The sequence below is a fragment of the Streptomyces sp. NPDC056169 genome (genome assembly GCF_042268445.1).
Classification (GTDB): Bacteria; Actinomycetota; Actinomycetes; order Streptomycetales; family Streptomycetaceae; genus Streptomyces.
Window position 1 is genome coordinate 1 of record NZ_JBHJUO010000034.1, and the last position, 51,082, is coordinate 51,082.

The 51,082-nt window shown below is 69.7% G+C and carries 66 protein-coding genes; 54 read left to right on the top strand and 12 right to left on the bottom strand.

Annotation, left to right across the window (positions count from 1 at the left end):
• Positions 1-149: 149 nt before the first annotated feature.
• Together ACFC0G_RS37480 and ACFC0G_RS37485 are read right to left on the bottom strand one after the other, a co-directional pair.
• Positions 150-761 (bottom strand): phage tail protein, encoded by a 612-nt coding sequence (locus ACFC0G_RS37480; RefSeq protein WP_376412940.1) that lies wholly within the window; start codon positions 759-761, stop codon positions 150-152.
• A 144-nt stretch (positions 762-905) separates the two neighbouring features.
• Entirely contained in the window at positions 906-1,316 is a 411-nt protein-coding gene (locus ACFC0G_RS37485) for a hypothetical protein (RefSeq protein WP_376412943.1), read from the bottom strand.
• A gap of 286 nt (positions 1,317-1,602) precedes the next feature.
• On the opposite strand from ACFC0G_RS37485, the gene ACFC0G_RS37490 reads away from it, so the two are divergent.
• Positions 1,603-2,430 (top strand): RimK family alpha-L-glutamate ligase, encoded by an 828-nt coding sequence (locus ACFC0G_RS37490; protein ID WP_376412946.1) that lies wholly within the window; start codon positions 1,603-1,605, stop codon positions 2,428-2,430.
• A gap of 100 nt (positions 2,431-2,530) precedes the next feature.
• Here ACFC0G_RS37490 and ACFC0G_RS37495 read toward each other — a convergent pair whose 3' ends face one another.
• The 3 genes from ACFC0G_RS37495 to ACFC0G_RS37505 form a co-directional block, all read right to left on the bottom strand.
• Positions 2,531-2,734, bottom strand: coding sequence for a hypothetical protein (locus tag ACFC0G_RS37495; protein ID WP_376413040.1), 204 nt, complete (start codon positions 2,732-2,734; stop codon positions 2,531-2,533).
• A 29-nt stretch (positions 2,735-2,763) separates the two neighbouring features.
• Complete coding sequence (locus ACFC0G_RS37500; RefSeq protein ID WP_376413043.1) at positions 2,764-3,495, bottom strand: hypothetical protein; 732 nt, start codon at positions 3,493-3,495, stop codon at positions 2,764-2,766.
• A gap of 124 nt (positions 3,496-3,619) precedes the next feature.
• On the bottom strand, positions 3,620-3,895 hold the full coding sequence (locus ACFC0G_RS37505) for a WhiB family transcriptional regulator (protein ID WP_125744776.1): 276 nt from the start codon (positions 3,893-3,895) through the stop codon (positions 3,620-3,622).
• Positions 3,896-4,146: 251 nt separating this feature from the next.
• Between ACFC0G_RS37505 and ACFC0G_RS37510 the strand changes: the two genes are divergently transcribed.
• From ACFC0G_RS37510 to rplO, 28 genes are all read left to right on the top strand, one after another.
• Positions 4,147-4,596 carry a helix-turn-helix domain-containing protein gene (locus ACFC0G_RS37510; protein ID WP_376412949.1) on the top strand — a complete coding sequence of 150 codons (450 nt, stop codon included), beginning with the start codon at positions 4,147-4,149 and terminating at the stop codon, positions 4,594-4,596.
• A gap of 356 nt (positions 4,597-4,952) precedes the next feature.
• Complete coding sequence (gene rpsL / locus ACFC0G_RS37515; protein WP_003948652.1) at positions 4,953-5,324, top strand: 30S ribosomal protein S12; 372 nt, start codon at positions 4,953-4,955, stop codon at positions 5,322-5,324.
• A gap of 2 nt (positions 5,325-5,326) precedes the next feature.
• Positions 5,327-5,797 carry a 30S ribosomal protein S7 gene (gene rpsG / locus ACFC0G_RS37520; protein WP_024755400.1) on the top strand — a complete coding sequence of 157 codons (471 nt, stop codon included), beginning with the start codon at positions 5,327-5,329 and terminating at the stop codon, positions 5,795-5,797.
• 39 nt (positions 5,798-5,836) lie between these two features.
• Positions 5,837-7,966: an elongation factor G gene (gene fusA, locus ACFC0G_RS37525; RefSeq protein WP_376412953.1), complete on the top strand. Its 2,130-nt coding sequence runs from the start codon at positions 5,837-5,839 to the stop codon at positions 7,964-7,966.
• Positions 7,967-8,116: 150 nt separating this feature from the next.
• On the top strand, positions 8,117-9,310 hold the full coding sequence (gene tuf / locus ACFC0G_RS37530) for an elongation factor Tu (RefSeq protein ID WP_125744782.1): 1,194 nt from the start codon (positions 8,117-8,119) through the stop codon (positions 9,308-9,310).
• Positions 9,311-9,512: 202 nt separating this feature from the next.
• A complete protein-coding gene (locus tag ACFC0G_RS37535) occupies positions 9,513-9,875 on the top strand; it encodes a YciI family protein (protein WP_376412957.1) in 363 nt (120 codons plus the stop codon).
• Positions 9,872-11,110, top strand: coding sequence for an RNA polymerase sigma factor (locus tag ACFC0G_RS37540; protein ID WP_376412960.1), 1,239 nt, complete (start codon positions 9,872-9,874; stop codon positions 11,108-11,110). The genes ACFC0G_RS37535 and ACFC0G_RS37540 overlap by 4 nt, the downstream gene beginning before the upstream one ends.
• Positions 11,111-11,544: 434 nt before the next feature.
• Entirely contained in the window at positions 11,545-11,853 is a 309-nt protein-coding gene (gene rpsJ, locus ACFC0G_RS37545) for a 30S ribosomal protein S10 (protein ID WP_003948644.1), read from the top strand.
• A gap of 11 nt (positions 11,854-11,864) precedes the next feature.
• The gene (rplC, locus tag ACFC0G_RS37550; RefSeq protein ID WP_024755405.1) at positions 11,865-12,509 is read left to right on the top strand and encodes a 50S ribosomal protein L3; all 645 of its coding nucleotides are present in this window, start codon (positions 11,865-11,867) and stop codon (positions 12,507-12,509) included.
• A 7-nt stretch (positions 12,510-12,516) separates the two neighbouring features.
• Positions 12,517-13,167, top strand: a complete 651-nt coding sequence (gene rplD, locus ACFC0G_RS37555) for a 50S ribosomal protein L4 (RefSeq protein WP_125744788.1) — start codon at positions 12,517-12,519, stop codon at positions 13,165-13,167.
• Positions 13,167-13,490, top strand: coding sequence for a 50S ribosomal protein L23 (gene rplW, locus ACFC0G_RS37560; RefSeq protein WP_024755407.1), 324 nt, complete (start codon positions 13,167-13,169; stop codon positions 13,488-13,490). The genes rplD and rplW overlap by 1 nt, the downstream gene beginning before the upstream one ends.
• A 40-nt stretch (positions 13,491-13,530) precedes the next feature.
• The gene (gene rplB, locus ACFC0G_RS37565; RefSeq protein ID WP_315891596.1) at positions 13,531-14,367 is read left to right on the top strand and encodes a 50S ribosomal protein L2; all 837 of its coding nucleotides are present in this window, start codon (positions 13,531-13,533) and stop codon (positions 14,365-14,367) included.
• Positions 14,368-14,379: 12 nt separating this feature from the next.
• Complete coding sequence (gene rpsS / locus ACFC0G_RS37570; protein WP_024755409.1) at positions 14,380-14,661, top strand: 30S ribosomal protein S19; 282 nt, start codon at positions 14,380-14,382, stop codon at positions 14,659-14,661.
• 43 nt (positions 14,662-14,704) lie between these two features.
• Positions 14,705-15,052: a 50S ribosomal protein L22 gene (rplV, locus tag ACFC0G_RS37575; RefSeq protein ID WP_024755410.1), complete on the top strand. Its 348-nt coding sequence runs from the start codon at positions 14,705-14,707 to the stop codon at positions 15,050-15,052.
• Entirely contained in the window at positions 15,052-15,900 is an 849-nt protein-coding gene (rpsC, locus tag ACFC0G_RS37580) for a 30S ribosomal protein S3 (RefSeq protein ID WP_017239578.1), read from the top strand. Before rplV ends, rpsC begins: the two co-directional genes overlap by 1 nt.
• A 5-nt stretch (positions 15,901-15,905) precedes the next feature.
• The gene (rplP, locus tag ACFC0G_RS37585) at positions 15,906-16,325 is read left to right on the top strand and encodes a 50S ribosomal protein L16 (protein ID WP_015035580.1); all 420 of its coding nucleotides are present in this window, start codon (positions 15,906-15,908) and stop codon (positions 16,323-16,325) included.
• Positions 16,325-16,549 carry a 50S ribosomal protein L29 gene (gene rpmC / locus ACFC0G_RS37590; protein WP_017239580.1) on the top strand — a complete coding sequence of 75 codons (225 nt, stop codon included), beginning with the start codon at positions 16,325-16,327 and terminating at the stop codon, positions 16,547-16,549. The genes rplP and rpmC overlap by 1 nt, the downstream gene beginning before the upstream one ends.
• Entirely contained in the window at positions 16,549-16,830 is a 282-nt protein-coding gene (gene rpsQ / locus ACFC0G_RS37595) for a 30S ribosomal protein S17 (protein WP_024755411.1), read from the top strand. Before rpmC ends, rpsQ begins: the two co-directional genes overlap by 1 nt.
• A 98-nt stretch (positions 16,831-16,928) precedes the next feature.
• Positions 16,929-17,297, top strand: a complete 369-nt coding sequence (rplN, locus tag ACFC0G_RS37600) for a 50S ribosomal protein L14 (RefSeq protein ID WP_003956455.1) — start codon at positions 16,929-16,931, stop codon at positions 17,295-17,297.
• Positions 17,298-17,299: 2 nt separating this feature from the next.
• Entirely contained in the window at positions 17,300-17,611 is a 312-nt protein-coding gene (gene rplX / locus ACFC0G_RS37605) for a 50S ribosomal protein L24 (RefSeq protein WP_030214024.1), read from the top strand.
• A complete protein-coding gene (rplE, locus tag ACFC0G_RS37610) occupies positions 17,608-18,165 on the top strand; it encodes a 50S ribosomal protein L5 (protein WP_099054322.1) in 558 nt (185 codons plus the stop codon). The genes rplX and rplE overlap by 4 nt, the downstream gene beginning before the upstream one ends.
• Before the next feature lie 5 nt (positions 18,166-18,170).
• On the top strand, positions 18,171-18,356 hold the full coding sequence (locus ACFC0G_RS37615; protein WP_003948630.1) for a type Z 30S ribosomal protein S14: 186 nt from the start codon (positions 18,171-18,173) through the stop codon (positions 18,354-18,356).
• 222 nt (positions 18,357-18,578) lie between these two features.
• Positions 18,579-18,977: a 30S ribosomal protein S8 gene (gene rpsH, locus ACFC0G_RS37620; protein WP_015035585.1), complete on the top strand. Its 399-nt coding sequence runs from the start codon at positions 18,579-18,581 to the stop codon at positions 18,975-18,977.
• A gap of 21 nt (positions 18,978-18,998) precedes the next feature.
• On the top strand, positions 18,999-19,538 hold the full coding sequence (gene rplF / locus ACFC0G_RS37625) for a 50S ribosomal protein L6 (RefSeq protein ID WP_376412968.1): 540 nt from the start codon (positions 18,999-19,001) through the stop codon (positions 19,536-19,538).
• Positions 19,539-19,541: 3 nt separating this feature from the next.
• The gene (gene rplR / locus ACFC0G_RS37630) at positions 19,542-19,925 is read left to right on the top strand and encodes a 50S ribosomal protein L18 (protein WP_056651228.1); all 384 of its coding nucleotides are present in this window, start codon (positions 19,542-19,544) and stop codon (positions 19,923-19,925) included.
• 45 nt (positions 19,926-19,970) lie between these two features.
• On the top strand, positions 19,971-20,573 hold the full coding sequence (gene rpsE, locus ACFC0G_RS37635) for a 30S ribosomal protein S5 (protein WP_017239585.1): 603 nt from the start codon (positions 19,971-19,973) through the stop codon (positions 20,571-20,573).
• Positions 20,573-20,755 carry a 50S ribosomal protein L30 gene (gene rpmD, locus ACFC0G_RS37640; protein ID WP_024755415.1) on the top strand — a complete coding sequence of 61 codons (183 nt, stop codon included), beginning with the start codon at positions 20,573-20,575 and terminating at the stop codon, positions 20,753-20,755. Before rpsE ends, rpmD begins: the two co-directional genes overlap by 1 nt.
• Before the next feature lies 1 nt (position 20,756).
• Positions 20,757-21,212 (top strand): 50S ribosomal protein L15, encoded by a 456-nt coding sequence (gene rplO, locus ACFC0G_RS37645; RefSeq protein WP_125744792.1) that lies wholly within the window; start codon positions 20,757-20,759, stop codon positions 21,210-21,212.
• An 82-nt stretch (positions 21,213-21,294) separates the two neighbouring features.
• On the opposite strand, the gene ACFC0G_RS37650 is transcribed toward rplO, so the two are convergent.
• Positions 21,295-21,648 carry a hypothetical protein gene (locus ACFC0G_RS37650; protein WP_376412973.1) on the bottom strand — a complete coding sequence of 118 codons (354 nt, stop codon included), beginning with the start codon at positions 21,646-21,648 and terminating at the stop codon, positions 21,295-21,297.
• Positions 21,649-21,992: 344 nt separating this feature from the next.
• Between ACFC0G_RS37650 and secY the strand changes: the two genes are divergently transcribed.
• From secY to truA, 10 genes are all read left to right on the top strand, one after another.
• On the top strand, positions 21,993-23,312 hold the full coding sequence (secY, locus tag ACFC0G_RS37655; RefSeq protein ID WP_376412975.1) for a preprotein translocase subunit SecY: 1,320 nt from the start codon (positions 21,993-21,995) through the stop codon (positions 23,310-23,312).
• Complete coding sequence (locus tag ACFC0G_RS37660) at positions 23,312-23,959, top strand: adenylate kinase (protein ID WP_376412978.1); 648 nt, start codon at positions 23,312-23,314, stop codon at positions 23,957-23,959. The genes secY and ACFC0G_RS37660 overlap by 1 nt, the downstream gene beginning before the upstream one ends.
• Before the next feature lie 95 nt (positions 23,960-24,054).
• The gene (gene map, locus ACFC0G_RS37665) at positions 24,055-24,906 is read left to right on the top strand and encodes a type I methionyl aminopeptidase (RefSeq protein ID WP_024755421.1); all 852 of its coding nucleotides are present in this window, start codon (positions 24,055-24,057) and stop codon (positions 24,904-24,906) included.
• A 172-nt stretch (positions 24,907-25,078) separates the two neighbouring features.
• Complete coding sequence (gene infA, locus ACFC0G_RS37670; RefSeq protein ID WP_003956442.1) at positions 25,079-25,300, top strand: translation initiation factor IF-1; 222 nt, start codon at positions 25,079-25,081, stop codon at positions 25,298-25,300.
• Between the two features lie 63 nt (positions 25,301-25,363).
• Positions 25,364-25,477 carry a 50S ribosomal protein L36 gene (gene rpmJ / locus ACFC0G_RS37675; protein WP_003956441.1) on the top strand — a complete coding sequence of 38 codons (114 nt, stop codon included), beginning with the start codon at positions 25,364-25,366 and terminating at the stop codon, positions 25,475-25,477.
• Positions 25,478-25,682: 205 nt separating this feature from the next.
• A complete protein-coding gene (gene rpsM / locus ACFC0G_RS37680; protein ID WP_024755422.1) occupies positions 25,683-26,063 on the top strand; it encodes a 30S ribosomal protein S13 in 381 nt (126 codons plus the stop codon).
• A gap of 66 nt (positions 26,064-26,129) precedes the next feature.
• Complete coding sequence (rpsK, locus tag ACFC0G_RS37685) at positions 26,130-26,534, top strand: 30S ribosomal protein S11 (RefSeq protein ID WP_006376016.1); 405 nt, start codon at positions 26,130-26,132, stop codon at positions 26,532-26,534.
• Between the two features lie 126 nt (positions 26,535-26,660).
• Positions 26,661-27,683 (top strand): DNA-directed RNA polymerase subunit alpha, encoded by a 1,023-nt coding sequence (locus ACFC0G_RS37690; RefSeq protein ID WP_024755423.1) that lies wholly within the window; start codon positions 26,661-26,663, stop codon positions 27,681-27,683.
• Positions 27,684-27,845: 162 nt separating this feature from the next.
• Positions 27,846-28,310, top strand: a complete 465-nt coding sequence (gene rplQ / locus ACFC0G_RS37695; RefSeq protein ID WP_024755424.1) for a 50S ribosomal protein L17 — start codon at positions 27,846-27,848, stop codon at positions 28,308-28,310.
• Positions 28,311-28,403: 93 nt separating this feature from the next.
• Positions 28,404-29,261, top strand: coding sequence for a tRNA pseudouridine(38-40) synthase TruA (truA, locus tag ACFC0G_RS37700; protein ID WP_376412983.1), 858 nt, complete (start codon positions 28,404-28,406; stop codon positions 29,259-29,261).
• Here truA and ACFC0G_RS37705 read toward each other — a convergent pair.
• Complete coding sequence (locus tag ACFC0G_RS37705) at positions 29,232-30,248, bottom strand: hypothetical protein (RefSeq protein ID WP_376412986.1); 1,017 nt, start codon at positions 30,246-30,248, stop codon at positions 29,232-29,234. The genes truA and ACFC0G_RS37705 overlap by 30 nt on opposite strands.
• Before the next feature lie 56 nt (positions 30,249-30,304).
• Between ACFC0G_RS37705 and ACFC0G_RS37710 the strand changes: the two genes are divergently transcribed.
• The 4 genes from ACFC0G_RS37710 to glmM all read left to right on the top strand — a co-directional run bounded on the left by ACFC0G_RS37710 (position 30,305) and on the right by glmM (position 34,774).
• Positions 30,305-31,927 carry an ABC-F family ATP-binding cassette domain-containing protein gene (locus tag ACFC0G_RS37710; RefSeq protein ID WP_376412989.1) on the top strand — a complete coding sequence of 541 codons (1,623 nt, stop codon included), beginning with the start codon at positions 30,305-30,307 and terminating at the stop codon, positions 31,925-31,927.
• 344 nt (positions 31,928-32,271) lie between these two features.
• Positions 32,272-32,715 carry a 50S ribosomal protein L13 gene (rplM, locus tag ACFC0G_RS37715; protein ID WP_376412992.1) on the top strand — a complete coding sequence of 148 codons (444 nt, stop codon included), beginning with the start codon at positions 32,272-32,274 and terminating at the stop codon, positions 32,713-32,715.
• A 44-nt stretch (positions 32,716-32,759) separates the two neighbouring features.
• The gene (gene rpsI / locus ACFC0G_RS37720) at positions 32,760-33,272 is read left to right on the top strand and encodes a 30S ribosomal protein S9 (protein ID WP_015035601.1); all 513 of its coding nucleotides are present in this window, start codon (positions 32,760-32,762) and stop codon (positions 33,270-33,272) included.
• Positions 33,273-33,415: 143 nt separating this feature from the next.
• Positions 33,416-34,774 (top strand): phosphoglucosamine mutase, encoded by a 1,359-nt coding sequence (glmM, locus tag ACFC0G_RS37725; protein ID WP_376412996.1) that lies wholly within the window; start codon positions 33,416-33,418, stop codon positions 34,772-34,774.
• Positions 34,775-34,870: 96 nt separating this feature from the next.
• Here the strand turns inward: glmM and ACFC0G_RS37730 are convergent, their stop codons facing one another.
• Positions 34,871-35,821: a DUF389 domain-containing protein gene (locus tag ACFC0G_RS37730; protein WP_376412999.1), complete on the bottom strand. Its 951-nt coding sequence runs from the start codon at positions 35,819-35,821 to the stop codon at positions 34,871-34,873.
• Between the two features lie 18 nt (positions 35,822-35,839).
• Positions 35,840-37,009: a type I pantothenate kinase gene (gene coaA, locus ACFC0G_RS37735; protein ID WP_376413002.1), complete on the bottom strand. Its 1,170-nt coding sequence runs from the start codon at positions 37,007-37,009 to the stop codon at positions 35,840-35,842.
• Positions 37,010-37,220: 211 nt separating this feature from the next.
• On the opposite strand from coaA, the gene glmS reads away from it, so the two are divergent.
• Together glmS and ACFC0G_RS37745 are read left to right on the top strand one after the other, a co-directional pair.
• Positions 37,221-39,068 carry a glutamine--fructose-6-phosphate transaminase (isomerizing) gene (gene glmS / locus ACFC0G_RS37740; protein WP_376413006.1) on the top strand — a complete coding sequence of 616 codons (1,848 nt, stop codon included), beginning with the start codon at positions 37,221-37,223 and terminating at the stop codon, positions 39,066-39,068.
• Between the two features lie 7 nt (positions 39,069-39,075).
• Positions 39,076-39,444, top strand: coding sequence for a holo-ACP synthase (locus ACFC0G_RS37745; protein WP_376413010.1), 369 nt, complete (start codon positions 39,076-39,078; stop codon positions 39,442-39,444).
• A 105-nt stretch (positions 39,445-39,549) separates the two neighbouring features.
• Here ACFC0G_RS37745 and ACFC0G_RS37750 read toward each other — a convergent pair whose 3' ends face one another.
• Positions 39,550-40,998 (bottom strand): hypothetical protein, encoded by a 1,449-nt coding sequence (locus tag ACFC0G_RS37750; protein WP_376413013.1) that lies wholly within the window; start codon positions 40,996-40,998, stop codon positions 39,550-39,552.
• Entirely contained in the window at positions 40,995-41,564 is a 570-nt protein-coding gene (locus tag ACFC0G_RS37755; protein ID WP_376413016.1) for a hypothetical protein, read from the bottom strand. Before ACFC0G_RS37755 ends, ACFC0G_RS37750 begins: the two co-directional genes overlap by 4 nt.
• Positions 41,565-41,712: 148 nt before the next feature.
• On the opposite strand from ACFC0G_RS37755, the gene ACFC0G_RS37760 reads away from it, so the two are divergent.
• The 5 genes from ACFC0G_RS37760 (at position 41,713) to tsaE (ending at position 47,374) form a co-directional block, all read left to right on the top strand.
• Entirely contained in the window at positions 41,713-43,191 is a 1,479-nt protein-coding gene (locus ACFC0G_RS37760; RefSeq protein WP_376413019.1) for an NAD(P)H-hydrate dehydratase, read from the top strand.
• Between the two features lie 222 nt (positions 43,192-43,413).
• Positions 43,414-44,253 carry a L,D-transpeptidase family protein gene (locus ACFC0G_RS37765; protein WP_376413046.1) on the top strand — a complete coding sequence of 280 codons (840 nt, stop codon included), beginning with the start codon at positions 43,414-43,416 and terminating at the stop codon, positions 44,251-44,253.
• Between the two features lie 20 nt (positions 44,254-44,273).
• A complete protein-coding gene (gene alr / locus ACFC0G_RS37770; RefSeq protein WP_376413022.1) occupies positions 44,274-45,422 on the top strand; it encodes an alanine racemase in 1,149 nt (382 codons plus the stop codon).
• A 9-nt stretch (positions 45,423-45,431) separates the two neighbouring features.
• Entirely contained in the window at positions 45,432-46,631 is a 1,200-nt protein-coding gene (locus ACFC0G_RS37775; RefSeq protein ID WP_376413025.1) for an alpha/beta fold hydrolase, read from the top strand.
• A 242-nt stretch (positions 46,632-46,873) separates the two neighbouring features.
• A complete protein-coding gene (gene tsaE / locus ACFC0G_RS37780) occupies positions 46,874-47,374 on the top strand; it encodes a tRNA (adenosine(37)-N6)-threonylcarbamoyltransferase complex ATPase subunit type 1 TsaE (RefSeq protein ID WP_376413027.1) in 501 nt (166 codons plus the stop codon).
• A gap of 355 nt (positions 47,375-47,729) precedes the next feature.
• Here the strand turns inward: tsaE and ACFC0G_RS37785 are convergent, their stop codons facing one another.
• On the bottom strand, positions 47,730-48,296 hold the full coding sequence (locus tag ACFC0G_RS37785; RefSeq protein WP_376413030.1) for a hypothetical protein: 567 nt from the start codon (positions 48,294-48,296) through the stop codon (positions 47,730-47,732).
• A 141-nt stretch (positions 48,297-48,437) separates the two neighbouring features.
• On the opposite strand from ACFC0G_RS37785, the gene tsaB reads away from it, so the two are divergent.
• From tsaB to ACFC0G_RS37805, 4 genes are read left to right on the top strand one after another with little or no spacing between them, the layout of a single operon-like run.
• On the top strand, positions 48,438-49,094 hold the full coding sequence (gene tsaB / locus ACFC0G_RS37790; RefSeq protein WP_376413034.1) for a tRNA (adenosine(37)-N6)-threonylcarbamoyltransferase complex dimerization subunit type 1 TsaB: 657 nt from the start codon (positions 48,438-48,440) through the stop codon (positions 49,092-49,094).
• Positions 49,095-49,117: 23 nt separating this feature from the next.
• On the top strand, positions 49,118-49,576 hold the full coding sequence (gene rimI / locus ACFC0G_RS37795) for a ribosomal protein S18-alanine N-acetyltransferase (protein ID WP_376413049.1): 459 nt from the start codon (positions 49,118-49,120) through the stop codon (positions 49,574-49,576).
• Between the two features lie 15 nt (positions 49,577-49,591).
• A complete protein-coding gene (gene tsaD / locus ACFC0G_RS37800) occupies positions 49,592-50,704 on the top strand; it encodes a tRNA (adenosine(37)-N6)-threonylcarbamoyltransferase complex transferase subunit TsaD (RefSeq protein WP_376413037.1) in 1,113 nt (370 codons plus the stop codon).
• An 11-nt stretch (positions 50,705-50,715) separates the two neighbouring features.
• Positions 50,716-50,961, top strand: coding sequence for a hypothetical protein (locus ACFC0G_RS37805; RefSeq protein ID WP_376413052.1), 246 nt, complete (start codon positions 50,716-50,718; stop codon positions 50,959-50,961).
• Positions 50,962-51,082: the final 121 nt, after the last annotated feature.

Consider the following 51,082-nt stretch of genomic DNA (forward strand, 5'->3'; position numbering starts at 1 on the left):
TGGGGGGGCTGGGGCCGCCTGGGGGGGGGGGGGGGGGGGTGTTGCCGTCCACGGGGCTTTTGTGTTGGTTTACGCTTTTTTCGGTTGTTTTGGGGGGGGGGGGGGGGGGGGGCGGGGGGCCCCCCCCCCCCGCCCCGGGTGGAGAAGGATCAGACGGTCGCGGAGTACTGGCTGTCCTTCATGAGGAAGGTCGCCAGCGGCTTGCCGTCGCCCTTCGACATGGCGGAGAAGGTGACACCCAGCTGGGAGGCCGCCTTGCGGGCCAGCTTGATGTCGTCGGAGGCGGTGACCTGGCCGCGCGGGATGATGAAGCGGTACGTGACCGCGGTCGTCCCACCGGCCTTCACGTCGGTGAACTCCAGGCCGAGGGCGCGCACGTCGGCGAACGGACGCTCGGCGATCTCGTAGCGGTAGGTGTCGACCGCCGGGGTCGGCTCCGCCTTGACGGCGCCGCCGCCCATGAAGAAGGGCAGCGTGTCCTCGTTGAACTGGAGCATCGAGAACTTCAGCGAGAGGTCACGGCTCGAGTAGATGTAGTGCACCGGGGAGACCGACTGCCACGAGTCGATGGCCTCCAGCTTGTCCTTCTTCGAGAAGGTGACGCCGTCGCCGGTGGTGAAGCCCAGGTCCTTCCAGCCCGCACCGGTCCAGTCGACGGCGGTGTCGGTGCCGAAGGTGGCCGGGGCGGTCGTGCCGGCGTCGGCCACGTAGAGCTTGCCGGTACCTGCGACGCGGATCTCGGCAGAGTTGTTTCCAGCCATGGTGGTGTTTCTCCTTGGGTTGGTCGGGTTGCTCGGGTTGAGAGGGCGGCCGTTCCCGGACATCCGGTCCGGGTACGGCAAAGGCCCCGCCGGACGGCGAGGCCTGGTCTGTGGGGTGAGCGTCCGTCAGGGAGCCGGGCGGGCTCAGAAGACGCTCAGGGAGAGGCGGATCACGCAGAGGTAGCGGTTGGCGCCCCGGTAGAGGTAGTCGGGCAGCCAGCGCGGCCCGTCCTGCTCCTCGACGTCGTGGACGACGTTGTTGGCACCGAGGTGCTTGCCGATGGTGGCGAGCAGCGCCCGCCGGGCCGCGTTGGCGAGGACGTGGGCGGCGGTTTTGCTCGGCCCGTACACCTCGAACTCGATCAGCGGCATGTCGACGTGCTGGTCGCCGATCCAGGCGCCGCCGCGGCGGTTCACCAGGACGGCGCTCGTCGTGCCGTCGAAGCCGGCGGGCGCGTTGACCGCGATCGTGGCGCCGGCCAGGGCGGGGTCGGCCTTGAGGACGTCGACGACCAGCTTCTCGACGTCCGGGAAAGCACTCGGGGGAGTGGTCATGACGGTTCTCCTCGGGAGAGGGGAGGGAGGGCGGGACGGGTGTGCCGCCCGGGGTGGGCGGGACGGGGTGCCGCCCGGGGCGCTCCGGCGGGAGGGGGCGGGGCGCGGCAGCGCACCCGGACGGCGGACGGCGGAGCCGCGTCCCGTCCTGCGGGCGCAGCTCCGCCGCTGCACCAACTGTGACAGCGATCGTGCGCGCACGCAACTAGAACGGGGAACGGATCCGCCGCGGCCGGGGGACACCTCCCTCGATAGGTTGGCCGCCACCGAACCGAGGGAGCCGCCCGTGTCCGCCGACCGCCCCCGCCTGCTCTACGTCACCGACCTGACCTACCCGGCCAAGGGGCGGCGCTACGGCGACGAGGACGTCCACCTCACCGCCCGGCTGCGCGCCGACTTCGACCTCGCCCTCTGCCACCCGCTCGACGCCGCCGCCCTCATGGAGGGCTTCGACGCCGTCGTCGTCCGCAACAGCGGCCCCGTCCTCGCCTACCAGAAGGAGTACGAGGCCTTCCGCGAGCGGGCCCGGGCCCTCGGCACCCGCGTCTACAACCCCCTCCACGGGCGCGGCGACATGGCCGGAAAGCAGTACCTGCTCGACCTCACCGCCGCCGGGTACCCCGTCATCCCCACCGCCGACCGCCCCGAGGACCTCCACCGGCTGCCCGCCGCCGCGGAGTACGCGGTCAAGCCCAAGGCCGGCGCCGACTCCATAGGCCTGCGCTTCGTGGCGTACGAGGAGCTCGCCGCCCTCCCGTACGGCGAGCTCCTCGTCCAGCCCCGCATCGACTTCCGGTACGAGGTCTCCTTCTACTTCGTCGACGACCTCTTCCAGTACGCCCTCTACGCCCCCGACCCCGAGCGCCGCTGGGTCCTGGAGCCGTACGAACCGACCGCGGAGGACCTCGGCTTCGCCCGCCGCTTCGTCGACTGGAACACCCTCGACCACGGCATCCAGCGCGTCGACGCCTGCCGCACCCCGGAGGGCGGGCTGCTCCTCGTCGAGCTGGAGGACCTCAACCCGTACCTCTCCCTCGACCGCGTCGCCGAGCCGGTGCGCGAGCGCTTCGCCGACGCCCTGGTCGGCTCCCTCCGCGCCTTCCTCGCGGCATGAGGGCATGAGGGCATGAGGGCGTGACGGCATGACGGCATGACGAAGCGCCCCGATTCCGGATCCGGAATCGGGGCGCTTCGGTGACGAACGATCGGAACGATCAGGCGGTACGGGTACGGCGGCGGGCCAGCCGCTCCGCGGCGAAGACGTCCTCCAGGCGGAAGAGCTGCGCACGGCCCGCCTTGCCCGCGGCCCGCAGATGACCCAGCTGGACCCACTTGCGGATCGTCGCGGGGGCGACCCCGGCCTCCTCGGCGGCGAGCGGCCCGGGGATCAGCGCGGGCAGCGCGGGCAGTCCGGCCATCGCGGGCATCGCGGGCATCGCGGGCGAGCTCAGCATGAGGTCTCCTTCGTGTCGTCCATCGCCGCTTCGATCTCCTCGGTACGGGTCCCCGAGGCCTCCGTCAGTTCCCCCCACGCGCTCTCCGGCCACAGGTGCCGGTACGCCGGGTCGTCCTGACAGCCGCACGCCGCGTCCGTGCACACGCACGCCGGGTTCACGCACAGCACCGCGCGCCGGTCGGGGAACGCCCGCAGCGACACCGAGTCGCACCACGGGCAGCGCCCCGAGACCCGGACGATCGTCTCCGAGTCGCCCAGCGTCCTGGCGCACCGGCGGGCCATCCGCCGGATCTCGTCCCGGACGTGCCGGGCGAGGACCGGGTGGCCGGCGACGGCGTCGAGCAGCCCGACGATCCGCCGCAGCCGCTCGATCACCCCGGCGCGGCGCGGCCGCGGCAGGCCGAGCCGGGCGCAGACCGCCTCCTCCAGCTCCACCACGCCGTCGGTGATGTCCCGGATGGCGTCGGAGATGTGCAGCCGGATCGGGGCGGCGCCGTGCCCGGGAACGGAGAGGCCGTGCCGCTGTTCGAGGAGCAGCGCCTCGCGCCGCTCCTCGCGGATCAGCTCGTCGCGGCCGGGGTGCGGGGCGGTGGGGGCGGTCCCTGCGGGGGAGCGGCGACCGGGGGCCAGCTCCTCGGCGAGCTCGGGGAACTGCCGTACGAGGGAGGCGGTCCAGAGGGCGATGTCCCGCAGCACGAGCTCGACGGTGCTCGCGCTGTTCAGGTTGCTCGCGCCGCTCGGCGTGCTCGGCGTGCTCGGGCTGTTCGGCGAGCTCGTGCCGCTCGGCGTGTGCGCGCTGCTCGGCGTGCGCCCGCTGCTCGGCGTGCTCGTGCCGCTGTCGGTGAGGTCAGCCACGGCGGCGGCTCCCCGCCATGGCGACCGCCTTCGCGACGCGCTGCGCGTCCGCCGCGCGGCCGTTGCGCCACAGGCGGCCCGCGCAGACGCCGTCGAAGTAGCTCTCGGCGGGGGCCACGGCCGCCTCGCACTCGCGGCGGACGGGGCAGTCGGCGCAGGCGCGGAGCGCCGGGGCCGCGTCCTTGGGCCGGCGGGCGAAGACGACGGACGGGGAGAGGCCGGCGCACGCGGCGGAGGCCTGCCAGGGGGACGGGTCGGTCGGGAACAAGAGGTTTCTCCACGGTCCGGGGCCACCGGGGCGTCCATGGGGCCGGTGGGGCTTCTGGGGCTCAGGGGGCCGACGAGTGCGGCGATGAGCAGCCTTACACGTTGCGTGCGAGCGCGCAACAAACTTGTGGGGATGTCCCGACCGGGTCTTCATCGATTCGACACGATTGCGTGCCCGAAAGCACGTAATTCTGTGCGCGCAAGCACGCTAAGGTAGATATCCGGAGGGTGGGGAGTAAGGGAGCGGTACACATGACCAGTCAAGGGCTCGACGAATTCGCGGGCTGGGTCGAAGGCCTGATGAGGGCGCGCGGGTACGACATCGACAGTCCCCGGGGCGGCGGGAAGTCCCGTATCGCCGACGAGGCCGGGGTGCACCGCGCCGCCGTGACCCGTCTGCTCCAGCGGCAGAGCATGCCCGACCTGGAGACGATGCGCCGGATCGCCCCGCTCCTCGGGGTCTCCGTCCGGGACATGCTGATCCGGTCCGGCCGGGTCACCCCCGAGGAGCTGCCGCTCGCGGCGGACCTGCTGCCGCCCAACGACTGGCAGCCGACCATGGAGGACTTCGCCCGCTGGCTCGGCGTGCCCGACGAGCGCCTGGGCGTCTTCGTCAAGGTCGTGAACCAGTTCCTGGAGCCCGACGAGGAGGGTCTGGACGACGCCGCCGCCGTCGAGGCGAGGCGCACCGCGCGCGACTGACCGCCGCCCGCCGGACGGTCCCAGGTGCCGGGTCCGTCCCGGCACCCCTTCTCCGGGCGGCCCCCGGGGTGATCCCGGGGTGATCCGGCACGCCCCGACGCGCCCGGAGCTCCGTGCGCGTGGGCATTTGTTTTGACCGGAGTCCATGCGATAGGTACGCTCATGCCTTGTGCCTGGGGTGTGCCTGGGCTCGCGTGCGTGTCTTCCGCCGCACGGCGAGTCCGCGAAACGGCCACCGTGATCCGCGCCTTTTCCGCCTTTCGGCGGAGGTCCGCGAGATTCGACACACCCGACCGCGTGGGTCGGTGAGTGTTCCAGGTTAGTTACACCGACGGCACACAGAAACCGGAGAAGTAGTGCCTACGATCCAGCAGCTGGTCCGTAAGGGCCGGCAGGACAAGGTCGAGAAGAACAAGACGCCCGCACTTGAGGGTTCCCCTCAGCGTCGTGGCGTCTGCACGCGTGTGTTCACGACCACCCCGAAGAAGCCGAACTCGGCCCTCCGTAAGGTCGCGCGTGTGCGTCTGACCTCGGGCATCGAGGTCACGGCCTACATCCCGGGTGAGGGCCACAACCTGCAGGAGCACTCCATCGTGCTCGTGCGCGGTGGCCGTGTGAAGGACCTGCCGGGTGTTCGCTACAAGATCATCCGCGGTTCCCTCGACACGCAGGGCGTCAAGAACCGTAAGCAGGCTCGCAGCCGCTACGGCGCCAAGAAGGAGAAGTAAGAATGCCTCGTAAGGGCCCCGCCCCGAAGCGCCCGGTCATCATCGACCCGGTCTACAGCTCTCCTCTTGTCACCTCGCTGATCAACAAGATCCTGCTGGACGGCAAGCGTTCCACCGCCGAGCGCATCGTGTACGGCGCCATGGAGGGTCTTCGTGAGAAGACCGGCCAGGACCCGGTCATCACGCTGAAGCGCGCTCTCGAGAACGTCAAGCCGTCCCTCGAGGTCAAGTCCCGCCGTGTCGGTGGCGCCACCTACCAGGTGCCGATCGAGGTCAAGCCCGGTCGCGCCTCCACCCTCGCGCTGCGCTGGCTCGTCGGTTACTCCCGCGCCCGTCGCGAGAAGACCATGACCGAGCGCCTCCTGAACGAGCTCCTCGACGCCTCGAACGGCCTCGGAGCTGCGGTCAAGAAGCGTGAGGACACGCACAAGATGGCCGAGTCCAACAAGGCCTTCGCGCACTACCGCTGGTAGTCGCAACCCACATCGAGACCGAGAGAAGACTGAGCCGATATGGCTACCACTTCGCTTGACCTTGCCAAGGTGCGCAACATCGGCATCATGGCGCACATCGACGCGGGCAAGACGACCACCACCGAGCGGATCCTGTTCTACACCGGCGTCTCTTACAAGATCGGTGAAGTCCACGACGGCGCTGCCACGATGGACTGGATGGAGCAGGAGCAGGAGCGCGGCATCACGATCACGTCCGCCGCGACGACCTGCCACTGGCCGCTCGAGAATGTCGATCACACGATCAACATCATCGACACGCCGGGTCACGTCGACTTCACCGTCGAGGTGGAGCGTTCGCTGCGCGTGCTCGACGGTGCTGTCACCGTGTTCGACGGTGTGGCCGGCGTTGAGCCCCAGTCCGAGACCGTTTGGCGACAGGCGGACCGCTACGGCGTCCCGCGTATCTGCTTCGTCAACAAGCTCGACCGTACGGGCGCCGACTTCCTGCGCTGCGTCGACATGATCGTGAACCGCCTTGGCGCGGTCCCGATCGTCATGCAGCTGCCCATCGGCGCCGAGATGGACTTCCAGGGTGTTGTGGACCTCGTCCGCATGAAGGCCCTGGTCTGGTCCGCGGACGCGTCCAAGGGCGAGATGTACGACGTCGTCGACATCCCGGCCGACCTCGTCGAGCTCGCCGATGAGTACCGCGGCAAGCTGATCGAGTCCGTCTCCGAGAACGACGAGGAGCTCATGGAGCTCTTCCTCGAGGGCGTCGAGCCCACCGAGGAGCAGCTCTACGCTGCCGTCCGTCGCATCACCATTGCCTCCGGCAAGGGTGGCGGCGAGAAGACGGTCACCCCCGTCTTCTGTGGCACCGCGTTCAAGAACAAGGGCGTCCAGCCCCTGCTCGACGCGGTCGTGCGCTACCTTCCCTCCCCCCTGGACGTCGAGGCCATCGAGGGCCACGACGTCAAGGACGCGGAGCTGGTCGTCAAGCGCAAGCCGTCCGACGAGGAGCCGCTGTCGGCCCTCGCGTTCAAGATCGCGAGCGACCCGCACCTCGGCAAGCTCACCTTCGTCCGGATCTACTCCGGTCGCCTGGAGGCCGGCACCGCGGTGCTGAACTCCGTCAAGGGCAAGAAGGAGCGCATCGGCAAGATCTACCGCATGCACGCGAACAAGCGTGAGGAGATCGACTCGGTGGGCGCCGGCGACATCGTCGCCGTCATGGGCCTGAAGCAGACCACCACCGGTGAGACGCTGTGCGACGACAAGAACCCGGTCATCCTGGAGTCCATGGACTTCCCGGCGCCGGTCATTCAGGTCGCGATCGAGCCCAAGTCCAAGGGTGACCAGGAGAAGCTGGGTGTCGCCATCCAGCGTCTCGCGGAGGAGGACCCCTCCTTCCAGGTGCACTCGGACGAGGAGACCGGCCAGACCATCATCGGTGGTATGGGCGAGCTTCACCTCGACATCCTCGTCGACCGTATGCGTCGCGAGTTCAAGGTCGAGGCGAACGTCGGCAAGCCGCAGGTCGCGTACCGCGAGACGATCCGCAAGACCGTCGAGCGCGTGGACTACACCCACAAGAAGCAGACCGGTGGTACCGGTCAGTTCGCCAAGGTGCAGATCGCGATCGAGCCGATCACGGACGGCGACGCCACGTACGAGTTCGTGAACAAGGTCACCGGTGGCCGCATCCCGAAGGAGTACATCCCTTCGGTCGACGCGGGTGCGCAGGAGGCCATGCAGTTCGGCATCCTGGCCGGCTACGAGATGACTGGCGTCCGCGTCATCCTTCTCGACGGTGGCTACCACGAGGTCGACTCCTCCGAGCTCGCGTTCAAGATCGCCGGTTCGCAGGCCTTCAAGGAGGCCGCGCGCAAGGCTTCGCCGGTCATCCTCGAGCCCATGATGTCCGTCGAGGTCACCACGCCCGAGGACTACATGGGTGAGGTCATCGGCGACATCAACTCCCGCCGTGGTCAGATTCAGGCCATGGAGGAGCGCAGCGGCGCTCGCGTCGTGAAGGGCCTCGTGCCCCTCTCGGAGATGTTCGGCTACGTCGGAGACCTCCGCAGCAAGACCTCGGGTCGCGCAAGCTACTCGATGCAGTTCGACTCCTACGCCGAGGTTCCGCGGAACGTCGCCGAGGAGATCATCGCGAAGGCCAAGGGCGAGTAACTCTCCCGAGTTCACGCTTTAGGCTTGACACCAGTCGCCGGGGTTTCACCCCGGAACCCCGAGGATCGGGCCCCGGCGACTGGCATCCCAGCAAAGATCACCTGGCGCCGATGAAGCAAGGCGTACAGAACCACTCCGCAGGAGGATTCAGTGGCGAAGGCAAAGTTCGAGCGGACTAAGCCGCACGTCAACATCGGCACCATCGGTCACATTGACCACGGTAAGACGACCCTCACGGCCGCCATTACCAAGGTGCTGCACGACGCGTACCCGGACCTGAACGAGGCCTCGGCCTTCGACCAGATCGACAAGGCTCCCGAGGAGCGCCAGCGCGGTATCACCATCTCGATCGCGCACGTCGAGTACCAGACCGAGTCGCGTCACTACGCCCACGTTGACTGCCCCGGTCACGCGGACTACATCAAGAACATGATCACGGGTGCGGCGCAGATGGACGGCGCCATCCTCGTGGTCGCGGCCACCGACGGCCCGATGCCGCAGACCAAGGAGCACGTGCTCCTGGCCCGCCAGGTCGGCGTTCCGTACATCGTCGTCGCCCTGAACAAGGCCGACATGGTGGACGACGAGGAGATCCTGGAGCTCGTCGAGCTCGAGGTGCGTGAGCTCCTCTCCGAGTACGACTTCCCGGGCGACGACCTTCCGGTCGTCCGTGTCTCGGCGCTCAAGGCGCTCGAGGGCGACAAGGAGTGGGGCGAGGCTCTCCTCGGTCTCATGAAGGCCGTCGACGAGTCGATCCCGCAGCCCGAGCGCGAGGTCGACAAGCCGTTCCTCATGCCGATCGAGGACGTCTTCACGATCACCGGTCGTGGCACCGTCGTCACCGGTCGTATCGAGCGTGGTGTCCTCAAGGTCAACGAGACCGTCGACATCATCGGTATCAAGACCGAGAAGACCACCACCACGGTCACCGGTATCGAGATGTTCCGCAAGCTGCTCGACGAGGGCCAGGCCGGTGAGAACGTCGGTCTGCTCCTCCGTGGCATCAAGCGTGAGGACGTCGAGCGCGGCCAGGTCATCATCAAGCCGGGCTCGGTCACGCCGCACACCAACTTCGAGGCCCAGGCCTACATCCTGTCGAAGGACGAGGGTGGCCGTCACACCCCGTTCTTCAACAACTACCGCCCGCAGTTCTACTTCCGTACCACGGACGTGACCGGCGTCGTGACCCTCCCCGAGGGCACCGAGATGGTCATGCCGGGCGACAACACCGCCATGAGCGTTGAGCTGATCCAGCCCATCGCCATGGAGGAGGGCCTCAAGTTCGCCATCCGTGAGGGTGGCCGGACCGTCGGCGCCGGCCAGGTCGTCAAGATCACTGCCTGATCCGTGATCTGACCTGGTAGCTCCAACGAGCTCCAAGAGAGGGCCCCGCACCGAAAGGTGCGGGGCCTTCTCGCGTTCCCGCCGAGTGATCTTCGAAAAGTTCCGGGAAATACTGTCGTCCGATGTCGAGCCCGCGCCGGCGGCTCCGACCCATGGGTGACAGCGGGCCACAGGGGCACGCGGGACGGGGAGGACACCCGAGATGAAGTACGTCGCGATGATCTACGGCAACCAGGCCAAGTGGGAGTCCTTCCCGGCCGAGGCCTGGCCCGAGGCGATCGCCAAGCAGGAGGCCTTCAACCGGCGGTACCGGGAGAGCGGCGAGCTGATCGGCGCGTACGGACTCGCCGACGCGGCCGCCGCCCAGCTCGTCCGCCGCCAGGGCGGCGCCCCCGTGATCACCGACGGGCCGTACCTGGAGACCAAGGAGTACCTGGCCAGCTTCTACCTGCTCGACTGCGACAGCCTGGAGCGGGCGCAGGAGATCGCCGCGGACATGCCCTTCGCGGACGTCGACCCCGTTGAACTCTGGCCGATCCTGCACGAGTCCGCGGCGGACGTGTGACCGGGCCCCAGGAGATCGAGGACCTGCTGCGCACGTACGCGCCGCGGGTCCTCGGCGCGCTCGTCCGGCGGTACGGCGACTTCGACCTCTGCGAGGACGCCGTCCAGGAGGCGCTGATCGCCGCCGCGCGGCAGTGGCCCGACGAGGGCGTCCCCGACAGCGCGCGCGCCTGGCTGCTGACCGTCGCCCAGCGCCGGTACATCGACCTGGTACGCAGCGAGGCCGCGCGCCGGCGCCGCGAGGACGCACTCTCGCTCGCCACCCCGGACTCCGAGCTCGTCGCCCGGCCCGCGGACGCTCCCGCGGGCGGCGAGGACGACTCGCTGTCCCTGCTCTTCCTCTGCTGCCACCCGGACCTGTCGCCCCCCAGCCGGATCGCGCTCACCCTGCGCGCCGTCGGCGGCCTCACCACCGCGCAGATCGCCGCGGCCTTCCTCGTGCCCGAGTCGACCATGGCGCAGCGGATCAGCCGGGCCAAGCAGACGATCAAGGCGGCGGGCGGCTCGCTCGCCGGGCCCGCGGGGGAGGACAGGGCGGCCCGCCTCGCCGAGGTGCGGCACGTGCTCTACCTCGTCTTCAACGAGGGCTACACGGCCAGCGGCGGCGACGACCTCACCGTGCCCGAGCTGGCCACGGAGGCGATCCGGCTCGCCCGGCTCCTGCACCGGCTCGTCCCCGAGGACACCGAGACGGCGGGCCTTCTCGCGCTCATGCTGCTCACCGACGCCCGCCGCCCGGCCCGCACGGGCCCGCACGGCGAGCTGGTGCCGCTCGCGGAGCAGGACAGGGGCCGCTGGGACGGCCGGCTGATCGCGGAGGGCGTCGAGCTCATCAGCCGTACGCTGCCGAAGGGGCGGGTCGGCCCGTACCAGCTCCAGGCGGCGATCGCGGCCGTGCACGACGAGGCCGAGTCCGCCGGGGCGACGGACTGGCCGCAGATCCTCGCGCTGTACGAGCTGCTGGAGCGGACCGAGGACAACCCGGTGATCACGCTCAACCGCGCGGTCGCGGTCGCGATGGTCCACGGCCCGGAGGCGGGTCTGGAGCTGCTCGCCGGCCTCGCGGAGGACAAGCGGCTCGCGCGCCACCACCGGCTCCTCGCGACCCGCGCGCACCTTCTCGAACTGCTGGGCGACGAGGGGGGCGCGGCCGCCGCCTACCGCGAGGCGGCCCGTCACACGACGAGTGCTCCCGAGCGCCGTCATCTGACGGAGCGGGCGCGGCGGTTGGGATGAGAGGGGCTGAGCGGGACTTCCGGGGCGGCACGTGCGCCCCGAGGCTTGGCCGTACGTGACGTGGGGTACAGTCTTCGCCCCCGATTGGCGGCCGGAAGGTCCCGTATGGCAGACTGTCGGGGTTGCTCGGTTGAGTGCCGATGCTGCGCGCCTCCCGTCGGGAGGACCGGAAGCGAGTCCCACAGTACTCGTCGCTCCTTCTCAGGAGCGGACGTACGGGAATCTTCCGGGAAGCGTCAGCGGGGTGCAGACCAGGCACTCGGGTGGTGTTCTGCCCCCGGCCCGCGGTTCTAGGGACCGCACCCCCTTGGTTGGGAAATCCTTCGGGATTTCTGCGTAGAGGGAGTGCGACACGCCCGACCGCGTGGGTCGGAGACAGAGTCAAGAGAACCCCCGAGTCCAGAGCGTTACGAGAGACAGGACTACTAGTAGCCATGGCGGGACAGAAGATCCGCATCCGGCTCAAGGCCTACGACCACGAGGTCATCGATTCCTCGGCGAAGAAGATCGTCGAGACGGTGACGCGCACTGGTGCGTCGGTCGCGGGCCCGGTGCCGCTGCCCACTGAGAAGAACGTGTACTGCGTCATCAAGTCGCCGCACAAGTACAAGGACTCGCGCGAGCACTTCGAGATGCGCACGCACAAGCGCCTCATCGACATCCTCGACCCCACGCCGAAGACGGTTGACTCGCTCATGCGTCTCGACCTCCCGGCGGGCGTTGACATCGAGATCAAGCTCTGAGGGCGCGCGAGATGGCTAAGAACATCAAGGGCATCCTGGGCGAGAAGCTCGGCATGACGCAGGTCTGGGACGAGAACAACCGGGTCGTCCCGGTGACCGTCGTCAAGGCCGGCCCGAATGTCGTGACCCAGGTCCGTACGAACGACGTCGACGGCTACGAGTCGGTCCAGATCGCCTTCGGCGAGATCGACCCTCGCAAGGTGAACAAGCCCCTCAAGGGTCACTTCGCCAAGGCTGACGTCACCCCGCGCCGCCACCTGGTGGAGCTCCGCACCGCTGACGCCTCCGAGTACACGCTCGGCCAGGAGATCACCGCCGAGCTCTTCGAGGCCGGCGTGAAGGTCGACGTCACCGGCAAGAGCAAGGGCAAGGGCTTCGCCGGTGTCATGAAGCGCCACAACTTCCGTGGTGGCAAGGCGTCGCACGGTGCCCACCGCGTGCACCGCAAGCCCGGCTCCATCGGTGGCTGCGCCACCCCGGGTCGTGTCTTCAAGGGCATGAAGATGGCCGGTCGCATGGGCAACGAGCGTGTGACCACCCAGAACCTGACCGTCCACGCCGTTGACGCCGAGAAGGGTCTGCTGCTCATCAAGGGCGCCGTCCCCGGCCCTAACGGTGGCCTCGTCCTGGTCCGCACCGCGGCCAAGGGGGTTTGAGGAACCGATGAGCACCATTGACATCCTTTCGCCGGCAGGCGACAAGACCGGGACCGTCGAGCTCCCCGAGGAGATCTTCGGCGCCAAGGTCAGCGTTCCGCTGATCCACCAGGTCGTCGTCGCTCAGCTGGCCGCTGCCCGTCAGGGCACGCACAAGACCAAGCGTCGTGGCGAAGTCCGTGGTGGTGGCAAGAAGCCTTACCGCCAGAAGGGCACCGGCCGCGCCCGTCAGGGTTCGACCCGCGCTCCGCAGTTCGTCGGCGGTGGCGTCGTCCACGGCCCGCAGCCGCGTGACTACTCGCAGCGGACCCCGAAGAAGATGAAGGTCGCCGCCCTCCGCGGTGCCCTCTCGGACCGGGCCACCCACTCCCGCATCCACGTCGTCACCGGCGTGGTCGAGGGTGACGTTTCCACCAAGGCCGCGAAGACGCTGTTCGGCAAGATCTCGGAGCGCAAGAACCTGCTCCTGGTCGTCGAGCGCTCCGACGAGGCCGCGTGGCTGTCCGCTCGTAACCTGCCCCAGGTGCACATCCTGGAGCCGGGCCAGCTCAACACGTACGACGTGATCGTCTCCGACGACGTGGTCTTCACTCAGGCCGCCCTCGAGTCCTTCGTGTCTGGCCCCCAGACCGCTGAGACCGAAGGGAGCGACGCCTGATGACTGAGGCCGTCGTCACCAGCAAGACCTTCTCGGACCCGCGCGACATTCTCGTCAAGCCGGTTGTCTCGGAGAAGAGCTACGCCCTGCTGGACGAGAACAAGTACACGTTCATCGTCGCGCCTGGCTCCAACAAGACCCAGATCAAGCAGGCCGTCGAGGCGGTCTTCTCGGTCAAGGTCACCGGGGTCAACACGATCAACCGCCAGGGCAAGCGCAAGCGCACCAAGGCCGGTTTCGGTAAGCGCAAGGACACCAAGCGCGCCATCGTGACCCTTGCCGAGGGCAACCGTATCGACATCTTCGGCGGTCCGACCGCCTAAGGGCGGTCTGGATCGTCCGGAATCGGACGAGGACTGAGAAATGGGAATCCGCAAGTACAAGCCGACTACGCCGGGCCGTCGTGGCTCCTCCGTAGCCGACTTCGTCGAGATCACGCGGTCCACGCCGGAGAAGTCGCTGGTCCGCCCCCTGCACAGCAAGGGCGGCCGTAACAACACCGGTCGGATCACGGTTCGACACCAGGGTGGCGGCCACAAGCGCGCCTACCGGGTGATCGACTTCCGTCGTCACGACAAGGACGGCGTGCCGGCGAAGGTCGCTCACATCGAGTACGACCCCAACCGCACCGCGCGCATCGCGCTGCTCCACTACGCGGACGGCGAGAAGCGCTACATCATCGCCCCGAAGAACCTCTCGCAGGGTGACCGGGTCGAGAACGGCCCCGGCGCGGACATCAAGCCCGGCAACAACCTGGCGCTCCGCAACATCCCGGTCGGTACCACGATCCACGCGATCGAGCTCCGTCCCGGTGGCGGCGCCAAGTTCGCGCGCTCCGCTGGTGCCTCCGTGCAGCTGCTGGCGAAGGAGGGCACGATGGCCCACCTTCGTATGCCGTCCGGCGAGATCCGTCTCGTCGACGCCCGCTGCCGCGCGACGATCGGCGAGGTCGGCAACGCCGAGCAGTCGAACATCAACTGGGGCAAGGCCGGCCGTAAGCGCTGGCTGGGCGTTCGCCCGACCGTTCGCGGTGTGGCGATGAACCCGGTGGACCACCCGCACGGTGGTGGTGAGGGTAAGACCTCCGGTGGTCGCCACCCGGTCTCCCCGTGGGGTCAGAAGGAGGGTCGTACTCGCTCGCCGAAGAAGGCTTCGAGCAAGTACATCGTCCGCCGCCGCAAGACGAACAAGAAGCGCTAGGAGCGGGTTTAGATGCCGCGCAGTCTCAAGAAGGGACCCTTCGTCGACGGACACCTCGTAAAGAAGGTGGACGTACAGAACGAAGCCGGTACCAAGAACGTCATCAAGACCTGGTCCCGTCGCTCGATGATCATCCCGGCCATGCTCGGCCACACGATCGCGGTGCACAACGGCAAGACCCACATTCCGGTGTTTGTCACCGAGTCGATGGTCGGCCACAAGCTCGGCGAGTTCTCGCCGACGCGCACCTTCCGGGGTCACGTGAAGGACGACCGGAAGTCGAAGCGCCGCTAGTAGCGGGGTGGAATCGACCATGACAGACACTGGAAGGACAACCATGGAAGCCAGGGCCCAGGCGCGGTACATCCGCGTCACGCCCATGAAGGCCCGCCGAGTGGTGGACCTTATCCGTGGCATGGACGCCACGGAGGCTCAGGCGGTCCTGCGTTTCGCCCCGCAGGCCGCGAGCGTGCCGGTTGGCAAGGTGCTGGACAGCGCCATTGCCAACGCTGCACACAACTACGACCACACTGACGCCTCTTCGCTGGTCATCAGCGAGGCGTACGTCGATGAGGGCCCGACCCTGAAGCGGTTCCGTCCGCGTGCTCAGGGCCGTGCATTCCGGATCCGTAAGCGGACCAGCCACATCACCGTGGTCGTCAGCAGCAAGGAAGGAACCCGGTAATGGGCCAGAAGGTTAACCCGCATGGGTTCCGGCTCGGCATCACCACGGACTTCAAGTCCCGTTGGTACGCCGACAAGCTGTACAAGGACTACGTCAAGGAAGACGTCGCCATCCGTCGGATGATGACGTCCGGCATGGAGCGCGCCGGCATCTCGAAGGTTGAGATCGAGCGCACCCGTGACCGTGTGCGTGTGGACATCCACACCGCGCGTCCCGGCATCGTCATCGGCCGCCGTGGCGCCGAGGCCGACCGCATCCGCGGTGACCTCGAGAAGCTCACGGGCAAGCAGGTCCAGCTGAACATCCTCGAGGTCAAGAACCCCGAGATGGACGCTCAGCTGGTTGCTCAGGCCGTTGCCGAGCAGCTCTCCTCCCGCGTCTCCTTCCGTCGCGCCATGCGTAAGAGCATGCAGGGCACGATGAAGGCCGGCGCCAAGGGCATCAAGATCCAGTGTGGCGGTCGTCTCGGCGGCGCCGAGATGTCCCGCTCGGAGTTCTACCGCGAGGGTCGTGTGCCGCTGCACACGCTCCGCGCGAACGTGGACTACGGCTTCTTCGAGGCCAAGACGACCTTCGGTCGCATTGGCGTCAAGGTCTGGATCTACAAGGGCGACGTCAAGAACATCGCCGAGGTCCGCGCCGAGAACGCTGCGGCCCGTGCGGGTAACCGCCCGGCCCGTGGTGCCGGCGCTGGCGACCGCCCGGCCGGCCGTGGTGGCCGTGGTGGCGAGCGTGGCGGCCGCGGCCGCAAGCCGCAGCAGCAGTCCGCGCCGGCTGCCGAGGCCCCCAAGGCCGACGCTCCCGCCGCCGCTGCCGCTCCGGCTGAGAGCACCGGAACGGAGGCCTGACCGAAATGCTGATCCCCCGTAGGGTCAAGCACCGCAAGCAGCACCACCCCAAGCGCTCGGGTATGAGCAAGGGTGGTACGCAGGTTGCGTTCGGCGAGTACGGCATTCAGGCCCTCACGCCGGCGTACGTGACGAACCGCCAGATCGAGGCTGCTCGTATCGCGATGACCCGCCACATCAAGCGTGGCGGCAAGGTCTGGATCAACATCTACCCGGACCGCCCCCTGACGAAGAAGCCTGCCGAGACCCGCATGGGTTCCGGTAAGGGTTCTCCGGAGTGGTGGATCGCGAACGTCAAGCCGGGTCGGGTGATGTTCGAACTGTCCTACCCGAACGAGAAGATCGCGCGCGAGGCCCTGACCCGTGCGGCCCACAAGCTGCCGATGAAGTGCAAGATCGTTAAGCGCGAAGCAGGTGAGCTGTGATGTCGGCCGGTACCAAGGCGTCCGAGCTGCGCGAGCTGGGCAACGAGGAGCTTCTCAACAAGCTCCGCGAGGCCAAGGAAGAGCTGTTCAACCTCCGCTTCCAGGCGGCGACGGGCCAGCTCGAGAACCACGGCCGGCTCAAGTCCGTCCGTAAGGACATCGCCCGGATCTACACCCTGATGCGTGAGCGCGAGCTGGGCATCGAGACGGTGGAGAACGCCTGATGAGCGAGAGCAACGTGACTGAGAAGACCGAGCGCAACGCTCGCAAGGTCCGCGAGGGCCTGGTCGTCAGCGACAAGATGGACAAGACCGTCGTCGTCGCTGTCGAGGACCGCGTCAAGCACGCGCTGTACGGCAAGGTCATCCGCCGTACGAACAAGCTCAAGGCTCACGACGAGCAGAACGCTGCCGGCATCGGTGACCGCGTCCTCCTGATGGAGACCCGGAAGCTGTCGTCGACGAAGCACTGGCGCGTCGTCGAGATCCTCGAGAAGGCCAAGTAATTCTTGAAGGGGTAACCCTTCGAGTTCGTTCCGCCAGGCTCGGCCGGGGCTTCTTCTGAAGCCCCGGCCGGGAACCGGCAGACAATCAGGAGATAGACGTGATCCAGCAGGAGTCGCGACTGCGTGTCGCCGACAACACTGGTGCCAAGGAGATCCTTTGCATCCGTGTTCTCGGTGGCTCGGGTCGCCGCTACGCGGGCATCGGTGACGTCATCGTCGCCACCGTCAAGGACGCGATCCCCGGTGGCAACGTGAAGAAGGGTGACGTCGTCAAGGCGGTCATCGTTCGCACCGTCAAGGAGCGCCGCCGCCAGGACGGCTCGTACATCCGCTTCGACGAGAACGCCGCTGTCATTCTCAAGAACGACGGCGACCCTCGTGGCACCCGTATCTTCGGCCCGGTCGGCCGTGAGCTGCGCGAGAAGAAGTTCATGAAGATCATCTCGCTCGCGCCGGAGGTGCTGTAAGCATGAAGATCAAGAAGGGCGACCTGGTCCAGGTCATCACCGGTAAGGACAAGGGCAAGCAGGGCAAGGTCATCACGGCCTTCCCCCGCGAGAACCGCGTCCTCGTCGAGGGTGTCAACCGGGTCAAGAAGCACACCAAGGCCGGCCCGTCGCAGGCCGGTGGCATCGTCACGACCGAGGCCCCTGTCCACGTGAGCAACGTTCAGCTCGTCGTGGAGAAGGATGGCCAGAAGGTCGTCACGCGTGTCGGTTACCGCTTCGACGACGAGGGCAACAAGATCCGCGTTGCCAAGCGGACGGGTGAGGACATCTGATGGCTACCACCACTCCGCGTCTCAAGACGAAGTACCGCGAGGAGATCGCGGGCAAGCTGCGTGAGGAGTTCTCGTACGAGAACGTCATGCAGGTTCCCGGCCTCGTGAAGATCGTGGTCAACATGGGTGTCGGCGACGCCGCCCGTGACTCGAAGCTGATCGACGGTGCGATCCGCGACCTGACCACGATCACCGGTCAGAAGCCGGCCGTGACCAAGGCTCGCAAGTCCATCGCGCAGTTCAAGCTGCGTGAGGGCCAGCCGATCGGTGCGCACGTCACCCTCCGTGGCGACCGCATGTGGGAGTTCCTGGACCGCACCCTGTCGCTCGCGCTTCCGCGCATCCGCGACTTCCGTGGTCTGTCCCCCAAGCAGTTCGACGGGCGTGGCAACTACACCTTCGGTCTCACGGAGCAGGTCATGTTCCACGAGATCGACCAGGACAAGATCGACCGTGTCCGGGGTATGGACATCACCGTGGTGACCACGGCGACCAACGACGCTGAGGGCCGCGCCCTTCTCCGTCACCTCGGCTTCCCCTTCAAGGAGGCGTAAGCGAGATGGCGAAGAAGGCTCTCATCGCGAAGGCTGCCCGCAAGCCCAAGTTCGGCGTGCGTGGCTACACGCGCTGCCAGCGCTGTGGTCGTCCCCACTCCGTGTACCGCAAGTTCGGCCTGTGCCGCGTGTGCCTTCGTGAGATGGCTCACCGTGGCGAGCTGCCGGGCGTGACCAAGAGCTCCTGGTAATTCCCTTCCACCCTTTGGGTGTTGGGAATGACCGGAGACTCTCGGTAAGCACTGGGTTGGCGGTCGCCCATCCCTCCATGCCTTAGGCTAGGAGGGTTGGGCGTCCGTCGCCCGTACGACTTACTACGCCGTAGGTCCCCGCGCCGCACCCGTCCCGCCCCTGTGTGGGGAGAGGGATGGCGCATACAGGAAACCCCGGCGAGAGAGGCCGAAGGCCAATTCATGACCATGACTGATCCGATCGCGGACATGCTGACTCGTCTGCGTAACGCGAACTCGGCATACCACGACTCTGTGACGATGCCGCACAGCAAGATCAAGTCTCACATCGCGGAAATCCTCCAGCAGGAGGGCTTCATCACGGGCTGGAAGGTCGAGGACGCCGAGGTCGGCAAGAACCTCGTCCTCGAGCTCAAGTTCGGTCCGAACCGTGAGCGCTCCATTGCGGGCATCAAGCGGATCTCGAAGCCCGGTCTCCGGGTTTACGCGAAGTCCACCAACCTGCCGAAGGTTCTCGGCGGCCTGGGCGTGGCGATCATCTCCACGTCCCACGGCCTCCTGACCGGCCAGCAGGCAGGCAAGAAGGGCGTAGGTGGGGAAGTCCTCGCCTACGTCTGGTAGTCGGGAAAGGAAGGAAAGCTCATGTCGCGTATTGGCAAGCTGCCTATCCAGGTTCCCGCCGGCGTGGACGTCACCATCGATGGCCGCACGGTCACGGTGAAGGGTTCCAAGGGCACCCTGAGCCACACCGTCGCCGCTCCGATCGAGATCGTTAAGGGCGAGGATGGCGTGCTCAACGTCAACCGTCCGAACGACGAGCGTCAGAACAAGGCCCTCCACGGCCTGTCCCGCACGCTGGTGGCCAACATGATCACCGGTGTGACCCAGGGTTACGTGAAGGCGCTCGAGATCAGCGGTGTCGGTTACCGCGTTGCCGCGAAGGGCTCCAACCTGGAGTTCCAGCTCGGCTACAGCCACCCGATCCTTATCGAGGCGCCCGAGGGCATCTCGTTCAAGGTCGAGTCGCCGACCAAGTTCTCGGTCGAGGGCATCGACAAGCAGAAGGTCGGCGAGGTCGCCGCCAACATCCGCAAGCTTCGCAAGCCTGACCCTTACAAGGCCAAGGGCGTGAAGTATGCGGGTGAGGTCATCCGCCGCAAGGTCGGAAAGGCTGGTAAGTAAGCCATGGCATACGGTGTGAAGATCGCCAAGGGCGACGCCTACAAGGGCGCCGCCAAGAAGCGCCGCCACATCCGCATCCGCAAGAACGTGTCGGGTACGGCGGAGCGTCCGCGCCTCGTCGTGACGCGTTCCAACCGCGGTATCACCGCTCAGGTCATCGACGACCTCAAGGGTCACACCCTTGCGTCTGCGTCGACCCTGGACGCGTCGATCCGCGGCGGCGAGGGTGACAAGTCCGCGCAGGCCAAGCAGGTCGGTTCCCTGGTCGCCGAGCGCGCCAAGGCCGCCGGTGTCGAGGCTGTCGTGTTCGACCGTGGTGGCAACAGGTACGCCGGGCGCATTGCCGCTCTGGCTGACGCCGCCCGCGAAGCCGGGCTGAAGTTCTAAGCCCCGGTTCCGGGACTAACGGACGTAACAGAGAGAGGTAATCCAATGGCTGGACCCCAGCGCCGCGGAAGCGGTGCCGGTGGCGGCGAGCGGCGGGACCGGAAGGGCCGCGACGGTGGCGCTGCCGCCGAGAAGACCGCGTACGTTGAGCGCGTTGTCGCGATCAACCGCGTCGCCAAGGTTGTCAAGGGTGGTCGTCGCTTCAGCTTCACCGCCCTGGTTGTCGTCGGTGACGGCGACGGCACGGTAGGTGTCGGTTACGGCAAGGCCAAGGAAGTTCCCGCGGCCATCGCCAAGGGCGTCGAGGAAGCCAAGAAGAACTTCTTCAAGGTTCCCCGCATCCAGGGCACCATCCCGCACCCGATCCAGGGCGAGAAGGCGGCCGGCGTTGTCCTGCTGAAGCCTGCTTCCCCCGGTACCGGTGTTATCGCCGGTGGCCCGGTGCGCGCGGTGCTCGAGTGCGCCGGCGTTCACGACATCCTGTCGAAGTCGCTCGGCTCCGACAACGCGATCAACATCGTGCACGCGACCGTGGCGGCCCTCAAGGGTCTGCAGCGTCCCGAGGAGATCGCGGCTCGCCGTGGTCTGCCCCTCGAGGACGTCGCTCCCGCGGCTCTGCTCCGTGCGCGTGCTGGGGCGGGTGCGTAATGGCTCGCCTCAAGGTCACGCAGACGAAGTCGTACATCGGCAGCAAGCAGAACCACCGCGACACCCTGCGTTCGCTTGGCCTCAAGAAGGTCAACGACGTGGTTGTCAAGGAGGACCGCCCCGAGTTCCGCGGCATGGTGCACACCGTCCGCCACCTCGTGACGGTCGAGGAGGTTGAATAACATGGCGGAGAACAACCCGCTGAAGGCCCACAACCTCCGTCCCGCCCCCGGTGCCAAGACCGCGAAGACCCGTGTCGGTCGTGGTGAGGCGTCGAAGGGTAAGACGGCCGGTCGTGGTACCAAGGGTACGAAGGCCCGTTACCAGGTTCCGCAGCGCTTCGAGGGTGGGCAGATGCCCCTCCACATGCGTCTGCCGAAGCTCAAGGGCTTCAAGAACCCGTTCCGCACCGAGTTCCAGGTCGTGAACCTGGACAAGCTCGGCGCTCTCTACCCCGAGGGTGGAGAGGTCACGGTGGCCGACCTGGTCGCCAAGGGCGCGGTTCGCAAGAACAGCCTCGTCAAGGTGCTCGGCACCGGCGAGATCACCGTGGCGCTGCAGGTTTCGGTTGACGCCGTCTCCGGCTCCGCCAAGGAGAAGATCGCCGCCGCTGGTGGCACCGTCACCGAGCTCGTCTGAGTTCGGCTCGACACCACAAAGCCTGGCCGGTTCCCCCTCGGGGGAGCCGGCCAGGCTTTTTGTCGTGTCCGGCGGGGCGGTGTCAGGCCGCGGCCGAGGTGAGTCCCCGGGCCTTGAGACAGGCCTGGAGCCGGCTCTCGACCTGCCCTTCCGCGCGATGACGGGCTCGGGCCGGTCGGCACGCCGGAGGCGTTCCTCCGCCACTCGTCCGTCGATCCGCGTCACCCCGGTGCTCGGCGAACGTCTCCACCTTTCGGTGCGACATGACGGACTGGTCGGCGTTCGACGGTGCCGTCTCCGTGAACTGGATCCGGGAGACGGCCACGACCGTGGCCGTCACCGCGGCACAGCCCGCGAGGGCCGTCGAGGTGCGCTTCACGGCCCCGAGCAGAAGCGCGGCACCCGCGGCACCCGCGACGGGGAGCGACTTCTGCACAGGTGGTTCCCCCAGAAGTGGTCGTTGCGATGAGTGATTCCGGCCAGTCGGATCCGGAACCGCACGAAGCAGTCTCTGAGGACGGCATGCCCTGTCATCACGTCTCTTGGTCGGGATGCGCACCCGACGAACGTCGGATGGCCGCGACCGGGACGGCCGCCCGCGGCCGATGCGCAGTTGACGTGCCTCGGAGACGTTTCCCGCTGGCAGTGGTGGCGGGTATGGTAGCGGCTGTTAGCTTCCCCGGCAGTCTGCGCTTCTGGCGTGCGGCTGCCGTGTTCTGTTCTTGCTCGCATTCAAACCGTCACCCTCACGCGCGTAACGCGGGGGTCGCAGGAGGCACCGTGCTCACCGCGTTCGCCCGGGCGTTCAAGACGCCCGACCTGCGCAAGAAACTGCTCTTCACGCTCGCCATCATCGTGCTGTACCGCCTCGGCGCGCACATCCCGGTGCCCGGCGTCAGCTACGAGGCTGTTCAGCAGTGTGTCAAGCAGGCCAGCGAGGGCAACAACAGCCTGTTCGGCCTGGTCAACATGTTCAGTGGCGGGGCGCTGCTGCAGATCACCATCTTCGCGCTCGGCATCATGCCGTACATCACGGCGAGCATCATCCTGCAGCTGCTGACCGTCGTGATCCCGCGCCTGGAGGCCCTCAAGAAGGAGGGTCAGTCCGGTACCGCCAAGATCACGCAGTACACGCGGTACCTGACGATCGCCCTCGCCATCCTCCAGGGCACCGGTCTCGTGGCCACCGCGAAGAGCGGCGCGCTCTTCAGCGGCTGTGTGGTCGCCGACCAGGTCGTGCCCAACCAGTCGATCTTCACGATCGCCACGATGGTCCTCACGATGACCGCGGGCACCGCCGTCGTCATGTGGCTCGGTGAGCTCGTCACCGACCGTGGCATCGGCAACGGCATGTCGATCCTGATGTTCATCTCGATCGCCGCCGGCTTCCCGGGCGCCCTGTGGAAGATCAAGGTCGAAGGCGACCTGGCCGACGGCTGGATCGAGTTCGGCACCGTGATCCTCGTGGGCTTCGCGATGGTGGCCCTCGTGGTCTTCGTCGAGCAGGCTCAGCGGCGCATCCCCGTGCAGTACGCGAAGCGGATGATCGGTCGGCGTTCCTACGGCGGTACGTCCACTTACATCCCGTTGAAGGTGAACCAGGCAGGTGTGATTCCTGTCATCTTCGCGTCGTCGCTGCTCTACATCCCGGCCTTGATCGCCCAGTTCTCGAACTCCACCGCAGGGTGGAAGACCTGGATCGAAGCCCACTTCGTCAAGGGTGACCACCCCTACTACATCGCGACGTACTTCCTCCTGATCGTGTTCTTCGCCTTCTTCTACGTGGCGATCTCGTTCAACCCCGAGGAAGTAGCCGACAACATGAAGAAGTATGGTGGCTTCATCCCGGGTATCCGGGCTGGTCGACCTACTGCTGAGTATCTGAGCTACGTGCTCAACCGGATCACTTGGCCGGGCTCGCTGTACTTGGGTCTGATCGCTCTTGTGCCGACGATGGCGTTGGCAGGCTTCGGTGGCGCCAATGCCAACTTCCCCTTCGGTGGGACGAGCATCCTCATCATCGTGGGTGTGGGGCTGGAGACCGTGAAGCAGATCGAGAGCCAGCTCCAGCAGCGCAATTACGAAGGGTTCCTCCGCTGATGCGAATCGTCCTCGTCGGACCGCCCGGTGCGGGCAAGGGCACGCAGGCCGCGTACCTTGCCAAGAACCTGGACATCCCGCACATCTCCACGGGTGACCTGTTCCGTGCCAACATCTCGCAGGGCACGGCGCTCGGGCTCGAGGCTCAGTCGTACATGAAGGCCGGCCAGCTCGTGCCGGACTCCGTGACGATCGGGATGGCCAAGGACCGCATGGAGCAGCCGGACGCCGTCAACGGCTTCCTGCTCGACGGGTTCCCGCGCAACGTGGCCCAGGCCGAGGCTCTGGACGCGATCCTCAAGGCCGGGCACGTCCAGCTGGACGCGGTCCTGGACCTGGAGGTCCCCGAGGACGAGGTCGTGAAGCGGATCGCGGGTCGCCGCATCTGCCGCAACGACAGTGCGCACGTCTTCCACGTGACGTACAACGCGCCGAAGACCGCAGGCGTCTGCGACGCCTGCGGCGGCGAGCTCTACCAGCGCGACGACGACTCCGAGGAGACCGTCCGCCGGCGCCTGGAGGTCTACCACACGGAGACCGAGCCGATCATCGACTACTACCGGTCGCAGAGCCTGGTGTCGACGATCTCCGCGCTCGGCAAGGTGGACGAGGTCACGGCGAAGGCCATGGCCGCGCTGAAGAAGTAACCCCGGTTCGTCCGATACGGCCGCGGTGCCCTTGAGGGGCGCCGCGGCCGTATCGTTGTTCTGTCCCGTGTACACGCAAGGAAGGGCCCCCGACGATGGTGCAGATCAAGACCCCCGAGCAGATCGCGAAGATGCGCGAGGCGGGACTGGTCGTCGCCGCCATCCACGCGGCGACCCGCGAGGCGGCCGTGCCGGGTGCCACGACCCGGGACCTGGACGAGGTCTCGCGGAAGGTCATCGCCGACCACGGGGCGAAGTCGAACTTCCTCGGGTACGGCGGCTTCCCCGCGACGATCTGCACCTCGGTGAACGAGGTCGTCGTCCACGGCATCCCCGACGAGAAGACCGTCCTCAAGGACGGCGACATCATCTCCATCGACGCCGGCGCGATCGTGGACGGCTGGCACGGTGACGCGGCCTTCACGGCCTTCGTGGGCACCGGCCACGCGCCCGAGCTCGTCGAGCTCTCCCGGGTGACGGAGGAGTCGATGTGGGCGGGCATCGCGGCGATGAAGCTCGGCAACCGGCTCGTCGACATCTCGAAGGCCATCGAGACGTACATCAAGCGGCAGCCCCGCCCGTCGGTCGGCGAGCACAGCCTCGGTCGGTACGGGATCGTCGAGGACTACGGCGGCCACGGCATCGGCACCGAGATGCACATGGACCCGCACCTGCTGAACTACGTCTCCCGCAAGCGCGGCAAGGGCCCGAAGCTGGTCCCCGGTCTCTGCCTGGCGATCGAGCCGATGGTCTCCCTGGGCACCCCGCACACCGAGGTCCTCAAGGACGACTGGACGGTCGTCACGACCGATGGCACCTGGTCCTCCCACTGGGAGCACTCGATCGCCCTCACCGAGGAGGGCCCCCTGGTCCTGACCGCGGTCGACGGCGGCAAGGCGAAGCTGGCGGAGCTGGGTGTCACGGCGGCGCCGGACCCGCTGGCGTAGCGCCGGATCCTCTCACGTACCCGCTTGCGTAATGATCTTCTACTGTGGGCAAACTTCCCGGATTCGTCTTTTCCAGGGGCCTGACGTAGACTGATGCGTCGGCTCTCGTGTACCCGTGTGTCCGCATACGGCGGCGAGAGTCGATCAAGGTAGCCGATTCGAAAGGCGAAGCGTGGCCAAGAAGCAAGGTGCCATCGAAATCGAGGGCACCGTGATCGAGTCCCTCCCGAACGCCATGTTCAAGGTGGAACTCCAGAACGGTCACAAGGTCCTCGCGCACATCTCCGGCAAGATGCGGATGCACTACATCCGAATCCTTCCGGACGACCGGGTCGTCGTGGAGCTCTCTCCGTACGACCTGACGCGTGGCCGGATCGTCTACCGGTACAAGTAGATCTTGCCCGCACCCCGCTTCACGGCGCGGGTGGTGGCACTGACCCGGAGAACCTCACATCCCATGAAGGTCAAGCCGAGCGTCAAGAAGATCTGCGACAAGTGCAAGGTGATCCGCCGTCACGGTCGGGTCATGGTCATTTGCGACAACCTGCGCCACAAGCAGCGCCAGGGCTGACGCACGCCGACCGACCTGCATTTCGCAGTTCTTCGCGCGACGCATAGCAGTACGTACATACGCAGAGCCCGTCGGGCCGTGTTCCACGGTTGACGGCACCTCCGGCGGGGGCCGGGGACCCGGACGTACCACTCTTCGAGACTTCGAAGGGTCGGCGGTCGGGAGCGGTTCTGCAGCAGACCCCCGAGAACACAGGAGCCATTGAATGGCACGCGTTTCCGGTGTTGACATCCCGCGCGAAAAGCGTGTGGTGGTCGCACTCACCTACGTCTTCGGCATCGGGCGTACCCGGTCCGAGGAGATTCTCGCCGCGACCGGCGTGAACGAGTCCACCCGTGTCCGTGACCTTGCCGAGGAAGACCTCGTCAAGATCCGTGAGTACGTGGACGCCAACCTCCAGACCGAGGGTGACCTCCGCCGCGAGATCGCCGCCGACATCCGCCGCAAGGTCGAGATCGGCTGCTACCAGGGCCTGCGCCACCGTCGTGGCCTGCCCGTTCGCGGTCAGCGCACCAGCACGAACGCTCGTACCCGCAAGGGCCCGCGTCGCGCCATCGCCGGCAAGAAGAAGCCGGGCAAGAAGTAGTCCTCAGCGGACGCTTGACCAAGCGGTCTTCGCTGTAGGACCGACCACCTCCCGTAGGAGTTATAGATGCCCCCCAAGGGTCGTCAGGGCGCTGCCAAGAAGGTGCGCCGCAAGGAAAAGAAGAACGTCGCTCACGGGCACGCCCACATCAAGAGCACGTTCAACAACACCATCGTCTCGATCACGGACCCCGCGGGCAACGTGATCTCCTGGGCCTCCGCCGGCCACGTCGGCTTCAAGGGCTCGCGCAAGTCCACCCCGTTCGCCGCGCAGATGGCCGCTGAGTCGGCCGCTCGCCGCGCGCAGGAGCACGGCATGCGCAAGGTCGACGTCTTCGTCAAGGGTCCGGGCTCCGGCCGCGAGACCGCGATCCGCTCCCTCCAGGCCACGGGCCTCGAGGTCGGTTCGATCCAGGACGTCACCCCCACGCCGCACAACGGCTGCCGTCCCCCCAAGCGCCGCCGCGTCTGACGCACGGCTGCTTGACCCAGGCTTCGGGCGGTACGGCTCTTCGGACCGTGCCGCCCGTACCCTTGTAGGTGCTACATCCCGTCGGGCGTCAAATAGTGGGCGTCCACGACAGAAGGACATAACGACATGCTGATCGCTCAGCGTCCGTCGCTGACCGAAGAGGTCGTCGACGAGTTCCGCTCCCGGTTCGTGATCGAGCCGCTGGAGCCGGGCTTCGGCTACACCCTCGGCAACTCCCTCCGCCGTACCCTCCTCTCCTCGATCCCGGGTGCCGCTGTCACCAGCATCCGCATCGACGGTGTCCTGCACGAGTTCACCACCGTGCCGGGCGTCAAGGAGGACGTCACCGACCTCATCCTGAACATCAAGCAGCTGGTCGTCTCCTCGGAGCACGACGAGCCGGTCGTGATGTACCTGCGCAAGCAGGGCCCGGGTCTGGTCACCGCCGCCGACATCGCGCCCCCGGCCGGTGTCGAGGTGCACAACCCCGACCTCGTCCTCGCCACGCTCAACGGCAAGGGCAAGCTGGAGATGGAGCTGACCGTCGAGCGCGGTCGCGGCTACGTCTCCGCTGTCCAGAACAAGCAGGCGGGCCAGGAGATCGGCCGTATTCCGGTCGACTCCATCTACTCGCCGGTGCTCAAGGTCACGTACAAGGTCGAGGCGACCCGTGTCGAGCAGCGCACCGACTTCGACAAGCTGATCGTCGACGTCGAGACCAAGCAGGCCATGCGCCCGCGTGACGCCATGGCGTCCGCCGGCAAGACCCTGGTCGAGCTGTTCGGTCTGGCGCGCGAGCTCAACATCGACGCCGAGGGCATCGACATGGGCCCGTCCCCCACGGACGCCGCCCTCGCCGCCGACCTGGCGCTGCCGATCGAGGAGCTCGAGCTCACCGTTCGTTCGTACAACTGCCTCAAGCGCGAGGGCATCCACTCCGTGGGTGAGCTCGTGGCGCGCTCCGAGGCCGACCTGCTCGACATCCGCAACTTCGGTGCGAAGTCGATCGACGAGGTCAAGGCGAAGCTGGCCGGTATGGGCCTCGCGCTGAAGGACTCGCCGCCCGGATTCGACCCGACCGCTGCCGCTGACGCCTTCGGCGCCGACGACGACGCGGATGCCGGTTTCGTCGAGACCGAGCAGTACTGATTCTCTTCCTGAGGATCGATTGACCTCTGCCGGCCGGTTTCGGCTGGTCGCGCAGTTCCCCGCGCCCCTTTAGGGGGCGCGGGGTCTCCGACGGGTGACCGCCCGCTCGGATACTGACCTCGGTACCTGATACGGCCGGGGCAGACACCAAGGAGAAACACCATGCCGCGTCCCGCGAAGGGTGCCCGCCTCGGCGGTTCCGCCGCTCACGAGCGTCTGCTGCTCGCCAACCTGGCGAAGTCCCTCTTCGAGCACGGCCGCATCACGACGACCGAGGCCAAGGCCCGTCGCCTGCGTCCCGTCGCCGAGCGCCTGATCAGCAAGGCGAAGAAGGGCGACATCCACAACCGTCGCCTGGTGCTGCAGACGATCACCGACAAGGGCATCGTCCACACCCTCTTCACCGAGATCGCCCCGCGTTACTCGGAGCGTCCGGGTGGTTACACCCGTATCACCAAGATCGGCAACCGTCGTGGCGACAACGCCCCGATGGCCGTGATCGAGCTGGTCGAGGGCGAGATCGCCAAGAAGGCGACCGTCGCCGAGGCCGAGGCCGCCACCGTGCGCGCCGTCAAGGAGGCCGACGCGGCCGCCGAGGCTCCGGCCGAGGAGTCGAAGGACGCGTAAGCGTTCCGACGAGTTTCTCGTGTGCGGGCCCGTACCCCCCTGGGGGTGCGGGCCCGTTCCCGTGTGTTTGATGGTTCGAGAGGATGGTTCCGCGTGAGCGATGACGTGCAGGACGGGTTCGTACGGGTACGCCTTGACCTGTCGTACGACGGCAAGGAGTTCTCCGGCTGGGCCAAGCAGCCCCAGGGCCGGCGCACCGTGCAGGGCGACATCGAGGCCGCGCTGCGGACCGTGACGCGGTCCACGGAGACGTACGAGCTGACCGTCGCCGGCCGGACCGACTCCGGGGTGCACGCGCGCGGTCAGGTCGCCCACGTCGACCTGCCCGTCGAGCTCTGGGAGGAGCACCGGGACAAGCTGCTCAGGCGGCTCGCGGGGCGGCTCTCCCACGACGTACGGGTGTGGAAGGTGGAAGAGGCCCCCGCCGGCTTCAACGCCCGGTTCTCGGCGATCTGGCGCCGCTACGCCTACCGCGTCACCGACAACCCCGGGGGCGTCGACCCGCTCCTGCGCGGGCACGTCCTGTGGCACGACTGGGCCCTCGACATGGACGCCATGAACGAGGCCGCGACCGCGCTCGTCGGCGAGCACGACTTCGCCGCGTACTGCAAGAAGCGCGAAGGGGCCACGACCATCCGCACCCTTCAGGTGCTGCGGTGGGAGCGGCGGGCCGACGGCATCCTCGAAGCGACCGTGAAGGCGGACGCCTTCTGCCACAACATGGTCCGCTCGCTCGTCGGCGCCATGCTCTTCGTCGGCGACGGACACCGGCCGGTCGACTGGCCCGGCAAGGTGCTCGCCGCCGGCGTGCGGGACTCGGCCGTCCACGTCGTACGGCCGCACGGCCTCACCCTCGAAGAGGTCGGCTACCCGGAGGACGCGCTCCTCGCCGCGCGCAGCAAGGAGGCCCGCAACAAGCGGTCACTCCCCGGGAGCGTTGGCTGCTGCTGAGGCCTGCGCGCGACCGCGGGCGTAGATCTGGTTGAACGCGAAGGTGCCGAGGTCGTCGCTGGCCTGGAAGACCGGCTTGTCGGCCTTGGTGACCTTCTTGCCGTTGGTGAAGCCCGCCTGCGTGAAGTAGGCGTAGCGGCCGGCCGAGTTCGCGCGGCGCAGGCAGACCGTGCCGTGACAGAACTCACGTACACCCGCGCCCGCGAGCGGCGCGATGCCGCCGGTGGCCTGGCCCTTCGCCTTCAGTGCCGCCGCCTCGGACGGGAAGACGGCCACGCCGACGGTGATCGCCACGCCGTCCTTCACGTAGGTGGCGCGCAGGAGCTTCTGGCAGCCGTTCTTCTTGAGGACGGCACCGAGACCGCCCTGCGTGACGGACGCGCAGTTCGTGGTGGCGGAGGTCGCGCCCTTCTTGTACGGGCGGCCGTTCATGCTCATCTTCTTGCCCGGGAACAGGCCGTCCGCGGTGAGCGGCGCCTTGTCCTTCTTCGGGTCCGAGATGTAGTCCTTCGGGTTCGGCGGGGGCGGCGGCGCCACCGAGGAGAACGTCGGCTCGGGCGTGGGGGAGCCGGTGGCGGAGACCGTGGGGGTGACGACCCCGCCGTTCTTCGACTCGTCGTTCGTCTTGTTCGTGGACACGACGGCCGTGGCGACGATCGCGCCCACGGCGACGGTCGCCAGCGCCCCGCCGCCGATCAGCAGCCAGCGCTTGCGGCGGCCACGGCTCGCCGAGGCGTCGGCGAGGGCACCCCAGTCGGGCGTCGGCCCGCCGCCCTGCGCCCCCGGGAAGGGGTCCGGCTGCTGCTGCCCCTGGCCCGGCTGCCCGCCGAACGGCTGCTGCCCGCCGTAGCCGGGCTGCTGCCCGTACCCCGGCTGCTGCCCTCCGTGGCCGGCCTGCTGCCCGTACCCCGGCTGCGGTCCGTGGCCCGGCTGTCCCTGCCCCTGCTGCTGCGGCTCCTGCGGCCACTGCGGTCCCCCAAAGCTCATGCCGCGCATCCTAATCCGGTTGGGCGAAGGGGACGCGTGCGGTGACAATGCACCCCATGGGACATGTCGAGGCCGCACATCTTGAGTACTACCTTCCGGACGGGCGGGTCCTGCTCGGGGACGTCTCCTTCCGCGTCGGGGAGGGCGCCGTCGTCGCCCTCGTCGGAGCCAACGGCGCCGGCAAGACCACACTGCTCCGGCTGATCTCCGGGGAGCTCCAGCCGCACGGAGGCTCGGTCACCGTCAGCGGCGGCCTGGGCGTCATGCCGCAGTTCATCGGCTCCGTACGGGACGCGTCCACCGTCCGTGACCTGCTGGTCTCGGTGGCGCAGCCGCGGATCCGGGAGGCCGCGAAGGCGGTCGACGAGGCCGAGCACCTGATCATGACGGTCGACGACGAGGCCGCGCAGATGAAGTACGCGCAGGCCCTCAGCGACTGGGCCGAGGTGCAGGGGTACGAGGCCGAGACGGCCTGGGACATCTGCACCATGGCGGCGCTCGGCATGCCGTACGAGAAGGCGCAGTTCCGGGAGGTGCGGACGCTCTCCGGCGGTGAGCAGAAGCGCCTGGTCCTGGAATCGCTGCTGCGCGGCCCCGACGAGGTGCTGCTCCTCGACGAGCCGGACAACTACCTCGACGTGCCCGGCAAGCGGTGGCTGGAGGAGCGGCTGCGGGAGACCCGCAAGACCGTGCTCTTCATCTCCCACGACCGGGAGCTGCTCTCCCGGGGAGCCCAGAAGATCGTCGCGGTCGAGCCCGGCCCGGCCGGCTCGGACGTGTGGGTGCACGGCGGCGGCTTCGACACCTTCCACGAGGCGCGGCGCGAGCGGTTCGCGCGCTTCGAGGAGCTGAAGCGGCGCTGGGAGGAGAAGCACGCCCAGCTGAAGAAGCTGGTCGTCAACCTGCGGCAGGCGGCGTCGGTCTCCCACGACATGGCCTCGCGGTACGCGGCGGCGCAGACCCGGCTGCGGAAGTTCGAGGAGGCGGGTCCGCCGCCGGAGCCGCCGCGCGAGCAGGACATCAAGATGCGGCTGCGCGGCGGGCGCACCGGGGTGCGGGCCGTGACCGTGGAGAACCTCGAGCTGACCGGTCTCATGAAGCCGTTCTCGCTGGAGATCTTCTACGGGGAGCGGGTCGGCGTCCTCGGGTCGAACGGCTCCGGGAAGTCGCACTTCCTGCGGCTGCTCGCGGGGGACCCCACGGTCGCCCACACGGGCGACTGGAAGCTGGGCGCGCGGGTCGTGCCCGGGCACTTCGCGCAGACCCACGCGCACCCGGAGCTGGCCGGGCGGCCGCTCGTCGACATCCTGTGGACGGAGCACGCCAAGGACCGGGGCGGCGCGATGTCGATGCTGCGGCGGTACGAGCTGGAGCGGCAGGGCGACCAGTCGTTCGACAAGCTGTCCGGCGGGCAGCAGGCGCGGTTCCAGATCCTGCTGATGGAGCTGGCGGGCACGACGGCGCTGCTCCTCGACGAGCCGACGGACAACCTGGACCTGGAGTCGGCCGAGGCGCTCCAGGACGGCCTGGAGTCGTACGACGGGACGGTCCTTGCGGTCACCCACGACCGCTGGTTCGCGAAGAGCTTCGACCGGTTCCTGGTGTTCGGGTCCGACGGAGTCGTACGGGAGACGACGGAGCCGGTCTGGGACGAGCGACGGGTCGAGCGGGCGCGGTGACCCGGGTCGGTCGGCGGGCGCCTGGGGCACGCGTCGACGGACGGAGTCCGGCGCAGCCGGGCGAAGCCGGGGAGGCCCCCTGGGGCCTCCCCGTGCGAGGGCGGCGTAGAGGAGTGGTCCTGGTGTCTCGCGGCGTTTTGACCCGTCCGGGGTGGCGCGGGTACTGTTGCGGTTTGTTATGCGTATGGGATTTGTCGTTCTCACACGACGGGCCCTTACGCAGGTTCCCTGGAGCAGTTACCAGTGGCTCGCATACGGGCAGCGTCCCGGCAGTGCAGGCCCCAGCTGCATGATCGCTTCAGGTGTGTCTGGACTCCATCCACTGAAGAAGCGAAGGCTACGAAGTGCGTACGTACAGCCCCAAGCCCGGCGATGTCACTCGCCAGTGGCACATCATTGACGCGCAGGACATCGTCCTGGGCCGTCTGGCGACCACGGCTGCGAACCTCCTCCGAGGCAAGCACAAGCCGATCTACGCCCCGCACATGGACATGGGCGACTTCGTCATCATCATCAATGCTGACAAGGTCCACCTGTCCGGCAACAAGAAGACCCAGAAGCTGGCGTACCGCCACTCCGGCTTCCCGGGTGGTCTCCGCTCCGTCCGTTACGACGAGCTGCTGGAGAAGAACCCCGAGAAGGCCGTCGAGAAGGCCATCAAGGGCATGATCCCCAAGAACACCCTGGGCCGTCAGATGCTCTCGAAGCTGAAGGTCTACGCGGGCCCGAACCACCCGCACGCTGCGCAGCAGCCGGTTGCGTTCGAGATCACCCAGGTCGCGCAGTAGTTCCGGCCACACCCCCTAAGAACGAAAGAAATCTGAGGAGCATCGTGGCCGAGACCACCCCCGAGACCCCCGTCGACGAGTTCGAGGGCGTTGAGGAGTACACCACCGAGACCGAGCTCGTCGAGGGTGAGTACACCTCCGAGTCGCTCGCGTCCCGCTTCGGCGACCCGCAGCCGGCCGCCGGCCTGGGCCGTCGCAAGAACGCCATTGCCCGCGTCCGGATCGTTCCGGGCACCGGCAAGTGGAAGATCAACGGTCGCACCCTTGAGGACTACTTCCCCAACAAGGTGCACCAGCAGGAAGTCAACGAGCCCTTCAAGGTGCTCGAGCTCGACAACCGCTACGACGTCATCGCCCGCATCGCGGGTGGCGGTGTCTCCGGCCAGGCCGGCGCCCTGCGCCTCGGTGTGGCCCGTGCGCTGAACGAGGCGGACGTCGAGAACAACCGCCCGGCGCTGAAGAAGGCCGGCTTCCTCTCCCGCGACGACCGTGCGGTCGAGCGCAAGAAGGCCGGTCTCAAGAAGGCCCGTAAGGCCCCGCAGTACAGCAAGCGTTAATCACGCCTGCTCGGACTGTTTTCGTACGCCCCGGCGGCACTGCCCGTGCCGTCGGGGCGTACGTTTTTTCATAACCATTTCCACCTTTTCCACCTTGACGTTCATCTTTCATCGGCTTGGGCACGTATTTTCGGAGGACAGCTGTGGGACGACTCTTCGGCACGGACGGCGTGCGCGGCGTCGCCAACGCGGACCTGACGGCGGAGCTGGCGCTCGGTCTCTCGGTCGCGGCGGCACACGTACTGGCCGAAGCGGGCACCTTCGAGGGCCACCGGCCGACCGCCGTGGTCGGACGGGACCCGCGCGCGTCGGGAGAGTTCCTGGAAGCGGCCGTCGTGGCGGGTCTCGCCAGCGCCGGTGTCGACGTGCTGCGCGTCGGCGTCCTCCCCACCCCCGCCGTGGCCCACCTCACCGGCGTCCTCGGCGCCGACCTCGGCGTGATGCTCTCCGCCAGCCACAACGCGATGCCCGACAACGGCATCAAGTTCTTCGCCCGCGGCGGCCACAAGCTCGCCGACGACCTCGAGGACCGCATCGAGTCCGTCTACGAGGAGCACCGCACCGGCGCTCCCTGGGCGCGTCCGACCGGTGCCGGCGTCGGTCGGGTCCGCGACTACGACGAGGGCTTCGAGACGTACGTCTCCCACCTCCTCACCGTCCTCCCCAACCGTCTCGACGGCCTCAAGGTCGTCCTCGACGAGGCCCACGGCGCCGCCTCCCACGTCTCGCCCGAGGCCTTCACCCGGGCCGGCGCCCAGGTCGTCACCATCGGCGCCGAGCCGGACGGCCTCAACATCAACGACGGCTGCGGCTCCACCCACCTGGGTCTGCTCCGCGCCGCCGTCGTCGAGCACGGCGCCGACCTCGGCATCGCGCACGACGGCGACGCCGACCGCTGCCTCGCCGTGGACGCCGCGGGCAACGAGGTCGACGGCGACCAGATCCTCGCCGTGCTCTCCCTCGCCATGCGCGAGGCCGGGACGCTGCGCGGCGACACCGTCGTCGCGACCGTCATGTCCAACCTGGGCTTCAAGCTCGCCATGGAGCGCGAGGGCCTGAACCTCGTCCAGACCGCGGTCGGCGACCGCTACGTCCTGGAGTCCATGAAGGAGAACGGCTACGCGCTCGGCGGCGAGCAGTCCGGGCACGTCATCGTGCTCGACCACGCCACCACCGGCGACGGCACCCTCACCGGCCTGATGCTCGCCGCCCGGATCGCCGCCACCGGCAAGTCCCTCGCGGAGCTCGCCGGCGTGATGGAGCGCCTCCCGCAGATCCTCATCAACGTCCCGGACGTCGACAAGTCCCGTGTGAAGACCTCCGGCGACCTCGCCGCCGCGGTCACCGCCGCCGAGACGGAGCTCGGCGCCACCGGCCGTGTCCTGCTGCGCCCCTCCGGCACCGAGCCGCTGGTCCGCGTCATGGTCGAGGCCGCCGACATCGAGCAGGCCCGCGCGGTCGCGCAGCGCCTGGCGGACGTCGTGAAGTCCGCGCTGGGCTAGGCTTTCTGAAGCACCGTCATGCAGCGGGGGAGGCCCCGTCGCACCCGGAGTCCGGGCGCGACGGGGCCTCCTTGTCGTTCCGGACGCCCCAGGCCCTCAGGCGGTCTTCGGCTTGCGCCGCCAGCGGCCGCGCTGGGTGCGCCACAGCAGCTTCTGCCCGTACAGCGTCAGTACTCCGGCCAGCACGATGCCGGAGAGGTTGAGCAGCAGCTGCTCGACCGAGCCCCACATCTGGCCCACCTCGCCGTAGCTGAGCGCCACCGCCGCGTTCGCGCCCGCCGGGACGGTCGTCACCGAGATCGCCACGCCCACCAGGGCGCCCGACTTGGAGGACGTGAGCGAGAGCATGCCGGCCACGCCCGCGAGCAGCGCCACGACGAAGGAGAACGGGTCCGGCTTCCAGATGAAGCTGGTCTGCGGGCGGCCCGCGTCCAGCTGCTCCTTGCTGAACAGGTCGAGCGCGTCCATCCCCAGGCTGAAGACCGTGGTGGCCGCGATCGCCACCGCGAAGCCGACGAGCAGCGCGATCAGCGAACGGACGGCGAGCTTCGGGGCCCGCTGCACCACCGCCGTACAGATCCCGGCGAGCGGGCCGAACTCCGGGCCGACGGCCATGGCGCCCACGATCAGGATCGAGTTGTCCAGGACGACACCGCAGGCCGCGATCATGGTCGCCAGGATCATGAACGCGCTGTACGTGATCGAGAGCGTCGACTCCTCGTGGGTCGCGCCCGTCAGCTGCTCCCAGATCACCGCGTCCGCGGGCTCGCCGGGTGCCTCCTTCTCCGCCGCGTCGGCGCGCGTGGAGAGGGAGAGGTCGATGTCCTCGACGGCGATCGAACCGTCCTGATCGATCCTCAGCTCGCGCAGGCCGTTGAGGAGTTCATGGCCGGCCTCGCGGGCCACGTCGCACAGGACGACGTCACCGACCGGGTCCCGGGCCGCGCCCGGCAGCACCACCAAATGCGCGGTTCCGACCGTCGACTCGATCATTTCGACGGCGGCCCGGGTGCGGTCGGACGGGACGATCAACCGGAGATGCAGCATGCCGTGAGCTTACGGAGGTCAGAGCTTCCGGAGGCTCAGCCGCTGCACCTTGTGGTCGGGGCCCTTGCGGACGACGAGGGTGGCGCGGCCGCGGGTCGGGGCCACGTTCTCCAGCAGGTTGACCTTGTTGATGGTCCGCCACATCGTGCGGGCGTAGTCGAGCGCCTCGTCCTCGGAGACCTGCGTGTACCGCTGGAAGTACGAGGACGGGTTCTGGAACGCGGTGTCGCGCAGCTTGCGGAAGCGGTTGAGGTACCAGCGCTCGATGTCCTCCGGCCGCGCGTCCACGTACACCGAGAAGTCGAAGTAGTCGGCGAGACCGACGCGGGTGCGGCCGTCCAGGCCGGGCAGGGCCGGCTGGAGGACGTTCAGCCCCTCCACGATGAGGATGTCGGGGCGGCGGACGACGAGCCGCTCGCCCGGCACGCGGTCGTAGATCAGGTGCGAGTAGACCGGGGCCGTGACCTCCTCCTTGCCCGCCTTGATGTCCGCGACGAACCGGGTCAGCGCCCGGCGGTCGTACGACTCGGGGAAGCCCTTGCGGGCCATGAGGCCGCGCGCCTTCAGCTCCTCCATCGGATAGAGGAAGGCGTCCGTGGTCACCAGCTCCACGCGCGGGTGCTCCGGCCAGCGGGCGAGGAGGGCCTGGAGCAGTCGGGAGACCGTCGACTTGCCGACGGCGACCGAACCGGCGACCCCTATGACGAACGGGGTGCCGCGCTGCTCCGCGCTCTCGCCCAGGAAGGTGTTGAGGGCGCCGCGCAGGCCGCTGGTGGCCTGCACGTAGAGGTTGAGCAGCCGGGAGAGCGGGAGGTAGACGTCCCGGACCTCGTCGAGGTCGATGACGTCCCCGAGGCCGCGGAGCCGCTCGACCTCGTCGGCGGTGAGGGGCAGCGGCGTCTTGTCGCGGAGGTCGCTCCACTCGGCGCGGGTGAGGTCGACGTACGGGGTCGCCTCGGAGGGCCGGCGGTGGCCGGTACCGCTCCGGGGGGTGCCGGAGCCGTTCCCGGGGCTTGCGGTGCCGTTCCGGGGGGTGCCGGAGCCGTTCCCGGGGCTTGCGGTGCTGTTTCCCGGGCTTCCGGGGCTGGTCCCGTTCCCGGGGCTGCCGGTCCCGTTGCCGGGGCCTCCGGTCCCGGCGCCGTCGCGGGGACCTTCTCCGTTGGAGCTTCGTGGCGGCGAAGTGATCACGCTGCCATTGTCGTGGGTCGGCGGCGTCCGTGGGCCGTGGGGTCGGTCACGCGACAAAAGCCTCCGTCCGGCCGCAGCCCCGGGGCGATCATGCCGGGGTGTCGCGTGCCCCGGATCTCACGCGGGGCAGGGTCCGGCCGGCTGCCGACGCGCTGCCGCCGAACTCCGCAGACTCCGGCCTTCCGGCCGCCTTCCGTCCTACGCTTCCGACATGTGCGGAATCGTGGGATACGCCGGCGGGCAGTCGGCGCTTGATGTGGTGGTCGCGGGCCTCAAGCGGCTCGAATACCGGGGCTACGACTCGGCCGGTGTCGCGGTGCTCTCCGACGGGGGACTCGCCGCGGCCAAGAAGGCGGGCAAGCTCGTCAACCTGGAGAAGGAGCTCGTGGACCGGCCGCTGGCCGGCGGCTCCGTGGGCATCGGGCACACCCGGTGGGCCACCCACGGCGGGCCGACCGACCTCAACGCGCACCCGCACCTGGACAACGCCGGGCGCGTCGCCGTCGTCCACAACGGCATCATCGAGAACTTCGCCGCCCTCCGCGAAGAGCTGGCCGAGCGCGGCCACGACCTGCTCTCCGAGACCGACACCGAGGTCGTCGCCCACCTCCTCGCCGAGGAGTTCTCCTCCGCAGGGGACCTGGCCGAGGCCATGCGGCTCGTCTGCCGCCGCCTCGACGGGGCCTTCACCCTCGTCGCCGTCCACGCCGACCAGCCCGACGTGGTCGTCGGCGCCCGCCGGAACTCCCCGCTCGTCGTCGGCGTCGGAGAGGGCGAGAACTTCCTCGCCTCCGACGTGTCCGCCTTCATCGCCCACACCCGCTCGGCGATCGAACTCGGCCAGGACCAGGTCGTCGAGCTCACCCGGGACGGCGTCACCGTCACCGACTTCGACGGGGTGCCCGCCGACGTACGGGCCTACCACGTCGACTGGGACGCCTCCGCCGCCGAGAAGGGCGGCTACGACTACTTCATGCTCAAGGAGATCGCCGAGCAGCCCAAGGCCGTCTCCGACACCCTCCTCGGGCGGATCGACGGGGCCGGCCGGCTCACCCTCGACGAGGTACGCATCCCCGACGCCGTGCTCCGCGAGGCCGACAAGGTCGTCATCATCGCCTGCGGCACCGCCTTCCACGCCGGCCTCATCGCCAAGTACGCCATCGAGCACTGGACCCGCATCCCCTGCGAGGTCGAGCTCGCCAGCGAGTTCCGCTACCGGGACCCGATCCTCGGCCAGAAGACCCTGGTCATCGCGATCTCCCAGTCCGGCGAGACCATGGACACCCTCATGGCGCTCCGGCACGCCCGCGAGCAGGGCGCCAAGGTCCTCGCCGTCTGCAACACGAACGGTTCGACGATTCCGCGTGAGTCCGACGCCGTGCTCTACACCCACGCCGGGCCCGAGGTCGCCGTAGCCTCGACCAAGGCCTTCCTGACGCAGCTCGTCGCCTGCTACCTGCTCGCGCTCTACCTCGGGCAGGTGCGCGGCACCAAGTGGGGCGACGAGATCCATGCCGTGGTGCGTGAGCTCGCCCGCATCGGCGACGAGGTCGAGCGGGTCCTGGAGACGATGGAGCCGGTCCGGGCCCTCGCCCGCTCCCTCGCCCACAAGAACACCGTCCTCTTCCTCGGCCGGCACGTCGGCTACCCGGTGGCCCTGGAGGGCGCGCTGAAGCTCAAGGAGCTCGCGTACATGCACGCCGAGGGCTTCGCCGCCGGAGAGCTCAAGCACGGCCCGATCGCGCTCATCGAGGAGGACCTGCCGGTCGTCGTCGTGGTGCCCTCGCCCAAGGGACGCTCCGTCCTCCACGACAAGATCGTCTCCAACATCCAGGAGATCCGGGCCCGCGGTGCGCGGACCATCGTGATCGCCGAGGAGGGCGACGAGGCCGTCGTCCCGTACGCCGACCACCTCATCCGGATCCCGGCGACGCCTACGCTGCTCCAGCCGCTGGTCTCCACGGTGCCGCTCCAGGTCTTCGCCTGCGAGCTCGCCACCGCGCGGGGCAACGAGGTCGACCAGCCGCGCAACCTGGCCAAGTCCGTGACCGTGGAGTGAGTGGGAAATGATCATTGGGGTGGGGATCGACGTGGCGGAGATCGACCGGTTCGCCGCGTCGATCGAGCGCACACCGGGGCTGCTCCAGCGCCTCTTCGTCGAACGCGAGCTGCTGCTCCCGAGCGGCGAACGGCGCGGGCCGGCCTCGCTCGCGGTGCGGTTCGCCGCGAAGGAGGCCCTGGCGAAGGCGCTCGGCGCGCCGGGCGGGCTGCACTGGACGGACGCCGAGGTGTACGTCGAGGGGACCGGGCAGCCGCGGCTCCGGGTGCGGGGGACGGTGGCGGCGCGGGCGGCGGAGCTGGGCGTGAAGCACTGGCACGTCTCGCTGAGCCACGACGCGGGGGTGGCCTCGGCCGTGGTGATCGCCGAGGGGTGAGGCCGGTGCGAGGACCGGGGCCCGACCGCTGCTTCGGCGGTCGGGCCCCGGTCGTCTGCGCGCGGCTGCCAGGGCCGGCGGCGGGTTGTGTGTGCCGCGCGCGTCTCAGGGGGTGTCGTCCTGTTCGGTCGCCGTCGTACGGCGGCGTCGGTGGGCCAGGACGAGGGCCGCGGCGCCCAGGGCGGCGAGGCTCGTCGCCGCGAGGGTGACGGGGAGGACGCGGCTGCCGGTGGTGGCGAGACTTCCGTTGTCGCCGCCCGTGGGGGCGGTGGGGGCTATGGGGGTGGTGGAGGCGGTGGCGGTCGTGACGTCGGTGGTGCCCGTGGGTGTGGACGGGGGAGTGGTGGTCGGCTGTTCCGTTGCTCCGGGCGGTGGTGGGGGTGTGGTTGGCGTCGGCGTCGGCGTTGTGGAGTCCGAGGGCGTGGGCTCGGGGGTGGTCGCGGTCGGTGTCGGGTCCGTCGGGGTCGGTCCCGTCGGGTCCGTCGGCGTCGGTTCTGGGGTCGTGGGCTCCGGGGGCGTCGGTTCCGGGGTCGGCTCCGGGGGTGTCTTCCGTACCGTCTGGGTGACCGCTCCGCCCGCCACCGTGTAGAGCGTGTGCTCCTCCGTGTCCAGGGCGAGCGCCGAGGGCCGTTCGCCCGTCGGGATCGTCTCCGTCACCTCACCCTTCGCCGGGTCGACGACCGCCACGGACGAGGCGCCGGTCCGTGCCGCGTACAGGATCGCGGTCCCCGGGTCGTACGCGAGGGCCTTCGGGTTGCCGTCGACGGCGACCGTGCCGGTGACCTTCCGCTCCTCCAGGTCGACGACCGAGACCGTACCGGCGGCGAGGTTGGCCACGTATCCCGTGCGGCCCACCGGGTCGACCGTGACGCCCATGCTGCCGAGGGCGGTCGTGCCGAGGCTGACGGTGCCCGTGAGGCGGCCGGTGGCGCCGTCGACGGCGTTGAGGACGTTGCGGTAGACGACGGAGCCGTTCTCGACGGCGCCGCCGACGTAGGTCGCGTACCCCGTGTGGTGGGTGGTGTCGACGGCGAGTCCGGCCGGGTGGAAGGGGAGGACGACGGGGTCGCCGACGGGCGTGCCGGTGGCCGTGTCGTACACCGTCACCGATTTGGCGGCCTGGTTGCCGACGTACAGCCGTCCCTGCCCCGGGTCGGCGGCGAGGTGGGTGACGCTGCCGTCGAGGGTGATGCGGTGGTCGGTGAGGGTGCGGCCCGCGGTGTCGTAGACGGCGATACGGGTCGACAGGCCGAGGTAGAGGGTGCCGGCGGCGCCGAGGGCCATCACCGTGGCCGGGGCCGGGAGTTCGACGGGGTCGCCGACGGGCGCGCCGGTGGAGGTGTCGTAGGCCGTGAGGCGGTGGGCCGTGCCGTCGCTGCTGCTGACGTAGAGGCGGCCGGCGGCCGGGTCGACCTCGGCGTCGAGGGCGCTGCCGGAGGGCGGGGTGAGGGTGCGGAGGGTCTCGTGGAGGTTCTCGGGGAGGGGTGGCGGCGGCGTTGCCGCCGTGCTCGCGAGGACGAGCACGGCGGCGGCCGTCAGGAGGGCGGTTCTCACTGGAAGGTCACCGGCACGTAGACGTCGTACTTCCGGTCGGAGCTGTCGAAGTGGTCCGCGCGGGTGACGATCGCGCAGGTCACGCCCCCCTGGCCACAGGTGACGGCGTCGGAGAGCTTGGCCTTGACGTGGATCTGGACGGAGAAGGAGCCGAGGCCGCCGGACTCGGTGAACGGGGAGGAGTTGGACGGGGACATCCAGTACCAGTCGCTGTTCACCCAGTGGGAGGCGCCGGTGGTGCCGGTCTCGTCCTGGCCGCCGAGGCAGGGGGTGGGCTTGCTGTTCCAGGTGGCCGGGTCGGAGGTGTTCACCCCCGCGGGTATCGCGCAGAGCCCCACGTAGACGCCCTGGTCGGGGTTGTAGCCGGAGCCGGTGACGGTGACGTTCGCGCCGGCGGCGGAGGCGGTGTTCGGGGCGGTCAGGGAGAGGTTGTAGCTGCGGGTGCTGTCGGTGACGGTGCGGCCGGCGGTGGCCGCGGAGGCGGCGGAGGCGAGGCCGACGGTGAGGGCGGCGGCGGAGGCGAGGGTGAGGGCGGTGCGGGCGAGGGTGCGGGTGCTGGTGCGCATGGCGGAGCGGCCTTTCCAGGCGATGGCTAGTTAGGTAAGGCAAACCTAAGTTGATCGATGAGGGGGCGTCAACCCTCGCTTTCGGGCGGGCGCTTGGGCCCCTCGGCGCTCCGGGCGGAGGCCCGAGGACTGCGGCAGACTGCTGGACATGCGTACCGCTCACCGCGTGGAGACCGTCCGGGCCGCCGAGGCCGCACTCATGGCCCGCCTCCCGGAAGGCGCCCTCATGCAGCGGGCCGCCGCCGGACTCGCCGCCGCCTGCCGCGGCCTGCTGCCGCGGGTGTACGGGGCGAGGGTCGTGCTGCTCGTCGGCAGCGGCGACAACGGCGGCGACGCGCTGTACGCCGGGGCCCGGCTCGCCCGGCGCGGGGCCGGCGTCACCGCCGTACTCCTCGGGGACCGGGCCCACGAGGGCGGGCTCGCGGCGCTCCGGGGCGCCGGCGGGCGGATCACCGACGACCCCTTCGAGGCGCTGGCCGTCGCCGACCTCGTCCTCGACGGCATCACCGGCATCGGCGGGCGGGGCGGGCTCCGGGCCGACGCCGTCCCCGTCGCCCGGGCCGCGCGCGGCTCCGACGCGGTCGTCGTCGCCGTCGACCTGCCGAGCGGCGTCGACGCCGACACGGGCGAGGTGGCCGGGGAGGCGCTGCGGGCCGACGCGACGGTGACCTTCGGGACGTACAAGCCGGGGCTGCTCGTCGACCCGGCGCGGGAGTACGCGGGGGCGCTGCGGCTCGTCGACATCGGCCTCGGGCCCTTCCTCCCCGGAGTGCCGGAGATGGAGGCCCTCCAGCACGAGGACGTCGCACGGCTGCTGCCCGTGCCGGGCGCCGAGAGCGACAAGTACCGGCGCGGGGTCCTCGGCGTCGTCGCCGGCTCCCCCCGCTACCCCGGCGCGGCGGTCCTCGCGGTGGCGGGGGCGCTGCGGGGCGGGGCCGGGGCCGTCCGGTACGTCGGGCCCGCGGGGGACGCGGTGCTCGCGCGGCACCCGGAGACGCTGGTGCACTCCGGGCGGCCGGAGATGGCCGGGCGGGTACAGGCCTGGGTCGTCGGACCCGGGCTCGGCGAGGGGCCCGGGCCCGGCGTCGCGGTCGCCGAGGTCCTCGCCTCCGACGTGCCGGTGCTCGTCGACGCGGACGGCCTGCGGGGGCTGGACCCGGCGGTCGTACGGGCCCGCCCGGCGCCGACTCTGCTCACCCCGCACGCGGGGGAGGCGGCGGCGCTGCTGGGCGTGGCCCGGGAGGAGGTGGAGGCGGGACGACTCGCGGCGGTACGGGAGCTGGCGGGGCGCTTCGGGGCGACGGTGCTGCTCAAGGGGTCGACGACGCTGGTGTGCGGGCCGGAGGGCGGGCCGGTACGGGTGAACCCGACGGGGACGCCGTGGCTGGCGACGGCGGGGAGCGGCGACGTCCTGTCCGGGCTGGCGGGGTCGCTGCTGGCGGCGGGTCTTTCGGTGGTGGACGCGGCGTCGGCCGCGGCGTATCTGCACGGGTTGGCGGCGCGGCGGGCGTCTGCCGCGCGGGGCTCGGCGGGGCCGGTGCCGGCGGTGGCGGCGGGGCCGGTGACGGCCGGCGAGGTGGCGGAGTCCCTGCGGGGGGCGTGGGGGGACGTGACGGCGTCGGCGTAGCGGGGTGGGGGCTGGATTCCCCCACCCCACCCCTTCCCGAAACCCTGCCGGGGGCTGGTGGGTGCGTCAGGGGAGGGGGGCCCGTGGGCTGCGCCCCGGGGGCTGGGCCGCGATCCCTCCCGGTAGCGGCTCGTCCGCGCCCACTCGGGCGAACCCGTTGCCCCACCCGCGCGACCCGGCGCGCTCCGAGCGGCCGGCGGGGATTGGGTGGGTCGGGTGATCATCCGGAGAAGTCGTACCGCGCCGCTGTTGTTCGTCCTCGCCGCCGTCCTCGCCCTCGGGCCCACCGCCGCCGTCGCCGACACGCCCGAGCCGCTCGTGCCCGGGGTGCCCGGTGGCGGGCGGGCCGAGTACCCGATGGACACGCCCGATCAGGTGCTGCCTCCGTTGCAGTCCCAGGGCGGCGTGCCCGTGCCCGAGCCCGAGGAGGGGGTGGACGAGCTGGTCGAGTACCTGCCGCGGAGTGTCGTCGGGGCCGCCTGCACCGCCACCGCCGGGACCTACCAGCGGCAGGTCGAGCGGTTGCTCGGACTGGCGGTGGACGGGCGGCAGTCCCGTGCCGACTGCAAGGCCGTCAAGGCGTTCCAGGTGAGGGAGAAGATCAAGCCCGCCAACGGGTACGCCGGGCCCGTCACCTGGGCCCGGGCCGAGTTGCTCGCCGCGCGGAAGAACCTGGATCCGGGGCGGCGCTGCCCCGTGAAGAAGTACGCCGTGGCCTGCGTCGATCTCGATCGGCAGCTGATGTGGGTGCGGAAGGGCAAGAAGGTGACCTATCGGGTGGTGAACGTGCGGAGCGGGCGGTCCGGGTACGCGACCCGGACCGGCTGGCACAGCGTCTACTGGCGCCACAAGGACCACTGGTCGTCCATCTACAACACCCCCATGCCGTACTCCCAGTTCTTCAGCGGCGGCCAGGCCTTCCACGCCGTCTACGGGCAGATCGCCACGCCCGGCGGCAGCCGCGGCTGCGTCAATCTCCGCCACGCCGACGCCCGGAAACTCTGGGACGTCCTGCGCAAGGGTGACCGGGTCTACATCTGGGGGAAGCGGCCCGGTAGCTGACACCTGAGAGACTGGGCGCGATGACTGAGACACCTCCGCCCCGCAGAGCCCGCGCCGAGATCGACCTCGGCGCGCTGCGTGCGAACGTCCGCACGCTGCGCGCCCGCGTCGCCCCCCACGTCCGGATCATGGCCGTGGTCAAGGCCGACGCGTACGGACACGGCGCCGTGCGCTGTGCCCGCGCCGCCCTCGAAGCGGGCGCGGACTGGCTCGGTACGGCCACCCCGCACGAGGCGCTCGCCCTGCGCGCCGCCGGGATCACCGATGTCCCCGTCATGTGCTGGCTCTGGACCCCCGGCGACCCCTGGGACCAGGGCATCGAGGCCGGTCTCGACATGTCCGTGAGCGGCATGTGGGCCTTGGAGGAGGTCGTCGAGGCCGCGCGGGCGACCGGGAAGACGGCGCGCATCCAGCTCAAGGCCGACACCGGGCTCGGGCGCAACGGCTGCCAGCCCGCCGACTGGCCCGAGCTCGTCGGGGCGGCGCTGAAGGCCGAGGCCGAGGGGCTCGTGAAGGTCACCGGGCTGTGGTCGCACCTCGCCTGCGCCGACGAGCCCCACCACCCCTCCATCGCCGCCCAGCTCGACGTCTTCCGTTCGATGCTCGCCGACGCGGAGGAGGCGGGCATCAGGCCCGAGGTCCGGCACATCGCGAACTCGCCGGCCACCCTCACCCTGCCCGAGGCCCACTTCGATCTGGTCCGGCCCGGCATCGCCCTGTACGGCGTCTCGCCGAGCCCCGAGCTCGGCACCTCCGCCGACCTGGGGCTCCGGCCCGTCATGTCGCTCAAGGCGAGCGTCGCCCTCGTGAAGCACGTGCCCGCCGGGCACGGGGTGAGCTACGGGCACCACTACGTCACCGGCGAGGAGACCACGCTCGGTCTCGTCCCGCTCGGATACGCCGACGGCGTCCCCCGGCACGCCTCCGGCCGCGGCCCGGTCCTCGTCGGCGGCACGGTCCGTACGGTCGCCGGGCGCGTCGCCATGGATCAGTTCGTCGTCGACCTCGGCGGGGACACCCCCGAGCCCGGCACCGAGGCCGTGCTCTTCGGCCCCGGCGACCGGGGCGAGCCGACGGCCGAGGACTGGGCGGTGGCCGCCGGCACCATCGCGTACGAGATCGTCACCCGGATCGGGGCGCGCGTCGCGCGCGTCTACCTGGACGAATAGGGGTTCTTCGTGGGCGAGTCCAGGAGTTGGCGGCGGGCCGGGTTCGCCGGGGCCGCGATAGGCGTCCTCGCCGCGGGCGCCGCCGCCGGAGTCGCCGTCGAGCGGCTCACGGTCGGCCGTTCCGTACGCCAGAAGGCCCGGCTCGCCCTGGACTCCACCGGCCCGTACGGGAGCCTCCGCGGCACCTCGGGCCGGGCGCTCGCCGAGGACGCGACCGTCCTGTACTACGAGGTCGACGAGGTCGACGAGGCGGGTGACTCCGGACCGGGCACGTCCGGCGGGCGCCGGCGGCGGCTCTTCGGGCGCAAGGAGCCCGCCCCCGTCACCGTCGTCTTCAGCCACGGCTACTGCCTCAACCAGGACTCCTGGCACTTCCAGCGGGCCGCCCTCCGCGGTCTCGTCCGTACCGTCCACTGGGACCAGCGCAGCCACGGCCGCTCCGGCCACGGCGTCGCCCAGTCCGGGCCCGACGGGGTGCCCGTCTCCATCGACCAGCTCGGCCGCGACCTCAAGGCCGTCCTCGACGTCGCCGCGCCCGAGGGCCCGCTCGTCCTGGTCGGGCACTCGATGGGCGGCATGACGGTGATGGCGCTCGCCGAGCAGTACCCGGAGTTCGTCCGCGACCGGGTCGTCGGGGTCGCCTTCGTCGGCACCTCCGCCGGGAACCTGGGCGACGTGTCGTACGGGCTGCCGCTCGCCGGCGTCAACGCCGTCCGGCGGGTCCTGCCCGGGGTGCTGCGGGCGCTCGGCTCCCAGGCGGAGCTCGTCGAGCGGGGGCGCCGGGCGACGGCCGACCTCTTCGCCGGGCTGATCAAGAAGTACTCGTTCGCGTCGAAGGACGTGGACCCGGCGGTCGCCCGCTTCGCGGAGCGGATGATCGAGTCGACCCCGATCGACGTCGTCGCGGAGTTCTACCCGGCCTTCGTCGAGCACGACAAGGCCGCCGCCCTCACCGCCCTCGCGGAGCTGGAGCTGCCGGTGCTCGCGCTCGCCGGCGACAACGACCTCGTCACCCCCAGCTCGCACACCGAGGCCCTCGCCGACCTGCTGCCCGACGCGGAGCTGGTCATCGTCCCCGACGCGGGCCATCTCGTCATGCTGGAACACCCCGAGGCCGTCACCGACCGGCTGGCCGACCTACTCGTGCGCGCCGGTGCCGTCCCGGGGCCGGCGACCGTGGCCGCCGAAGCCGACGCCGGCAAGGGATAGGAGCCCGCGCTGGTCGGGGCTGGTCAAGGCTGGGGCGACTGGGGGGGTGTTCTTCCTGCCCGGCTTTCCCTGCGGGCGGGTGACCGCCAGCAGGGCCATGTCGTCGCCCCGCTCGCCGTTCGCGTGCCGGTGGACATCCGCCACGAGCGAGGCCAGGAGCCTGTCGGGCGAGGTGAACTCCCCGAGGGTCTGCTCCTTGCGCGGGCCGAGGGTCCGGTCCGGTACGGGCTAAGTTGGCGGGTATGGAAGCAGCGCACCCGCCCGTCTCCGGCGCCACCCTCGCCATCGACTCCCCCGAGCAGATGGGGGACCTCGGCCGCCGGCTCGCGAAGATCCTCCGTCCCGGCGACCTCGTCATGCTCACCGGTGAGCTCGGTGCCGGGAAGACCACCCTGACCCGCGGCCTCGGCGAGGGCCTCGGCGTGCGGGGTGCCGTCACCTCGCCGACCTTCGTCATCGCCCGCGTCCACCCGTCCCTGACCGGCGGCCCGGCCCTCGTGCACGTCGACGCGTACCGCCTCGGCGGTGGCCTCGACGAGATGGAGGACCTCGACCTGGACGTCTCGCTGCCCGAGTCCGTCGTGGTCGTGGAGTGGGGTGACGGCAAGGTCGAGGAACTGACCGACGACCGGCTGCACGTCCTCATCCACCGCGTGACCGGCGACACCGACGACGACCGGCGCACGGTCGTGCTGCGCGGGATCGGCTCGCGCTGGGCCGGCGAGGACCTCGATCTCGGCTGACGGCGGCCGTTCCGGCGCCGGGCGTACGTCTGATCGTAGGAGCTTCCGACAACGTGTCGGGAAGATATTGCGTGGGTCGTACGTGCCGTGGTGACATGGATGCACGAGCTGGTTAGGTGTACCTAACCTACGGGAGGCATGCATGGCCACGCCACAGCGCGCGGAAGCCGGACACGGCCGGGACCACGTCTCTATGGGTGAGCTGCTGGCGTCCTGTGCCGCGGCGCGTGCCCTGTCCACCCCGCCGCGCCGCCCCGGGCCCGAGCGGAGAGAGGGCGAGGGAGAAGAAGCCGTGCGGCGGGACGAAGCCGCCTAGGGCCTGTCCGGCGGAGCAGGGGCGGAAAGGCCCTGGTCGTCAGGCGACGACGACGACCTTCGCGCCGATCGACGCGAACATCCACAGCGCGTCGCCGTCCGCCCGCTTCATGCGGATGCCGCCCGTCTTCTTCTCCGGGTCCGGCTTCGGCGTCGAGCCGTCCACCGCCGCGCTGAAGCCGATCGCCACGTCCTGGGCCGTCGCGAACCGCACCACGTGCTCGATCTTCACCCCGTCCGAGCCGCGCACCGAGCCCGAGCGCGAGGTCACCGTGTAGGCGCCCGTCAGCGGGTCCACCGTGCTCGGCATCACCGTGAACGTCCGGGTGGCCTTGCCCTTGGCGTCCACCAGCCACACCCGGCGGTCGGCGAGCGCGTACACGACCCGCTCGCCGGTGCCCGAGCCCGCCGGGACCGTCAGCGGGTTCTTCACCGGCTGCTTCGGGCCGCCGGTGGGAGAGGTGGAGGGGGCGGCGGTGCCCGGCGCCGTCGGCTTCACCGACAGATCGGCGGGGGCGTTCGCCGAGGCCTGGTACGCGAGGACGCCGACCGCGACGACGGCCGCCGCGGTGAGCCCGGCCACGAATCCCGAGCTGCTCCTTGCCACCGTGCCCACCTCTCGTACGAACGTATCGAAGGGTGACGGTAGCAGCCGGTGCCACCGCGGACCGGGCGCCGTGCCCGGGGTGCCCTCGCCCGGGTGCCCTCGCCGGGGCGCCGCCCGTCCCCGGAGCCGTAGGCTGTTCGCGTGCTGTTGCTCGCCATGGATACCGCCACCCCCGCCGTCACCGTCGCCCTCCACGACGGCGAGGCCGTCGTCGCCTCGTCGGGTCAGGTCGACGCCCGCCGCCACGGGGAGTTGTTGCTGCCCGCCGTCGACCGGGTCCTCAAGGAGGCCGGGCTCGCGCTCGACGCGGTCACCGGGATCGTCGTCGGCGTCGGCCCCGGGCCGTACACCGGCCTCCGGGTCGGTCTCGTCACCGCCGCGGCCTTCTCCTCCGCGCTCGGCGTGCCCGTGCACGGCCTGTGCACCCTGGACGGCCTCGCGTACGCCTCCGGCATCGACGAGCCCTTCGCCGTCGCGACGGACGCGCGCCGCAAGGAGGTCTACTGGGCGCGGTACGAGGACTCCCGCACCCGGGTGACCGACGCGGCCGTCGACCGGCCCGCCGAGATCGCCGAGCGGCTCGCGGGCCTGCCCGTCGTCGGCGCGGGCGCCCGCCTCTACCCCGAGGCCTTCCCCGACGCCCGCGACCCCGAGCACCAGTCGGCGGCGGCGCTCGCCGCCCTCGCGGCGGAACGGCTCGCGGCCGGCGGCGAAGGCTTCCTCGACCCGCTGCCGATGTACCTGCGCCGGCCCGACGCCCAGGTGCCCAAGAACTACAAGGTGGTCACGCCCCAGTGACCGGCGGCGTGGAGCTGCGCGAGATGCGCTGGTGGGACATCGCGCCGGTGCTCGCCCTGGAGGACGAGCTGTTCCCCGAGGACGCCTGGTCGGCGGGGATGTTCTGGTCGGAGCTCGCGCACGCGCGCGGGCCGCGTGCCACCCGCCGCTACCTCGTCGCGGAGGACCCGGCGGGGCGGCTCGTCGGGTACGCGGGGCTCGCCGCGGCCGGCGGACTCGGCGACGTCCAGACGATCGCCGTCGCCAGCGACCAGTGGGGTACGGGCCTCGGCGCCCGGCTCCTCACCGACCTGCTCCAGCACGCCACCGCCTTCGAGTGCGACGAGGTCCTCCTCGAAGTGCGCGTGGACAACACCCGGGCCCAGAAGCTCTACGAGCGCTTCGGCTTCGAGCCCATCGGTTTCCGGCGCGGCTACTACCAGCCCGGAAACGTGGACGCGCTCGTGATGCGACTGACCGTTCAAGGAACCGAGACCAACTGATGGCTGGACTGACTGATGGCTGCTGACGAACCCCTCGTACTCGGCATCGAGACCTCCTGCGACGAGACCGGCGTCGGCATCGTCCACGGCACCACCCTCCTTGCCGACGCCGTCGCCTCCAGCGTCGACACCCACGCCCGCTTCGGCGGCGTCGTGCCCGAGATCGCCTCCCGCGCCCACCTGGAGGCGATGGTCCCGACGATCGAGCGCGCCCTGAAGACGGCCGGGATCTCCGCGAAGGACCTCGACGGCATCGCCGTCACGGCCGGGCCCGGCCTCGCGGGCGCGCTGCTCGTCGGCGTCTCGGCCGCCAAGGCGTACGCGTACGCCCTCGGCAAGCCGCTGTACGGCGTCAACCACCTCGCCTCGCACATCTGCGTCGACCAGCTGGAGCACGGCAAGCTGCCCGAGCCGACGATGGCCCTGCTGGTCTCGGGCGGGCACTCCTCGCTGCTGCTCTCCGCCGACATCACCTCCGACGTGCGCCCCCTGGGCGCCACCATCGACGACGCGGCCGGCGAGGCCTTCGACAAGATCGCCCGCGTCCTCGACCTCGGCTTCCCCGGCGGACCGGTCATCGACCGGCTCGCCAGGGAGGGCGACCCGAAGGCGATCGCCTTCCCGCGCGGACTGAGCGGCTCCCGGGACCCCGCGTACGACTTCTCCTTCTCCGGCCTCAAGACCGCCGTGGCCCGCTGGATCGAGGCCAAGCGGGCGGCCGGCGAGGACGTGCCCGTACGGGACGTGGCCGCGTCCTTCCAGGAGGCGGTCGTCGACGTGCTCACCCGCAAGGCCGTCCGGGCCTGCAAGGACGAGGGCGTCGACCACCTGATGATCGGCGGCGGCGTCGCCGCCAACTCGCGGCTCCGGGCCCTCGCCGAGGAGCGCTGCGAGCGGGCCGGCATCCGGCTGCGCGTGCCGCGCCCGGGCCTGTGCACCGACAACGGCGCGATGGTCGCCGCGCTCGGCTCCGAGATGGTCGCCCGCAACCGGCCGGCCTCGGACCTGGAGCTGTCGGCGGACTCGTCCCTGCCGGTGACGGACCCGCACGTGCCGGGCCGTGTGCAGGACCACGCGCACGACCACGACCACGTGCACGAGGTCAGCAAGGAGAACCTGTACTCGTGAGGCTCACCCTCATGTGGGAGGCGCGGGCCGCCCAGGGCCGCGGCGCCGAGCTCCTGGAGTGGGCCAGGGCCCAGGTCCTGGCCCACGAGCCGCTGCGCCGGGAGATCTTCCGCGCCCCGCAGGACCGGGTCCTGGTCCTGACGTGGTGGGAGGCGGAGACCTTCGGCGCCGAGCTGCCCGAGCTGCCCGAGCCGGACGCGGAGCTCATCACCCGTCCGGTCCACCGCTGGCGCTTCGAGGCGGTCGACACCTCCTGAGCAACCCTGGGGGCCGTTCGCGCATCCCCTAGGGCGTGTCCGCAATGTCGGTCGGTCGTTACTCCGTTCGTGGTGCGACGTCATGAACTGACTGATCAGGCCTGGGGAGTGATCGGGCCGT

What these genes read in the sequence shown, in the direction of transcription:
- ACFC0G_RS37745 (WP_376413010.1), top strand. Translation starts at nt 39,076, where the DNA reads ATGATCATTGGGGTGGGGATCGACGTGGCGGAGATCGACCGGTTCGCC.
- rpsG (WP_024755400.1), top strand. Translation starts at nt 5,327, where the DNA reads ATGCCTCGTAAGGGCCCCGCCCCGAAGCGCCCGGTCATCATCGACCCG.
- rplW (WP_024755407.1), top strand. Translation starts at nt 13,167, where the DNA reads ATGACTGAGGCCGTCGTCACCAGCAAGACCTTCTCGGACCCGCGCGAC.
- rplD (WP_125744788.1), top strand. Translation starts at nt 12,517, where the DNA reads ATGAGCACCATTGACATCCTTTCGCCGGCAGGCGACAAGACCGGGACC.
- rpsC (WP_017239578.1), top strand. Translation starts at nt 15,052, where the DNA reads ATGGGCCAGAAGGTTAACCCGCATGGGTTCCGGCTCGGCATCACCACG.
- ACFC0G_RS37480 (WP_376412940.1), bottom strand. Translation starts at nt 761, where the DNA reads ATGGCTGGAAACAACTCTGCCGAGATCCGCGTCGCAGGTACCGGCAAG.
- rplB (WP_315891596.1), top strand. Translation starts at nt 13,531, where the DNA reads ATGGGAATCCGCAAGTACAAGCCGACTACGCCGGGCCGTCGTGGCTCC.
- ACFC0G_RS37755 (WP_376413016.1), bottom strand. Translation starts at nt 41,564, where the DNA reads ATGCGCACCAGCACCCGCACCCTCGCCCGCACCGCCCTCACCCTCGCC.
- ACFC0G_RS37660 (WP_376412978.1), top strand. Translation starts at nt 23,312, where the DNA reads ATGCGAATCGTCCTCGTCGGACCGCCCGGTGCGGGCAAGGGCACGCAG.
- ACFC0G_RS37495 (WP_376413040.1), bottom strand. Translation starts at nt 2,734, where the DNA reads ATGGCCGGACTGCCCGCGCTGCCCGCGCTGATCCCCGGGCCGCTCGCC.
- ACFC0G_RS37760 (WP_376413019.1), top strand. Translation starts at nt 41,713, where the DNA reads ATGCGTACCGCTCACCGCGTGGAGACCGTCCGGGCCGCCGAGGCCGCA.
- rpsS (WP_024755409.1), top strand. Translation starts at nt 14,380, where the DNA reads ATGCCGCGCAGTCTCAAGAAGGGACCCTTCGTCGACGGACACCTCGTA.
- rpsH (WP_015035585.1), top strand. Translation starts at nt 18,579, where the DNA reads ATGACCATGACTGATCCGATCGCGGACATGCTGACTCGTCTGCGTAAC.
- rpmJ (WP_003956441.1), top strand. Translation starts at nt 25,364, where the DNA reads ATGAAGGTCAAGCCGAGCGTCAAGAAGATCTGCGACAAGTGCAAGGTG.
- rpsQ (WP_024755411.1), top strand. Translation starts at nt 16,549, where the DNA reads ATGAGCGAGAGCAACGTGACTGAGAAGACCGAGCGCAACGCTCGCAAG.
- rplC (WP_024755405.1), top strand. Translation starts at nt 11,865, where the DNA reads ATGGCTAAGAACATCAAGGGCATCCTGGGCGAGAAGCTCGGCATGACG.
- rpsJ (WP_003948644.1), top strand. Translation starts at nt 11,545, where the DNA reads ATGGCGGGACAGAAGATCCGCATCCGGCTCAAGGCCTACGACCACGAG.
- tsaE (WP_376413027.1), top strand. Translation starts at nt 46,874, where the DNA reads ATGGAAGCAGCGCACCCGCCCGTCTCCGGCGCCACCCTCGCCATCGAC.
- rplR (WP_056651228.1), top strand. Translation starts at nt 19,542, where the DNA reads ATGGCATACGGTGTGAAGATCGCCAAGGGCGACGCCTACAAGGGCGCC.
- fusA (WP_376412953.1), top strand. Translation starts at nt 5,837, where the DNA reads ATGGCTACCACTTCGCTTGACCTTGCCAAGGTGCGCAACATCGGCATC.
- ACFC0G_RS37485 (WP_376412943.1), bottom strand. Translation starts at nt 1,316, where the DNA reads ATGACCACTCCCCCGAGTGCTTTCCCGGACGTCGAGAAGCTGGTCGTC.
- rpsE (WP_017239585.1), top strand. Translation starts at nt 19,971, where the DNA reads ATGGCTGGACCCCAGCGCCGCGGAAGCGGTGCCGGTGGCGGCGAGCGG.
- rpsM (WP_024755422.1), top strand. Translation starts at nt 25,683, where the DNA reads ATGGCACGCGTTTCCGGTGTTGACATCCCGCGCGAAAAGCGTGTGGTG.
- tsaD (WP_376413037.1), top strand. Translation starts at nt 49,592, where the DNA reads ATGGCTGCTGACGAACCCCTCGTACTCGGCATCGAGACCTCCTGCGAC.
- ACFC0G_RS37615 (WP_003948630.1), top strand. Translation starts at nt 18,171, where the DNA reads ATGGCGAAGAAGGCTCTCATCGCGAAGGCTGCCCGCAAGCCCAAGTTC.
- ACFC0G_RS37730 (WP_376412999.1), bottom strand. Translation starts at nt 35,821, where the DNA reads ATGCTGCATCTCCGGTTGATCGTCCCGTCCGACCGCACCCGGGCCGCC.
- rplO (WP_125744792.1), top strand. Translation starts at nt 20,757, where the DNA reads ATGGCGGAGAACAACCCGCTGAAGGCCCACAACCTCCGTCCCGCCCCC.
- ACFC0G_RS37510 (WP_376412949.1), top strand. Translation starts at nt 4,147, where the DNA reads ATGACCAGTCAAGGGCTCGACGAATTCGCGGGCTGGGTCGAAGGCCTG.
- rpsK (WP_006376016.1), top strand. Translation starts at nt 26,130, where the DNA reads ATGCCCCCCAAGGGTCGTCAGGGCGCTGCCAAGAAGGTGCGCCGCAAG.
- ACFC0G_RS37705 (WP_376412986.1), bottom strand. Translation starts at nt 30,248, where the DNA reads ATGAGCTTTGGGGGACCGCAGTGGCCGCAGGAGCCGCAGCAGCAGGGG.
- ACFC0G_RS37805 (WP_376413052.1), top strand. Translation starts at nt 50,716, where the DNA reads ATGTGGGAGGCGCGGGCCGCCCAGGGCCGCGGCGCCGAGCTCCTGGAG.
- alr (WP_376413022.1), top strand. Translation starts at nt 44,274, where the DNA reads ATGACTGAGACACCTCCGCCCCGCAGAGCCCGCGCCGAGATCGACCTC.
- glmS (WP_376413006.1), top strand. Translation starts at nt 37,221, where the DNA reads ATGTGCGGAATCGTGGGATACGCCGGCGGGCAGTCGGCGCTTGATGTG.
- rplQ (WP_024755424.1), top strand. Translation starts at nt 27,846, where the DNA reads ATGCCGCGTCCCGCGAAGGGTGCCCGCCTCGGCGGTTCCGCCGCTCAC.
- rimI (WP_376413049.1), top strand. Translation starts at nt 49,118, where the DNA reads ATGCGCTGGTGGGACATCGCGCCGGTGCTCGCCCTGGAGGACGAGCTG.
- rpmC (WP_017239580.1), top strand. Translation starts at nt 16,325, where the DNA reads ATGTCGGCCGGTACCAAGGCGTCCGAGCTGCGCGAGCTGGGCAACGAG.
- map (WP_024755421.1), top strand. Translation starts at nt 24,055, where the DNA reads ATGGTGCAGATCAAGACCCCCGAGCAGATCGCGAAGATGCGCGAGGCG.
- ACFC0G_RS37535 (WP_376412957.1), top strand. Translation starts at nt 9,513, where the DNA reads ATGAAGTACGTCGCGATGATCTACGGCAACCAGGCCAAGTGGGAGTCC.
- ACFC0G_RS37710 (WP_376412989.1), top strand. Translation starts at nt 30,305, where the DNA reads ATGGGACATGTCGAGGCCGCACATCTTGAGTACTACCTTCCGGACGGG.
- rplF (WP_376412968.1), top strand. Translation starts at nt 18,999, where the DNA reads ATGTCGCGTATTGGCAAGCTGCCTATCCAGGTTCCCGCCGGCGTGGAC.
- ACFC0G_RS37690 (WP_024755423.1), top strand. Translation starts at nt 26,661, where the DNA reads ATGCTGATCGCTCAGCGTCCGTCGCTGACCGAAGAGGTCGTCGACGAG.
- rplX (WP_030214024.1), top strand. Translation starts at nt 17,300, where the DNA reads ATGAAGATCAAGAAGGGCGACCTGGTCCAGGTCATCACCGGTAAGGAC.
- rpmD (WP_024755415.1), top strand. Translation starts at nt 20,573, where the DNA reads ATGGCTCGCCTCAAGGTCACGCAGACGAAGTCGTACATCGGCAGCAAG.
- rplV (WP_024755410.1), top strand. Translation starts at nt 14,705, where the DNA reads ATGGAAGCCAGGGCCCAGGCGCGGTACATCCGCGTCACGCCCATGAAG.
- rplP (WP_015035580.1), top strand. Translation starts at nt 15,906, where the DNA reads ATGCTGATCCCCCGTAGGGTCAAGCACCGCAAGCAGCACCACCCCAAG.